This is a genomic window from Mycobacterium heckeshornense, assembly GCF_016592155.1.
In the GTDB taxonomy this organism is placed as follows: domain Bacteria; phylum Actinomycetota; class Actinomycetes; order Mycobacteriales; family Mycobacteriaceae; genus Mycobacterium; species Mycobacterium heckeshornense.
This window is the reverse complement of record NZ_AP024237.1, coordinates 3,668,329-3,725,999: the sequence shown is the minus strand read 5'-3', so window position 1 is coordinate 3,725,999 and position 57,671 is coordinate 3,668,329. Positions and strand designations below refer to the sequence as shown.

The following is a 57,671-nucleotide window of genomic DNA, read 5'->3' as shown; positions in this document are numbered from 1 at the left end:
ATTTTTCCCGGCTTCGGTTCTGACCAGCTCGCGCTGGTGTTGGCGACCCAGTCGAAAATGATTCGCACCGTCAAGGCGACCGAGGTGGCACTCAACGACCACTACCCGGTCGCCAGCGTCATGATGGACGGGATGGGGTTCGGCCGGCCGCTTGATTTCGAACCGATGTTAAAGACGCCCGGCTTCATCGAAATGGCGTGGGGCGCACCTATTCACCTGATCGCTGACGGGCTGGGAGTAAAGGTGGCCTACATTCGGGGGTCACTGGATCGCCGGCCCACTGACCGCGACATCGACGTCGCCTTCGGGACGATTAAAGCCGGGACGTGCGGTGCTGTCTGCACCCGGGCCGCGGGGGTGGTCGAGGGCCGTGAAGCGATCGTGATCGAGCACATCATCCGAATGGCCCGCGACGTCGCACCGGACTGGTTGAGCTCTGAGCACGACGCCACTTACCGCGTCGACATTGAGGGCGACCCGGACATCCACTGCGCCATGACGCTCGGCGACGTTGAAAGCCGTGCGGCAGGGCGCGCCGCGATGACGGCTACCGCGATGCGTGTTGTCAATGCGATTCCCTACGTGGTGCAAGCACCCGCTGGGCTGCTAAGTTCGCTCGATTTGCCGCTCACATTGCCCCGCCATGCATCCGACGGACGGTGAGTCCGTATTCGCTGCGGTCGCGGACGAGCGGCGCCGGATCGCGGCGTTGCTGGATGACTTGGACGATGTGCAGCTGTCGGCGCCAAGTTTGTGCGCGGGCTGGGACATCAAGACGGTTGGCGCACATCTGGTCAGCGTGTGCACCGACAGCTTCTGGACGTTTTCGGTAACGGCTCTGCGACGCCGGAGCCTCGATCGGGCGATCGACGAGATGGCACGACGGCGAGCGCAGTCGCCGGCCGCCGAGATTGCTGCCATGCTGCGCCGTATCGCCGATCGCCGGGTCAGCCCACCGGTATTCGGGCCGCTCGGCCCGCTGGCCGACATCTTGGTGCATAGTGGCGACATCAGGATCCCGCTCGGTCTGAACTTCAATCCAGACCCAAAACGCGCGGCACTCGCGCTTGATTTCCTGACAAAGCCGTGGCGGCTTGGCTTCGTGCCAGCGGGCTTGCTGCGCGGGATTTCCTTGCACCCCATCGACATTGACCGGACGTGGGGCAGCGGAGCGCAAATCCGGGGACCGGTGGCGGCTTTGATGATGGCCGCCTGTGGCCGCAGCGCATTGCTTGATTTGCTCGACGGGCCGGGGGTGCAACGACTCCAGGACCGCCTCACGGGCAGGTAATCGCTACGTCAGCGACACCCGCCCCATGATGAGGTCGATGATCGGCTTGCCGGGCGCGTAGGAGCCGGTCAGTGATGACATCACGTGGCCGTTGTCGACCAGAAGCGTGACCCCGCTGATACCACAGGCGGCATCGCTGTTGAGAAACACCATCGCATTGGCCATCTGCTGCGGAGTGTGAATCTCGCAGCCGGTGGCGTCCCGGTAGTCTTGTGCGAAGGTCAGCCAGAGGTCGGCGTTGGCCCGGGCGAGCGGCGTGTCTGTCGGACCGGGGCAGATCGCGTTGATGCGCACCCCCTTGGCCATGAAGGGATAAGCCTTCGTCGCCACGTAGGCGTTGATCGCCTGTTTGCTAAAACCGTAATGGATGATCCCTTCCGGTTCATGAGCCTTGACCCAGGCGTCGGCTGATTCGTAGTCAGGTGTCGCGAGGAACTCCTGCAGCCGCGGCAGATCGCTTTCCCAGCCGATCCCGCCCACCGATGAGATGAAGCAGACTGCCGAACCGCGCGGAAGCCGGCCATCGTCCAGCAGGGTCTCGATGAGATGCCGGTGGCCGATGAAGTTAATCCGCATCAGCTTTGGCCCGTCCGCGACGCCGGCGGCCGAAAAGATGGCGTGGATCGGTCCGTCGACCTGCTCAAGAGCGGTGTCGATCGACGCCCGGTCGGCCAGGTCCACCGACACGGTTTGCGCGACCTCGCGGGTTATCGGCGCGTAGTCCATCGCGACCACCTCGGCGCCGAGTTCCGCTGCGGTCTGAGCTGCGGCAGCACCCATGCCGGTGGCGCCGCCGACGACGAGCACCCGCTTGCCGTCGTATCGGAACTGGTCGATGGCCGTCATGGCTCTCCTCTCCTAGGCCGGTGCAGAAGCACTACAGCACTCTACGTGGAACATATATTTGGTTTCAATAGGCGGGCGTCTCAATGCTCAGCTGGCGCGTTCGGCGACTCCGCGCACCACCGTGTCACGGGCAAGCCTCAATGCCGCCTGGTTTCCCTCCGTCCGAACAATGTTCTCAGGCATCCACAGAACATCCATGACGCACCGCGACAGCATTTCGAGTGAGGGGCTGTCTACGCGGATGTCTTTCGACCGAATCCCCTCCGACAGCAGTGATTTGAGTTGCCTCAGTCGCGTGGTGAACATCAGGCCCGGGTTAGGAGTGTCTGGAGGGGACTGGCGCATCCATGCCAGCTGAATCTTCCACTCGTCCGGGAATCGGTCTAGCGCATTGATATTGACCCAGGTGAGTGCATCGAGCTTTTCGATAGGCGTCGCATCGGCACGTAGAACACTGGCGAACCCCCCGCCCGCCTTGTTGCCAAACGACTCCATGATCGACGCGAGCAGTTCGTCTTTGGAACCGATGAGCCGGTAGACCGTGCCGGTGCCGAGGCCCGCGGCCGAAGCGATGTCCCTAATGGTGGTGACTTCATAGCCTTTGCGGCCAAACTCGGCTCGTGCGACAGCGCGCACATAGGCAGCCTTGTCGTTGGGGTTCGACCTAGCCTCATCGGCCCACGTTTCGATGGCCTGCTCTGCGGCTGCAAACGCTTTGGAGCGGTTCAATTCCTCATCGCCGTACGGCCGGCTTGCCAGGCCTTGCAACATGATCCGGCACAACAATTCGGCGGCCTGGTCGGCGGCAGCGGTATGCCGGATCACGTCGAGGCCGACATGCAGGATTGACTGGCAGATCCGGTCTGCCAGGGTAGGCAGATCGATATCGGCTCTGATGTAGCCGCTCCATTTACCGGCCCGCAAGGTCTGCAGCATTGCCTCCTGGACCGCCGTCGGCGGCTGCCGCAGCAACGCAACGAGCTCCCGATTTGCGCTCGGCGCCTCATAGAAGGACATCTGCAAAGCCGCGCGATGCTGAACGGCGCACCGTGCGATTGCCGATCCCAGTTCGATGATCTTTTCCGAGACCGGCCGGGAACCTGGTTCATCTAACCTGTCATGAGCGAGTTCGCCGATACGCTCCAGGTCAGCGTGATAGCGCCGTACCAATTCGACCAGGATCGCCTCCTTGGACTCAAAGTGGTGGTAGAGGCTTCCCGGCAGAATGCCAGCTGCGTCGGCGATTTCCTGCAGGGACGTCCGCAAACCCGAAGACGCGATCAACGAAGCTGCGGTCTGCAGGATTTCCGTGCGCCGCGTCCCGTCGTCGTAGGCCCCTCCGGCGTTCGTAGGTGGCGGTATCACGCGAGTACGCCCGGCCCGGCCAGCCGGTACCGCTGGCTTACCGTCGCGGCCTTCCAGACGGGCCGGTCTTGCGGAGGCGGCAGCCCGGGCCGGTTGCTGAAGCCCCACAACACCTCCACGGCTCCGGATGGTTCTCGTCTGGGTAGATGGCGACCCAACTTTTGGTTCTTACGCTACCAGAGGGTAACCGTGCGCTGCGCATGCCGAACGGGCGCCGCGCGCAGCTCAGATGGACGCACCATCCCAGCCATCGAGGGCGACCACCTCCTCGAGTGGCCGTCGCGTTGCCGGCCGAAACGTCTTTCCCTGACGCAGACGCCCGACCGGGAGCAGGCACCCCTGTACGTAACCGTCCGGGATGCTGAGCAGTTCGCGGATGGCGGCCTCGTGGTGGAGGTGCAGCGTTGTCACACAGGTCCCGTAGCCCCGGGTGTGTAGCGCAAGCTGGAAATTCCACACCGCCGGGAAGATCGAACCGTACAGGGTCGCCAGGTGGAACGACTCGTCGCCGTCGATGCGCGGCAAGTATGGCTCGTAGCAGGGGATTACGAGCAGCGGCACCCTGGCCAGGTTCTCGACGAGCCACTCGGTCGACGACATCAGGCGTCCGCCAGGGGTGTCGGCGGGGACCAACCCGGCAATCATCTGGCCACCGACTCTTAACAGATACGCGTCGCGATACAGCGCGGCGATCTGCTCGCGCAGCCTGGGCTCACTGACCACGAGCCAGCGCCACGACTGTTGGTTGGAGCCGTTGGCAGCCTGCAATCCGATGCGGAGGCAGTCACGGATGTCGCCGAGGTCGACGGGCGCGTCCACATCAAGCGACTTGCGTGCCGACCGGGTGGCAGTTAGCAAATAGTCGACATCCATGCGCCGACGGTCAGCTCGACGACGGCAGCTTCGCGGCCAGATCCAGCACTGTCACGGTCTCGGTTCCGGTCTTCTTGAGCCGGGCCGAGGATCGGTACCCCAGGTCGACGTCCTTGGCCTGTGCCCGCAAAGCGCCAACGGTTGCCTGATCGCGTGGTATGTGCTTGAACAGGTCAAACGAAAAAAGCCGGATGGCGTTCTCGTGGGTGATCTTGTTGACCTCGTCGTCGGGCACCCCGTTGAGGTAGATGGCCAGCGTCTCCGGCGCGACCGGCCAGGTCGAATCGGAATGCGGGTAGTCGCATTCCCAGGTGATCATGTCGATGTTGAGTTTGTGACGGCTCTCGATGCCGAAGCTGTCGTCGATGAAGCAGGTGATGATCCGCTCGTTGAACACGTCGCTGGGCAGTTTGTCGCCGAAGTCTTGATGCGTCCAGGCCCGATGCATCTTGTAGACGCGGTCGATGCGCTCCAGGAAGTACGGAATCCACCCGATCCCGCCCTCGGACAGCGCGAACTTCAGGTCGGGGAACTTGCGCAGGACCGGCGACCACACCAGATCGGCGGCGGCGTTGACGATGCTCATCGGCTGCAGCGTGATCATCGTGTCGACGGGTGCCTCGATCGAGGTGATCACCACCGACGACGACGAGCCGATGTGCAGGCACACGACTGTGTTCTCGTCGTTGCAGGCCTGCCAGAACGGATCCCAATGGGAATTGTGCAAAGAAGGGTACCCGAGCTTCTCCGGGTTCTCGGAGAACGTCACCGCATGGCAGCCCTTCTTGGCTACCCGCCGCACCTCCTCGGCCATCAAGTGGGGATCCCAAATCGGAGGCAGTGCAAGCGGAATCATGCGCCCGGGGTAAGTACCACACCACTCGTCGATGTGCCAGTCGTTGTAGGCGCGCAGCACCGCCAGACCGAGGTCCTTGTCCTGAGCGCGGGCGAAGTATTGACCGCAGAACTGCGGGTAGGACGGGAAGTTCATCGCGGCGACGACGCCGTTGGCGTTCATGTCGCGGATCCGTTCGTGGATGTTGTAGCAGCCCTCGCGGATTTCGCTGAGTTTGGTTGGCTCGGCGCCGTACTCGTCCGGTGGGCGGCCCGCGACGGCGTTGAGCCCGACGTTGGTGGCTTCTTGACCCTCGAATACCCAGGCGTCGGTCCCGTCGGCCCGCTTGACCAGCTTCGGTACGTCGTTTTTGTACTTGTCGGGGATGTGACCCTCGAACATGTCGGGAGGTTCCACAAGGTGGTCGTCCACGGAAACCAGGATGAAGTCGTCCATTTTCATCGTGATACTCCTTGTGCGTCCGACGATCGCGACTCTACTGTGGAACAGATATTTGGTCAACAACGAAGGGTTGCGGACATGGGCGCCGTCATCATGCTTGGCACGCTATCCGGATTGGTCGTCCTGATATTCGGGCTGGTACACCATTTCGACCCGGAGGCACGTCGCGCTTCGAGCGGCAACCACGACCGATGAGCGCCGAGCTGACCCCTTTGCTCACGGCGTCCCTGGCCTTCGCCTACGTCGGGGGCATCGCGTTCGTGGCGGTCGGCGCCTACCTCAGCTACCGGCGGCGGCGATTGCACCCACTTCTACTCATGTGCATCTGCGCCATCTCCTTCTCCTGGATCGAGGCGCCCTACGACTGGGCGATGTATGCGCAGTTTGCCCCTGCTCTTCCCCGGATGCCGTCGTGGTGGCCGTTGAACATGACGTGGGGCGGGCTGCCGTCGTCGGTACCCATCGGCTACATCCCCTACTTCGTGCTGCCCGCCGTGATCGGCGCGGCGCTCGGGCGGCGGTTGAGCGCGAAGTTCCACTGGCCCAGACCGACCACACTGCTTAGCGTCGGGCTTGCCGTCGGCTTCTGCTGGGCCTTCCTCTTCAACGCGATCGTGGGAGCCCGGCTCGGCGTCTTCCATTACGGGTACGTGATTCCCGGCCTGGGGCTGTGGCAGGGGACCAGCCACCAGTACCCCGTCTACGACTCCCTGGCGATGGGCGTGCAGATGATGGTCTTCACCTACCTTCTCGGCCGCACAGATTCCGAAGGCCGGAACGTCATCGAGATGTGGGCCGAGAAGAGGTCGACGAGCCGTTTTCGGTCGTCGATGCTGTCCATCATCGCGGTCGTCGTCGTCGGAAACGTTCTCTACGGCGCCGTCTTCGCACCGCATTTGGTAACCAAGCTGGCGGGGTGGGTGACCGCGGGCCCGACGGTCGCGCTGTTTCCGGGTGTTCCTAACCAACCCCGGTAAGGCCCACCATCTTCCGCAGGGATACCCGGCGAGCCGCTCAAAACTGGCCGCAATTAGGTGAAGTGGGTTCTCCGTTGAAGCGGGCGGCGATCCATTGCATGGCCGGTTCACCATCGACGAGCATCGGCAGTGCGTGATTGACGACGAGTTTGTTGAGGAACGGTGGCTCCTCGTTGGTGCGGAACTCCACATCGGCACCCTGGGCGCACCAGTCGCGGCCCAACTGATTGGCCGCGGTCCATGGCACCAACGGGTCGTAGCGGTTGCTGTTGATCAGCACCGGAGCGTTGGGCTTGTAGCGTCCGACGCGCTGCTCATCCAGAAGGCTGCTGAACGGCTCCTCGTTGATGACCTGCCAGACGTCTTCGGTGAAGTACGGCTGCAGGTGGCGGAAGGCGAAATCGAGGATCGTTTGTCCGACACACTGGCGTGAGACCGATTCGAGCATGGCTTGACCGCGCGGGGTCAGCTTCGAGCGGATCGCGTCGGCGTGTTCGGGATAAGCGGCGATCGCGCCGTTGATTGCGTAGCCGACCACCCCGACCAGTGCGCTACCGTCGGCGTAGGGCAGCAGTTCCTTGAGGTCGGCCACGGGGGCGCCGGCATAGGTGCCCACGATGTGGAGTTCAGGCGCGTACGACGACGCCAGCTCGGCGGCCGATGCCGCCGCCCCGCCGCCCTGCGAGTAACCCCAGAACGCCACGGGGCCATGCGGATCCAGCGACGTTCCCGGCAGCCGCATGGCTGCGCGGGCGGCATCGAGGGCGGCCTGGCCCTCGGCGACGCGATCCACATAGGTGTGCATCGGCGGCGTACCGAGCCCCTCGTAGTCGGTCATCACGATCGCGAACCCGCGGGCGACCATGGTGGCGACGAAGAGTTCCTCGTAGTTGAACATGATGTCCCAGCCGCCGGAATAGTGGATTCCCTGGTTGAACATCCGCGACGGTGCACATTGATTTCCTTGTCCCTGGGTCCCGGGCGCGTAGCTGATCAGGGGCCGTGGCCCCGTGCCCGGCCACGGGTTGTCGGGTTCGAAGTAGGTACCGGTGACCGCGATCGGGTTGCCCCGCGTATCGGTGCTTCGATACATGATCCGGGTACCGCTCGCCACGATCGCGCCCAGCTGGCCCGACGGCTCGAGCACCAGCCGCGACGGCTCCGTGCGGATCACATCGCCCGGATGGCCGGGCGGCAGAGGGTCCGGCGGTGTGTAGAACTCCTGGTACCGCGGTTCATCGCCATCCGCACGCGCCGATGCCACACATGGGCCGATACTGCCGACCCACACGAGCACAATTGCAGCCAGGCCAAGAACTGACGTGACAACTGACAAACATTGCGCACGATCGATTGTGGCTCTGCCGACGCCGAGTCCACCAAATCTGGCCGCACCGCCTCGGGCGATGCCAGCGTAGTGGCTCTGACGGGCCTTGCGCTTGCTCGCCGGCAAACCACGCCCCTCTCAGCGTTGCAGTCGCCCTGCCGGTACGAAATGCTGTGCAGGTGCTTAACACGGCTGCTTCCCCGCGTCAATACTGAGCTATGCACTGATCCCGAGCCGCTCGCAGACTGCGAAAACTTCCTCGAAGATCGATGCCGGCACCGTAAACGGCTCCGTCGCGCATATTTTGGGCAGGTGAGCGGCGACGTCCTCGACAGTCGGGCTGCTGCCCGGCTCGGCGAGCCAGCCATCGCCGAGACCGACGAATATCCGCGCAAAGCGGCCCGCGCAGGCCGAGAAATTGTGATGACTGAGTTCGCATGCCCGGCTGGCCAGGAAGACGACGATCGGCACGACCAGCTCCGGCTGTATTGCCTTCAAAAAGCCCAGTTCCTCAAGGATTTTCGGATCGCCGACCGTTTCGGTAACCATCCGCGAAAACCCAAACGGCAGAACTGCGTTGGCCAAGATTCCGTGCTGGGCGCCTTCGATCGCGATGACGTTGGTCAGCCCGACCAGCCCTGCTTTGGCCGCGGCATAGTGAGCCTCCAGCGGCTGGCCGAACATCCCTGCGGACGACGAGATGAACACAAACCGGCCGTAACCCTGGTTCTTCATCACCCGGTATGCGGGCTGGCTCAAGTAGAAACCGCCGTCCAAGTGCACACTTAGCATGCGGCGCCAGTCTTCATGGGACAGCTCCTCGAACGGAATGCTGGTGAAGATGCCGGCGTTGCTCACCACTGCGTCGAGCCGCCCGAACCGGTCGACGGCAGCGCCTACGATTGCCGCGCCGCCTTCCGGGCTGTCGACGGAGTCATGCGATGCCACCGCGGTGCCACCGGCGCGCTGGATCTCGTCGACGACCTGGTCGGCGACCCTGGTATCCGCACCGTCACCGTGCATGCTGCCGCCCAGATCGTTTACCACTACTGCGGCACCGCGCCGCGCGAATTCGATTGCGTAGAGGCGGCCAAGGCCTCGCCCCCCGCCGGTGACGATAACAACCTGGCCGGTGAAGTCGATCACTGGTTGCTCCTTGCCGATCGGCGCACGAGCTGTGCGCCGACCTGTTCCAGGTATCGGTCGGGTCCGCCGAGAAAGGAATGCCAGCCCAGCAGGCGCTTGAGGTAGAGGTGGGCGTGGTGCTCCCACGTGTAGCCGATGCCGCCGAAGACCTGGATCGCGACATCGCCGACGCTCGCCAGCCGACCCGCGAATGCCTTGGCACGCAGCGCAGATACGTGGCGCTCGTGCGAGCCCGCGCGGTCAGCTGCCCAAAGTGCATACATCACACCGCCACGTGCCAGCTCCACCGTCTCGTACATGTCGACGCAGAGGTGCTGGACAGCCTGGAAAGCGCCAATGGGCTGGCCGAATTGCTTTCTTACTTTGGCATACTCGATAGCAGAATCCATGACCGCGCGCGCGGCACCCAGGGCGTCGGCTGCTGCGGCGACGAGCACGTCATCGATGAGCGCGGTGAGTGCATCCGGTGCGACGGCGGCGAGGCGCTGCGCGGGCGCATCATCGAGTATCACTCGAAACTGTTTGCGGGTCTGGTCAATACCGGGCTGTTGCGTAACAACGAGACCGTTCGAGGAGGTTTCGACTGCGAAAAGCGCTGGGCCGTCGGCGTCGTCGGCGACGATCAAAAGCACGTCTGCCGCAGCCGCATCCGGCAGGAGGTTAATCGCCCCGCTTAGCACGGTTGCGTCGCTTGATACAGCGGCTTTCGGCCGGGCGCGGTTGAGGTCCAACGGGCCCGCCGTGGCGATCATCGATCCGTCGGCGATCCCGGTAAACAGCCTGGCTGCGTTATCGCCGGCGCCGAAACGGCTCAGCGCACGCGTCGCGGCAACGGCGGTCGACAGCCACGGCCCGGGGTAGAGCGCCGCACCGAGCTCTTCCAGGACAATGCCGGCTTCCACCATCGTCATCCCGGCGCCGCCGTAGTCTTGCGGGACCAAAAGCCCGGTGGTTCCAAGGCCGGCGAGGCCGTGCCAGGCGGCCAAGTTCACCCCCGTTGGATCATCCAGCAGCGGACGTACGTGGCCGGCAATGGTTGCCTTTTCGACCAAGAAGCGCCGCACCGTGTCACGCAGTGCCAGCTGCTCGTCGTTGAATTCCAAGTTCATCGCGGAAGCCCCAGCACTCGTTGCGCCGTGATGTTCTTGTTGATCTGTGTGGTACCACCGGCAATCGTCAGCGAACGGGAAGCCAGTCGACGCCGCGCCCAGCGGCCCTCGGCGCCGTTAGGGCCCAGCAGGTCGAAGGCCACAGCGGCGAGGTCTTGTCCAAGCTCACCCCAGACCGTCTTGGCCAGGCTGGCCGACCCGAAAGCGTCGCCGCCGTGCAACATCGCCGAGATCGACCGCTGGCAGAGCACTTCAAGGTACTTGATGCGCACGGCCAGCTCGCCGAGGCGGCGCAGCGTGGCCGGGTCTTGCAGGGCCGGCCGGTCGTTGACCTCAACGCCGTCCAAATCGGAAACCAGATCCTCCAGCTGTACTTGCAAGCCGGCGTACAGGCGCGCCGCGCCGGCGCGTTCATGGCTGAGCGTTGTCGTCGCGACCTGCCAACCCTGGTTCAGCGGTCCGAGCAGGGCATCCACCGGGACTCGCACATCGTTGAAGAACAGCTCGGCGAATTCGGTCTCGCCGTTGAGGGTGACCAGGGGCCGTGCCTCGATTCCCGGCAATGTCATGTCGACGATCAGACACGAAATCCCTTTGTGCTTCGGGGCTTTCGGGTCAGTGCGCGCGTACAGCTGGCACCAGCGAGCCCGATGCCCAAGGGAGGTCCAGATTTTCTGGCCGCTGACCACGAAATACTCGCCGTCCCGCACCGCTCGGGTGCGTAGCGACGCCAGGTCGGAGCCGGCTTCCGGCTCGGACATGCCCTGGCACCAGATGTCGTCTGCCCGGACCATGCGGGGAAGCAGCGTGCGCTTCTGTTGCTCGGTTCCGTACTGCATGATCGCCGGCGCTATGTTGTTGATCCCGATTACGTTGAGCGGAAGCGGCGCCCGAGCACGGGTCGTCTCTTCGGCGTACACCAGCTGCTCGAGCACCGTCGCGCCGCGACCGCCGTAGTCCGGTGGCCAGGAAACGGCGGCCCAGCCCGCGTCGGCCATGGTTGCGTTCCACGCACGAAGCGTCTCGAACGTGTCGTCGTCCTGGCCGCTACGTTGGCCGGCGGCCACAACGGCATCAGACAGGTTTGCGGCCAGCCACGCCCGTAATTCCTTGCGGAACTGCTCCACCTCCGGTGGATAGGAGAAATCCACGGTGTCCTATCGGGCTCACGCGATTGACTGCAGGCAAGCCCAAACTCTACGGTGGAACAGATATTTGGTCAACTGATGTCGAATCCTCGGGAAAGAGATCGTTGAGCACAGAACAAGCCGAAGGTCTGCGCCGCCTTGGCCTATTGGCCTCGGCGCTGGCGGGTCGCACCTTAGAGGTCGCCGCGGGGGCTCCCGGTGAACGGGCGTGGACCGACGGCCGCATCATCTTTTTGGATCCTGACGCTGACACCGATGGCCAGCTTCAGGCACTGGCTGTGCAGGCATCCCTGCTGGCCGCCGGAAGTCTCGACCTGACGGTGATACGTAGGCTCGCTCGCCGGCCCGCACTGGCCAGTCGATACCTGGCGGTCGAGGGCTTTCGGGCGCTGGCGGCGAACGAGAACCTGCTCCCGCCGGTCGTTCGTGTGCTCCTCGACGGCGAGGTCGCGCCGCGCACCGATTCCGCCGCCGCGTCCTTGGCCGTGGCACTGAGCCGGGAGGCACTCGCCGAGCCACCGGCTGTATTCGGAGCGATCCGCGCACGAAAACTATTGGCATCAAAGGATCGCGATCGCAAATCGCGATCGGCGAGCGAGCATGTCGCGCGCCGGCAGCCAGACCGGGGCCTGGCTGAACTCGACGACGACAACGCCGTCGACGGCGCCGATGTCTGGTCAAGTCCGGTCGGCGGGCGTGGTGGGCTCGGCCGGCTGCTCCAGCAAATGCTCGGTGTAGTGCGCCGACTCGGTGAGAGCGGCCCACCGGGGGCGGACGCACCCACGCACCTGCGCCGCTTTAGCCCGCGACACGGAGGCAGCGCCGTCGTATCGAAGCCAATGGTGGCGGCGTCGGGCGGAATTGTCGGGGAGGCTGGCGGCACAACGTATCCCGAATGGGATGTTTACCGGCGCGGTTACCGGCCGAACTGGTGCACCGTGCACGAGGTGTCACCGCCGACAGGTGACGTATCAGCGGCGCTGTGGAGCAGTAGAAACTTGCTCCGGCCGCTGGCCCGTCTCGGCCTGGGGCTTGATCGCTATCGCCGGCAAGCCCAGGGAGACGACATCGACATCGACGCCGCGGTCGAGGAGCGCGTGGAGCTGCTGGCGCGCTCCGCACCTGATGAAGCTGTCTATCTAGACAACCTTCGCCGTCGACGCGACGTTGCCGTGCTGTTACTGCTCGACGTGTCGGGTTCGGCCGCAGAGCCCGGCGCAAGCGGACAGACGGTTCACGCGCAGCAGCGCGCGGCCGCGGCCGCGCTCACGTCTGCCCTGCACGATCTGGGAGATCGAGTGGCGCTCTACGCCTTTCACTCACAAGGACGTGCGGCAGTGCATCTCATTCCGGTGAAACGCTTCGACGACGACCTCGACGCTGCGGCAATGCGGCGACTTGGTGGCCTGGTTCCGGGTGCGTACTCGAGGCTGGGCGCGGCGATTCGGCATGGTGCTGCCGTGCTCGAAAATCGCGCCGGCACGCCGCGGCGACTGTTGGTCGTGATATCCGACGGATTGGCCTACGACCACGGTTATGAACGCAGCTATGGCGCTGCCGATGCCCGCCGCGCGCTGGCCGAGGCGCGCTATCGGGGTATCGGATGCCTTTGTCTCACTGTTGGCGCCGGCACCAATGTCGACGACCTCAGACGCGTCTTCGGCAGCGCCGCGCACGCCACGATTCCCAGGCCCGAGCAGCTAAGCCGAGTGATCGGCCCACTATTGCGCTCGGCGCTCGGCTCCGCTGAGCTGCGACGGCGGGTGGCGTGAGAAAAATGCGTGGGACCCGGCCTTACTACGTGCCGCTCGGCGACGAAGAACAGGTTTTCAAAGCCGCTTACCGCCAGGGGCTTTCGATCATGCTCAAAGGGCCGACCGGGTGCGGCAAGACCCGCTTCGTACAAGCCATGGCCCACGACCTGGACCGCCCGCTCATCACGGTTGCGTGCCACGACGACCTGACCACCGCTGATCTGGTGGGACGGTTTCTGCTGCGCGGCGGCGATACCGAATGGGTCGACGGTCCGTTGACGCGCGCTGTGCGCGAGGGTGCTATCTGCTACCTCGATGAGGTCGTCGAAGCCCGCCAGGACACCACCGTTGTGCTTCACCCGCTGGCCGATCATCGCCGGCAACTGCCGATCGAACGGCTTGGTGTCACGCTGGAAGCCCATCCCGGCTTTTGCCTGGTGGTGTCGTACAACCCCGGCTATCAGAGCATTCTGAAGGACCTCAAGGACTCGACCCGGCAACGAATGGTCGCCATCGAATTCGGTTTCCCGGCACCTGAGGTTGAGGAGAAGATCGTGGCGCATGAGTCCGGCATCGATCACGACAAGGCGGTGCAACTGGTGCGGCTGGGTCACGCGATCCGCCGGCTGGAAATTGCGGGCCTGCGCGAGGTGGCTTCGACGCGGGTGCTTGTGGCGGCCGGCCAGCTCATCGCCGAAGGGCTGAGTCCGCGCGAGGCTGCACGTGCCGCGGTCGCCGGACCGCTCACCGACGACTCGGCGGTGACGAGCGGTCTGCTGGAGATGATCGATGTCTACCTGACCGACGAATCGAGGTAGCGACGATTGACGGTGGCGACGCCCGCCATTAGGGTCAGAACAAATATTAGGTCAAGTACCGCGGACACAGCTGGTTCCCGCTGAGACCGTCAGCTACGGAGGTCAGATGTCTTACGAGAGCACCGCCGAGCCGATCAAGATCGGCTATCTGATGGACTTTCGGTTGCCAGACGGCTATCCGCAGGAGATGCGCGACGACCTCTCCCGGCCGTTCGAGCTGGTGTTCGACGACGGTCTGAAGCAGGGCATCATCGACCGACCGATCGAAATTGTGTATCGAGAGGTCGAAGGATTGCCGAAGGGAACAGTCAAGGCGGTGATCGACGCCTTTGGTGAGCTGGTCGACGAAGGATGCCTCGTCGTGTTCGGACCGCACATCACGGACAACTGTGTGCCCACCCGAGAGGCAATCGAGCAGCGTTTCCACGTTCCGGCAATCGCCGTGACCGGTACCGACGATTGGCTGGGCGAATGGACCTTCTCGTTTCCGCAGGGATCGATGACCGACGAGCCGATCTTCTGGTCGGACCTTCTCGCCAAGGGCGGCCATAGCGAAATCGGGGTGCTCGTCGAGCGGTCGCTAGTCGGTGAGAGTTATCTGAAAAATCTTCGGAAGGCTTGTCAGCGCAAGGGCATTCGAATCGTAGCTGAGGCACCGATTGCTCAGACGGCGCAGGACATCGAGGCGGCCGTGCGTGTGCTGCACGAGGCGAAGGCGCAAGCCATCGTGCACTGCGGATTCGGCTTCGGCATCGTCTTTATCAATCCCGCCCTGCAGGCTCTTAACTGGGATCCGCCGCGGTTCACCAGCACCGCATTTCAGAATGCGTGGATCAACCCGATCTTGTGGAATGCGTTTACCGGCTGGACGGGCATCGATCAATACGACGAAAACAACCGCGTGGGGCAGCGCTTTCTGGACCAGTACGAGCAGGCCTACGGTCGGCGACCCCAATACTGCGTACCGGTAGTGAACCGCGACGTCGCAACCACACTGCTGCACGCGTTTATTGACGCACATCCGTTGAGCCCGCGAGGTGTCAAGGAAGCGCTGGAGCGGGTGAAAATGCTCCCGGCAGCGTCTGGCGCACCCGGGACAAGGGTCTCGTTCGGGCAGTGGACGCACCGAGCGTGGATGGGCGCGGGCTATCTGGTCGCCAGAACGCTGGATCCTGATGGCGTCAATTCGCATCTGGTTGACCGCTTCGGTGAGGAGTGAAGATGGCTACAGAACAGACGACGCCGCCCAGCGATACTGCAAGCGCCACAACGCAACAGCGTTCCTGGGTCACCGTCACGTGGATCGCCGCCGGCCTCGCCGTGCTCTGCGTGGTGGCGTACTACGCGCGCACCGGGGCTGTCTCCACGCGAATCCGCAACCCCAACGTTACCGGGGTGCCGCGGCCCGTCGAGCCGCTGTTCGGCTACAGCCATTGGCTCGGGCTGCTGCAAATCTTCACCATCGTCGCGATGCTGGCAATCATCGCGGCCTACGTGGTGGCATGGCGGCGACATCCGCGTCACCCTGTGCTACTGATGGGGATCGTCACGACGTTGATCGTCTGGCAAGACCCGATCATGAACTGGGCGCCCTACGCGGTTTACAACCCGCAGCTGTGGCACTGGCCCGAGGATTGGCCGTTGGTGTCGTTATCGCCCACGGTAGAGCCATTCCTGGTGATCGGCTACATCATGTTCTACCTGGGCCCGTACTTCCCGGCCATCTGGATTCTGCGCAAGATTCAGGGCCGTCGGCCCGTCGATTCGTTCGTGTGGCGTCACCCGCTGATCAGCCTGGCCGCGATCATCTTGCCGATAGGGATCGTGTTCGACGCGCTGCTGGAGACCACACTGGTGCGGACCGGGATGTACATCTACTCCCAAGTTATTCCGTTCGGCTCGGTATTTGCCGGCAAGACATACCAATTCCCATTCATCTGGGAGACGGTAATGGTGACGTTCGTGATGATCCCGGCCGGTGTGCTGCTGTATCGCGACGACACCGGTCGCACGGTTGCCGAAAAGCTTGCCCAACGGGTCCGCATTTTCACCGGCCGGCCCGCGCTCGGCATGTTCGTCGTGATGTTTGTCATCATCAACATCGCATACTTCGGCTACGGCACCGGATTCGCGATCATCAAGTGGACCCGCACCGCCACCTCGGTGGCCTGCCCATGGCCTTATCCGGAAGCCAAAGTCTATGACCCGCAAGGGTTTTATGAGAAGGCGGGCGCACCCGGCCCTTACTCGGTGGGCATCTGGTCGACGTGGATGAGCGCGCAGCCACACGGCAGGCCGCAGGTGGAGCCGCCGGTCGGCGGCGGTCCTTGTGGGCCCGGCCATGGATGAAGCCCGCACTGCCGTCATCACCGGAGCATCGCGAGGGCTGGGCTTTGCGTCCGCAACCGAGCTCTACCGGCAGGGCTGGCGGGTCGTGGCGGCGATGCGATCGCCCGACGCTGGACTGGACAAGCTGCGAGCGGCGACCGCCGCCCGCGACCCTGACCATCGGCTGATCGGTGTGCGTCTCGACCTGACCGATGCCGCATCGGTCGCTAGCGCCGCCAAGGCAATCGAGGAAGCGGTGGGAGCACCGCATGTGCTGGTGCACAACGCTGGAATATCGGCGGCCGGGATGGTCGAGGAAACACCGATCGAGTTGTGGCAGCGAATGTTCGCCACCCACGTTTTCGGACCGGTGTTGTTGACGCAAGCATTGCTGCCACCGATGCGGGCCGCGGGCCGCGGCCGCATAGTGGTCGTCTCGAGTCAGGGCGGCGTTCGCGGCATGCCGTCGATCGGTGCCTACTCCGCCGCAAAGGGCGCCCTGGAGCGGTGGGCCGAATCGCTTGCCGGCGAAATCGCGCCGTTCGGGCTGGGGGTTACCGTCGTGGTGGCCGGTACCTTCGACACCGACATCATCACTGATGCCGGCACCTTCGACCACCGTGACTTCGAGGGCCCGTACGCCGCGCACCATCCCAGCATCGACCGGCGGGGCCGCCTCGCGATGCGGGTGCTCGCCCGCCCGCCGGAACGCTTCGCGCGACGGCTCGCGAACGTTCTCGACGAGCAGGCACCGTTTGCGCGTCACGCCATTGGCATCGATGCCCGCATGTTGCTGGTTGCCAATCGGCTGCTTTCCAGTAAGGCTCTCCATAGGGTGACTCGTCTGGCGATGGGTCTCCCACGTTCCGGCGCTTTGCGCAACGTTCCACAAGAGAGAGAGCACCATGGCTGACACACCAAAAGTCCGCTTCGAGTCGCGAATGTTGATCGACGGTAAGCTCGTCGAGGGCGAAGCCGGCACATTCACCAACATCAACCCAGCCACCGAAGAGGTGCTCGGCGAAGTCGCCGACGCGTCGAAGGCCGACATGCACCGCGCCATCGACGCTGCGCGTCGGGCCTTTGACGAAACCGACTGGTCGACTAGCCCCGGCTTCCGCAAAGCCTGCCTTGAGCAATTGCAGGAAGCGCTGGAGGCCGAAAAGGAAGCGCTGCGCGAGGAGCTCATAGCAGAAGCCGGCTGCCCCCGCGCCATTACCTTCGGTCCACAGCTGGATGCGCCGCTTGCCGATGCGCTCAAGTACCCGATCAGACTGATCGACGAATACCCGTGGGAGGTTGACCTAGGGAACGCGCTGGTCGCGGTGACCGGGCAGATGACCACCCGCAAGGTGTGGCGCGAACCCGTCGGTGTGGTAGGCGCGATCGTGCCGTGGAATTTCCCGTTCGAAGTCAGCATCCACAAGCTTGCTCAAGCGCTCGCCACCGGCAACACCGTGGTGCTCAAACCGGCACCCGACACCCCGTACAACGCGACCCGGCTCGGGCGCCTGATCGCTGAATGCACCGACATCCCGGCCGGGGTAGTCAACGTCGTCACCGCCGCTGATCATCTGGTCGGCGAAGAGCTCACGCTGTCGCCCAAGGTTGATCTGATCTCCTTCACCGGGTCGACCGCGGTCGGGCAGCGGATCATGGAAAAGGGCGCGGCGACCATGAAGCGGCTGTTCCTCGAGCTTGGCGGCAAGTCGGCCACCGTCGTCTTGGAGGACGCTGATTTCGCAACGGCATGCGCGATCGGGATTGCGCCGTGCATGCACGCCGGCCAAGGATGTGCCAACCCGACGCGACTATTGCTGCCCCGATCTCGCTACGACGAGGGCGTAGCGATCCTCAAGGCGATGTATGAAAACGTATCGCCGGGTGATCCGCAGGATCCCGCGACCCTGTGCGGCCCGGTGATTTCGGACAAGCAGCGCAAGCGGGTGCTCGGTTACATCCAAAAGGGCATCGACGAGGGCGCCACCTGCCTGGTGGGCGGCACCGAGCCGCCAGCCGGGTTCGACAAGGGATTTTGGGTCAGGCCGACGCTTTTCGTCGACGTGGACAACTCGATGACGATCGCACAGGAGGAGATTTTCGGCCCGGTGCTGGCCGTCATTCCATTCGACGACGAAGAGGACGCGATCCGCATCGCTAACGACAGCCGATACGGGCTGGCCGGCAACGTGATGTCGGGCTCGGTGGAACACTCGCTGGCGGTGGCGCGGCGGCTGCGGGCCGGGTTCATCGGTGTGCAAGGCGCAGCACCCTACGGGGCCGATACGCCGTTCGGCGGTTATAAGTACAGCGGCATCGGCCGCCAGAACGGCACGGCAGGGTTCGACCAATACACGGAGATCAAGTCAATCGGCTACCCCGCCAGCTGAAGGAGAGAGACCACAGTGGACCTGTTCGACGATCTCGAAGACTTCGGCAAGTTCGACGATGTGGTGTCCGGCGACGTCCGCGACCCCTACACCGGCCTGGCCCAGATGCGGCGGGAACAACCGGTGCAGCGGCTCGACACGTCAACGATGCCGCACGAGGAGTCCAAGCCCGTCTTCATGGTGTATCGCCACGAAGAAGTCCAGCAAATGTTGCGGGACAACGAGACGTTTTCATCGGCAATCATCATCGAGACGTTCGGCGATGCCTTAGGCAAGCACGTCATGCTCGGCATGGACGAGCCCGAGCACGGACGCCATCGCGCTCTTGTATCGAAAGCCTTTTCGCAGAAAGCTTTGGCGCGGTGGGAGCACGACCTCGTTGGACAGGTCGCACACCAGCTGATCGACCGATTCGCCGATCGAGGACGCGCTGATCTGAGAAGTGAATTCACCTTCCCGTACCCTACGCAGATCATTGCCAGCCTGCTTGGCTTGCCGCGCAAGGACTATCCTCAATTTCAGCGCTGGTCGGTCGCGCTGCTGAGTATCCTGTTCAATCGCGAACGCGGGCTTGCTGCATCAGAGGCGTTGCGGGAGTACTTCATTCCGATCCTCGCCGCCCGCAGGAAAGAACCCCGTGAGGACCTGATCAGCGGCCTCGCTCAGGCTGAGATCGACGGGGAAAGGCTCACCGACGAGGAGATCTTCTCATTTCTGCGGCTGCTGCTGCCGGCCGGTGTCGAGACCACGTACCGCTCACTTGGGAACCTGCTTTTTGCGCTGCTGTCCAATCCTGATCAGCTCGATGCCGTCCGCGCGGACCGGTCCCTGATTCCGCAGGCGATCGAGGAGGCGATCCGCTGGGAGCCTCCTCTGCTCACGATCACCCGGGTGGCGACCCGCGACACCGAGCTGGCGGGCGTGCCGATCCCGGCCGGCTCGGCGGTGATGCCCGTGCTGGGCGCGGCTAACCGGCAGGAGGACCGCTACCCCGACCCCGACCGCTTCGATATCTTCCGTCAGCCGCGGGCGCACATCGGCTTCGGCTACGGGGTGCACGTCTGTCTGGGAATGCACTTGGCGCGCTTGGAGATGCGGGTTGCGCTCAACCTATTGTTCGATCGTCTGCCCAATTTGCGCCTGGACCCCGACGGGGACGATCCACATATCCGGGGCCAGGTGTTTCGCTCGCCTACGTCGCTGCCGGTGCTGTTCGAAGCGGCCGCCGGTAGTTGACGTCATGTAGGGATTTCCGCAGTCCATGGCCGCACGTGCAGGCGGTGATCACGAGAACCGCCAGGAGGCGTGGAATTGAGCGATTACGTATCGGTCGATTTCTTCACCGACGCATCTTTGATTCCCGATCCGTATCCATACTTCGACTACCTGCGCTCGAAATGCCCGGTCCTGCCCGAGCCCCATCATCGCGTGGTCGCCGTCACCGGATACAACGAAGCCCTCGCGGTCTACAAAGAACCAGCATTTTCGTCGTGTGTCTCGGTTGCAGGCCCATTTTCCGGCCTGCCGCCGCAGCCCGCTGGCAGCGACATCGACGATTTGATCGAGCAGCGCCGTGGGCAAATCCCGATGAGCGAACACATCGTCACCCAAGACCCGCCTCTGCACACTCGGACCCGGGGACTGCTGAGCCGCCTGCTAACCCCGAAGCGGCTGAAGGAAAACGAAGACTTCATGTGGCAGCTCGCCGACCGCCAACTCGACGAATTCCTGTCGCGTGGTCGGTGTGAGTTCTTGGACGACTATGCCAGACCGTTCACCGGGTTGGTCATCGCCGATCTGCTCGGAATCCCGGCGGAGGATCATGAAGAATTCCGCGCAGTGTTTTCTGACTCAGTTGTGGGTGCGATTGACGACGATTCAGTGTCTCGCACCCATAATCCGCTGGAATGGCTGGAAGACAAGTTCACCGCGTATGTCGCTGACCGTCGGCGTGAGCCGCGCGGGGATGTGCTGACCGAGCTGGCGCTGGCGAGATATCCGGACGGCACCAGCCCGAGAATCATTGACGTCGTACGCCTGGCCACCTTCTTGTTCGCAGCAGGACAAGAAACCACCACGAAGCTGCTCAGTTTCGGGATGCGCATCATTGCCGAACACCGCGAGTTCCAAGCCCTTCTGCGCGAGGATCGTGACCGCATCCCGAACTTCATCGAAGAGACGCTGCGGATGGAAAGCCCGGTGAAGTCTCACTTCCGCTTGGCCCGTACATCGATATCAATCGGGGACGTGCCGATCAACGCCGGAAGCACAGTGATGTTACTGCCGGGGGCAAGCAATCGCGACCCACGAAAGTTTGCGAAGCCGAACGAGTTTCGCTTGGATCGTCCCAACGTCCGTGAACACGTGGCGTTCGGACGTGGCAACCACTCCTGCCCCGGCGCGCCCCTTGCCCGCGCAGAGGCGCGAATCTCGTTTAACCGGATCCTTGACCGGATGTCCGAAATCGCGATTTCCGAAGTCAGGCACGGACCGGCTGGCGCGCGCCGCTATACCTACGAACCGACCTGGCAGATGCGGGGCCTAACGGAGTTGCATCTTGAGTTCACTGCTGTGCGGTGACTGTCGCCTAAGTCCCGTTCGGGCTCAGCGTCATCGTGCCAGCCGCGTTGCGTTGCCGACCGGAATTGCCACCCGGGTGGTGGGCCGAGTCGCTTTTCTGGTAAGGCTCGAGTGGACGTGTGTGACGAATGAAATCAGCGTGATGGTCCGGCGCCTGGGCGCGGTGTCGGCATCAGCGCTCGATCTGGCGGCGGTTGCGCTCGCTGATCTCGGCGTAACGGGCGGCGAGATCAGCGGTGTCGGTCTGCTGGGCGCCGGCGATGGCCTGCTCGGCGGCCAGCGCGGGTCGGGTGACAGCGTCTGAGCCGGTGACGTAGATCTGCTTGAGCGCAGCCATGGTTGGTCCGGGCACCTCGGCGATCTGCGCCGCCAATGCAAGGGCCCGGTCCAGCAGGCCGTCGTGGGGGACGACCTCGGTCACCAGCCCGATCCGCTCGGCTCGGGCAGCGTCGACAACTTCGCCGGTCATCGACAGCCGTCGCGCCGTCGCCGCGCCGACCAGCTGAGGTAGGCGGGCGGTCATTCCGCCGCCGGGGAGGATGCCGACGCGGACGTGGGTATCGGCGAATACCGCACGCTCGGATGCCACCAAAAAATCGCAGCCCAGCGCCATTTCGAGTCCTCCGGTGAACACCGGGCCATTGATCGCCCCGATCACCGGGGTGGCCATTTCGGCCACTCGCGTGATGCAGTTGTGCGTGCGGTAGCGCTCGAAGTACGACATGCCTTCGTGCTGCGCCTCCTTCAAGTCCACCCCCGCGCAAAAGGCTGGGTCGACGCCGGTGAGCACCACTGCTTGCACGGCCGGGTCGGCGTCAGCGTCGCACAAAGCCGCGTAGAGCGCTTCAATTAGCCCGATATTCAATGCATTTCGGGCCTCGGGACGGTTCATCGTCAGCACGCGAACCGCGCCGTCATCCTCGACGAGAACCCACTGCCGAGCGGTCATCGTTATCCCACGAGCTGGGCTGCCCGGTCGACCAGGTCCAGCAGGGGCTGCGGGAAGATGCCCAACAGCACGGTCACCGCCGCGCAGACCGCGATCGCCGCCTTGGTCCACGCGCCGGGAATCACGACGTGCGGGGCTTCGGCGGGTGGATCGGTGAAGAACATCAGCACGATCACCCGCACATAGAAGTATGCCGCGACACCGCTGGCGACCACACCGATGATCACCAACGGGACCGCGCCGCCTTGGGCGGCGGCCTTGAACACCGCGAACTTGCTGACGAACCCGCTCGTCAGGGGAATACCGGCGAACGCCAACAGGAACATCGAAAACAGCAGGCCCGCAATGGGGGACCGGCGTCCCAGGCCGCCCCAGCGGGTCATGTCGGCGTCTTCGTCACCGTCGTCGTTGCGGACCAGTCCCACGACGGCAAAGGCGCCCACCGTGCTGAAGCTGTAGGCGACCAAGTAGAAGAGCGTGCTGGAGACACCGGCCGGGATATCGGCGATCACACCGGTGAGGATGAAGCCAACATGGGCCACCGACGAATACGCGAGCAGTCGTTTGACGTCGTTTTGGTTCACCGCGGTGATAGTGCCGACCGCCATGGTCAGGATCGCGATGCCCCACAGCACTGGCCGCCACTGGTCATGAAGCGGCGGCAGCGCAACGTACACGACCCGCAGCAGGGCACCGAATGCAGCGACTTTGGTTGCTGCGGCCATGAAGCCGGTGATCGGTGTCGGCGCGCCTTGGTAGACGTCGGGAATCCAGGAGTGGAAGGGGACCGCGCCGACCTTGAACAGCAGGCCGACTGCCAGCAGCGCGACGCCGATCAACGCGATGGAGTCGTCGCGGTGCGAAGTGAGCCCGTCGCGGATTCCTGCCAGGGTCAGTGTGCCGGTCGCGCCGTAGAGCAGAGCCACGCCGTAGAGGAAAAACGCTGACGAAAAGGCGCCCAGCAGAAAATACTTTACCGCTGCTTCCTGGGACAGCAGGCGTCGGCGTCTGGCCAACCCGCACAGCAGGTACAGCGGCAGCGACAGTACCTCCAGCGCGACGAACATCGTCAAAAGGTCGTTGGCGGCAGGGAACACGAGCATGCCGCCGACGGCGAGCATGGTAAGCGGGAAGACCTCGGTCTGGGTGTACCCGGCCCGGATCGCTTGGCGCTCAGCCACGCTGTCGGGAACCGCAGATGCTTGCGGAGCGAAGAAATCCAGTCCCGCAAGGCGCGCGACGGCGGCAGCTCCCGGACCGATCGCGGTGCCGGTTGCGGCACTGCGCTCGGCGATGAAAAGGATGGCAAGCGCGCCCACCAGCAGCACGATGCCCTGCAAAACCAGGGCTGGACGGTCGACAGCCACCGCTCGCAGCACCGCGGTCTGACCAGAAGCCGAAATTGCCTTGCTCACCAGCACGTCCGCGACGAATGCGGCAACCAAACTTCCCAGCGTCAGGAGCACCTGGGTCGCGTAGCGGAGGCGTCGCGGCAGGAACGCCTCGACCAGCACACCGGCCACCGCGCCGCCGAAGACGATGAGCGCCGGGGACAGCAGCGAGTACTCGACATTTGGCGTGGGCATGCTCATCGGCGCGGTCCTTCAGCCGTTTTGTGGTCACCCACCGCGCTGACCGGAACCTTCGGCGCAGGATCATGCTGGCCGATGGTGGTCATGGTGTGACCGACCGCGGGATTGATGATGTCCAGCACCGGTTTCGGATAGAGCCCCAGAACAAGCAGCAACGCGATCAGCGGGGCGACCACGACGATTTCACGTGGCGCCAGATCACGGATCCGCTCGTTGCCCCGTGCCACGGGTCCGTTCATCACCCTTTGGTAGAGCCATAACATGTACACCGCAGAAAGCACCAGGGCGGTTGCGCCGAATGCTGCCGCCAGCCAGTAGCGGTTGAAAGTACCCAGCAGCACCAAAAATTCGCTGATGAACGGTGCCAGACCTGGCAGCGATAGGGTCGCCAAAGCCGCGACCAAGAACGTGCCGGCCAGCACCGGCGCCACCTTCTGCACACCGCCATAGTCGGCGATCGAGCGGGTGCCGCCGCGGGCGATCAGGAATCCCGCGAGCAAAAACACTGCGGCGGTCGATAGTCCGTGGTTGACCATGTAGAGAGTCGACCCGCTTTGCCCCTGGGTGGTCATCACGAAAATGCCCAAGATGATGAACCCAAAGTGCGAAATGGACGTGTAAGCGATCAGCCGCATCATATCGGTCTGGCCGATCGCCACGATCGCGCCATAGACCACGCCGATCACCGATAATACGACGATGAGCGGGCGGAAATAGGTTGACGCGTCGGGAAACAACTGCAGGCAGTAGCGCAGCATTCCGAAGGTGCCGACCTTGTCCATCACCGCCATCATCAACACCGCGGTGGCCGGTGGCGCTTCGACCGCGGCGTCGGGCAGCCAGCGGTGAAACGGCCACAGCGGTGCCTTGATGGCGAACGCGAACATGAATCCCAAGAACAGCGCCTTGAGCACCGTGGGGTTCACACTCAGCCGGCCCGACGACACAGCAGCGACGATCGTGCGAAAGTCGAACGTGCCGCCGATGTGCTGAGCGGTCACCACATACACTCCGATCACCGCGGCCAGCATGATCAGACCGCCGAACAGGTTGTACAGCAAGAACTTTACTGCGGCCCGCGATCTGCCGGCGCCCTGACCGAATCCACCGATGAGGAAATACATCGGGATCAACATCGCCTCGAAGAACACGTAGAACAGCAGAACGTCCAACGAGATCAACGAGATCAGCACCATTGACTCGACGGTCAGTGTCAACGCCACGTAAGCGTGCACAGCGCGACTGCGTTCGCCGCTTCGTGCCGACCGCCAGTGCGGCGGAGCTGGGCGCAGCGGGTCGTGACCATCGACGTCGTTCCATCCAGCCAGCATTAGCAGCGGCACCAGCACCGCAGTGAGCAGCACCAGTACCACCGCGATGCCGTCGACGCCGAGCGTGTAGCCCGCGCCGAAAGCCGGTATCCAGGGGTGCTTTTCGACGAACTGGTAGGGTGCACCGCCAGTGTCGAATTCGGTCGTGATCACGACCGCTATCGCCAGCACTGCCAACGCGAGGAAGAGGCCAAGCCATTTCGCCACTCGCTGCCACCCTGGCGGCGCCACGATCACCAGCCCGGCGCCCACCAGCGGCAGCAGCCACAGCAGACTCAGCCACGGGAAGGAGGTCACCGTCACCACAGCCGCACCGCCAGGATCGCAGCGGCAACCAGTGCCGCACCCGCGAATATCGACAATGCATAGCTGCGCGCGAAGCCGGTTTGCAAGCCGCGCAGCCGATCCGAGGTTCGACTCACCAGTGCCGCCAGCCCGAGGACCGAGCCGTCCACTCCTCTGTTGTCGACCTCGACCAATGCATTGGTCAGCTGCCCGCCTGGGCGCATGAACACCTCCTCGTTGAAGGCGTCGCCGTAGAGGTCGTGGCGCGCGGCCACGGTCAGTGCCGACACCTTGTCGGGTGCCGTTGCGGGCACCGGGCGTGTGCCGTACATCCGATAGGCCACCGCGATGCCGACCAAGACGACGATGAACGTCACGACACTGGTCAGCCACACGGGGGCGGGGCGGCCGGCTTCGTGCACTCCGACGACCGGCTCGAGCCAATTCCGGAGGCCGCCACCCATCACCAACAGACCGCCGGAGAACACCGACCCCACCGCGAGCAGGATCATTGGCCACGTCATCACCGCGGGTGCCTCATGCGGGTGCGCCTCTGGCTCCCAACGCTTTTCGCCGAAGAATGTCATCAGCATGACTCGTGTCATGTAGAACGCGGTAATCCCGGCGCCCAGCATCGCCGCCCCGCCCAGTGCCGGTCCTCGGATGCCGCCGGCGCCCAGGGCCGACTCGATAATGGCGTCCTTGGAGAAGAAACCCGCCAGCGGCGGCACCCCGATGATTGCCAGATACGCCAGCCCGAACGTGGTAAAGGTGACCGGCAACACGGTGCGCAGCGCCCCGTAGCGGCGCATGTCCTGTTCGTCGTTCATGGCGTGGATCACCGCACCGGAGCCGAGAAACAAGCCGGCCTTGAAAAAACCGTGGGTGAGCAGATGCAGGATCGCGAACGCGTAACCGGCCGGGCCCAATCCGGCGGCCAGCACCATGTAGCCGATCTGGCTGATCGTCGACGCCGCGAGCGCGCGTTTGATGTCGTCCTTGGCGCAACCGACGATGGCCCCGAATAGCAAGGTCACCGCCCCGACGACTACCACGGCCAGTCGGGCGTCGGGGGACAGGTTGTACAGCGGATTGGACCGAACGATCAGGTACACACCGGCGGTCACCATGGTGGCGGCGTGGATCAGCGCGGAGACGGGGGTGGGGCCCTCCATCGCGTCGAACAACCAGGCCTGCAGCGGAACCTGCGCCGACTTGGCGCAAGCGCCCAGCAGCATCAGGAGCCCGATCGCGGTCAGCGCTCCTCGTCCCGCGGCCGGCGCAGCGGCGAATACCCCGGCGAAGGAGAGGGTTCCGAACTGCGCGAACATCAGGAACATGGCCAGCGAGAGCCCGATATCGCCGACGCGGTTCATCACGAACGCCTTCTTGGCCGCGGTGGCCGCCGACGGCCGCTGATACCAGAAACCGATCAGCAGATACGACGCCAAGCCCACGCCCTCCCAGCCGACGTAGAGCCCGAGGTAGTTGTCGGCGACCACCAGCAGCAGCATGGCAGCCAAAAACAGGTTCAGGTAGGCGAAAAACCTTCTCCGGTCGGGGTCTTCAGCCATGTAGCCGATCGAGTAGATGTGGATCAACGATCCCACCCCGGTAATCAGCAGCACAAAGCAGATCGACAGCTGGTCGATCTGCAGCCCGAAGTCGACGTGCAGCCCGCCGACCGGTACCCAACTGAACAAGTTCGGGTGAATGGCACGGTCGTCACCGGGACGGCCGAGCATGTCGGCCAGCAGCGTCATCCCCACCGCGAACGACGCCACCGCGGCGGCGCAGCCCACCAGATGGCCGAACCGGTCGGTCGACCGGCCGCCCAGGAGCAGCAGCGCGGCACCCGCGGCCGGCAGTGCCACGAGCAGCCAGGTGAGATGTGTCATCGCGTGGCCCTAACCCTTGAGCAGATTCGCGTCGTCGACCGAAGCGGACTTGCGGGTGCGAAAAATCGTCATGATGATCGCCAGACCGACGACGACTTCGCAGGCGGCCACCACCATCGTGAAAAACGCGATCATCTGGCCGTCGAGGTGCCCGTGCATCCGGGCGAACGTAACGAATGCAAGGTTGACGGCGTTGAGCATGAGCTCAACACACATGAACATCACAATCGCATTGCGCCGCAAAAGCACTCCTGCCGCGCCGATCGTGAAGAGCAGCGCCGACAGATAGAGGTAATTCAGCGGGTTCATGACGCACCGTTCTCGTCAGAACCGTCACCGACCGTGCGCTGCTGCAGCACTTGCGGCACAGACAGTTTGGAGGGCGACCCGTCGGGCAGCCGCGCCGCGACGTCCACCGCGTTGTGACGGGCATACACGCCCGGCCCGGGCAAAGGGGTGGGGTACCGGCCGGAGCGGAAACGCTCGATCGCCAACTCGCGCTGGGTCTTGCGCCGCTCGAATCGCTCCTTGTGCGTCAGCACCATGGCGCCGACCGCCGCGGTGATGAGCAGCGCGCTGGTCAACTCGAACGCCCACAGGTAGCGGGTGAAGATGAGCGCCGCCAGGCCGTTGACGTTGCCGGCGGCGTTGGCTTTGGTCAGCCCGGCGAACGTGGTGGTTGTCGCGGCGCCGATACCGGCGATCAGCAGAATGCCGAATCCGACGCCGGCGATGGCTGCGGCAACTCGCTGACCGCGCAGCGTTTCCACGAGCGACTCCGCGGTGTCCACGCCGATCAGCATCAGCACGAACAAGAACAGCATCATCACCGCACCGGTGTAGACGACGACCTGCACTACACCCAAGAACAGCGCATCTTGGACCATGTAGAACACTGCCAGGATGATCATGGTCATCGCCAAAAACATCGCGGAATACACCGCATTGGCCGCAAGCACCATGCCCACGGCGCCGACGAGCGCCAGCGCGCCCAACACCCAGAAGGTGATCGACTCGCCGGTGGAGGTGCGGGTGATCGCGTCGGTGGCCAGCTCACTGGCCAGCACCGCCGTCACCGCACACCGCCCGTCGGCTGGTGTTCAATGGTCTTGGTACGCAAGCCTTCTGCGGTCACGTTTCCCAGGTAATAGTCGATGTCGGTGGCGCCCGGTGCCCGTGGATGTGGCGGTGGTGTCATCCCGGGCTGCAACGGAGCCAGCAGCCGGTCCTTCTCGTAGATCAGGTCAGCGCGATTGTCATCGGCCATCTCGTAGTCATTCGTCATCGTCAATGCCCGGGTCGGGCACGCCTCCACGCACAGGCCGCACCCGATGCAGCGCAGGTAGTTGATCTGGTACACGCGCCCGTAGCGTTCGCCGGGCGAATACCGTTCTTCTTCAGTGTTGTCGGCGCCCTCGACGTAGATGGCGTCGGCCGGACAAGCCCAGGCGCACAGCTCGCAGCCGATGCACTTTTCCAGGCCGTCCGGATACCGGTTGAGTTGGTGGCGACCGTGAAACCGCGGGGCCACAGGACCGGGTTGTTCTGGATACTGCTCGGTGATCGGCCGTTTGAACATCGTGGTCAACGTGACACCGAATCCGGCTATGGCGTCCCAGAATCTAGCCATGTGAACCTTCCTTGGTCGCTGCCACCAGGCCTTCGCCAGGCAGCGGCGGGGTCGGGAATGCGGCCTGGCCTGCCGGCTCGTCGGGCGGCGCCGCGGCACCCACCCGGGCATGCCCGCGAATTTCCAGGCCGGACAACGGTCGTCGCAAAAGCAGCAGCAGGCCGATGCCGACGACCGCGCTGGAGATCACCAGCACCGCTGTCCAGTGCGGATAGCCGTTGTCGCGCAGGCTGCGGACCACAGCCGCGATCATTATCCAGATCAGCGACACCGGAATGAGGACCCTCCAGCCCAAAGCCATGAACTGGTCGTAGCGCAATCTGGGGAGGGTGGCCCGCAGCCAGAAGTAGAAGAACAAGCCAAACCACACCTTGGCGGTGAACCACAGCACTGGCCACCAGCCGCTATTGGCGCCGTCCCACATGTTCAGCGGCCACGGCGCATGCCAGCCGCCGAAGAACAGCGTCGCGGCCAATGCCGAAACGGTGGTCATGTTGACATACTCGGCGAGGAAGAACATCGCGAACTTCAGCGACGAGTACTCGGTGTGAAAGCCGGCGACGAGCTCGCCCTCGGCTTCGGGCAAATCGAATGGGGCGCGGTTGGTTTCGCCGACCATGGAAATGAGATAGACGATGAACGACGGCAGCAGCAAGAACACGTACCACACGCGGTCTTGGGCGGCCACGATCTGCGACGTCGACATGGTTCCGGCATAGAGGAACACTGTCGCGAAGGCCAGTCCCATTGCGACTTCATAAGAGATCACCTGAGCGGTGGAACGCACACCGCCCAGCAGCGGGTAGGTCGACCCCGAGGACCAACCGGCCAGCACGATGCCGTATACCCCGATCGCCGAGAGTGCCAGGATGAACAGCACCGCCACCGGCAGATCGGTGACTTGCAGCGGCGTGCGATGACCGAAAACCGACACCTCGGGCCCGAACGGGATGAATGCGAACGCAGTCAGCGCCGGGATCGTCGAAATGATGGGCGCCAGCACATAAACCGGCCGGTCCACACCGACCGGGGTAATGCCCTCCTTGAGGGCGAGCTTGATCCCGTCGGCCAGGCTCTGCAGGTAGCCCCACGGGCCGACCCGGTTAGGTCCGTATCGCATTTGCATGCGGCCCAGGAGTTTTCGCTCGAAGAGGATTGCCGCCAGCACGGTCAGCACCAAGAACACGAAAACGGCGATCGACTTGGCCAGGATCAACCACCAGGTGTCGTGCCCGAACACACTCATCTCGCTACCCCGATTCGCACTACGTTGCCAACCGTGACGCCCAATTGCCGATGCACCGCCGACCCTGGCGAATTCAGCGGCAGCCACACCACATGGTCGGGCATGTCGGTGACCGTCAGCGGCAACGTGATAGCGCCGCGTTCTGTGCTTACGGTTACCAGATCGCCGTCGGCTGCGCCGATTTCGGCCGCCGATTCCGCTGACAGCCGCGCCACCGGGGCCCGTGCGGTACCGGCCAGATGCGGCTCGCCGTCTTGCAGGCGCCCGCCGTCGAGCAACAGCCGCCAACCGGTCAATATGGCCTCACCCGGCCCGGGCCGAGGTGGCTCTGCGACGGAAACGTCGGGGTCGCTAGCGGATTCGCCGTCCCACGGGCCCAGCGTCATCAGCTCGTCGCGGGCCGCCTCGACGGTGGGCAGCCCCAAGTCGACACCCATTTCGTCGGCCAGTGTGTCGAGAACTCGCAGATCCGGGATCGCTCCGGTATCGCCAAGCGCGGCGGGGAAACCGCGGAAGCGGCCTTCCCAGTTGACGAATGTCCCGGCCTTCTCCACCGCCGGAGCGATCGGGAACACCACATCGGCGCGTTCGGTGACGGCGCTGTGCCGCAGCTCCAGGCTGACGACGAAACCAGCGGCATCGATCGCGGCCAGCGCGGCCTGCGGGTCGACGAGGTCGTCGGGTTCCACACCGCCGACCAGCAGTGCGCTCAACGTCCCCTCGGCAGCGGCGGCGAGTATCGCGTCGGTGTCGCGTCCCGGCGACGACGGCAGGTCCTCGACATTCCAGGCCGCAGAGACCTGCGACCGCGCGACGTCGTTGGCCACGGGTCGGCCACCTGGTAACAACCCGCCAAGCGCACCGGCTTCCAGCGCGCCGCGTTCCCCGGCGCGCCGCGGCACCCACGCCAGCTGCGCGCCGGTGGCATCGGCCAAACGCGCCGCAGCAGTCAGCCCGCCCGGCACGCCGGCCAGTCGCTCACCGACCATGATGACCGCGCCGGGCTTGCGCAACAGCTCGCCGACATCGCCGTCTGCGAGCTGCTCGAGGACCGACGCCTCGGCACCCGGCACGGTCTTGACCAACCGACCCCACATTTTCTGCAGCCCCCGGCTGGCGAACGGAGCGATGGCGTAGATCGGCACCCGGTGTTTGCGGGCCGCCTTGCGCAACCGCAAAAATACGATCGGCGACTCGTCCTCGGGTTCAAAGCCGACCAGCAACACCACCGGCGCCGATTCGAGATCCGAGTAGCTGACCGTGATCGGCCTTCCCGCGACCCGGGCCGACAAGAACTGGGACTCTTCAGCCGAGTGCAGCCGGGCACGAAAGTCAATGTCATTGGTGCCCAAAGCGATTCGCGCAAACTTTGCATAGGCGTAGGCGTCCTCCCACGTCATGCGCCCACCGACCAGCACACCGGCGCGGCCACGGGCCGCGCCCAGTCCCTGCGCAGCCGACCCCAGTGCATGCGACCACGACGCGGGCACCAGCGTCCCGCTGGCGTCTCGGACCAGTGGGGTGGTGATGCGGTCAGGTTGGGTGGCATAGGTGAACGCCCACCTGCCCTTGTCGCAGTTCCACTCCTCGTTGACTTCCGGGTCGTCACCGGCCAGGCGGCGCAGCACCTTGCCGCGGCGGTGGTCGCTGCGCTGGGCACAGCCCGACGCGCAGTGCTCACACACACTGGGGGTGGACACCAGGTCGAACGGGCGGGCCCGGAACCGGTAGGCGGTGCCCGTTAGTGCGCCCACCGGACAGATTTGCACGGTATTGCCCGAGAAATAGGAGTCAAAAGGCTCATTGGCGTAGATGCCGACCTGCTGCAGTGCGCCGCGCTCGAGCATCTCGATGAAATTGTCGCCGGCAATCTGGTCACTGAACCGGGTGCAGCGGGCGCACAGAATGCAGCGCTCCCGGTCCAGCAGCACCTGCGACGAGATATTGATCGGCTTGGCGAATGTGCGCTTGACGTCGGTGAAGCGAGAATCGGGACGGCCGTTCGACATCGCCTGGTTCTGCAGCGGACATTCGCCGCCCTTGTCGCACATCGGGCAGTCCAGCGGATGGTTGATCAGCAGCAGTTCCATCACGCCGTGCTGGGCTTTGTCCGCGGCTTCCGAGGTCAGCTGGGTACGCACCACCATGTCGTCGGTGGCGACGGTCGTGCACGACGCCATCGGCTTGCGCTGGCCCTCGACCTCGACCAGGCACTGCCGGCACGCGCCGACCGGGTCCAACAGCGGATGGTCGCAAAACCGCGGGATCTGAATGCCGATCAGCTCGGCGGCCCGGATCACCAATGTTCCCCTCGGAACGCTGATCTCGACACCGTCGATCGTGAGTGTCACCATCTCAGCCTGGGCGACTTGCTTTGCGGCGTCGGCGTGCAGCGTCACGCGTCCTCTCCGTTCGGTGTCAGCATCGACAGTCGCGGGTCGAAGGGGCAGCCACCGCCCTCGATGTGAGCGACGTATTCGTCGCGGAAGTATTTCAGCGACGACGTCACCGGCATGGCCGCGCCGTCACCCAACGCGCAGAACGACTTTCCGAACAGGATATCGGCAATGTCCTGCAGCTTTTCTAGGTCCTCGGTCGTGCCCTTCCCGGTTTCCAGCCGCTCGTAAATCTGGCCGAGCCAGAAGGTGCCTTCACGGCACGGCGTGCACTTGCCGCAGGATTCGTGCTTATAGAACTCTGTCCAGCGCCGCACTGCGCGCACCACGCAGGTGGTCTCGTCGAAGATCTCCAGCGCCTTCGTGCCCAGCATCGAGCCGGCCTCGCCTACGCCCTCGTAATCCAGCGGCAAGTCGAGATGCTCGTCGGTGAGCAGCGGTGTCGACGAGCCGCCCGGTGTCCAGAACTTCAGCCGGTGCCCGGCCCGAATCCCGCCGGCATAGCCGAGCAGCTCCCGCAGCGTGATCCCCAGCGGCGCCTCGTATTGGCCCGGCCTCGCGACGTGCCCGGACAGCGAGTACAGCGTGAAGCCCGGCGATTTGTCGGTGCCCATCGACCGGAACCAGTCGACACCGTTGAGGATGATGGGCGGCACGCTGGCAATGGTTTCGACGTTGTTGATCACCGTCGGGCATCCGTAGAGCCCGGATACCGCCGGAAACGGCGGGCGCAGCCGCGGCTGGCCGCGCCGGCCCTCCAGTGAATCCAGCAGTGCGGTCTCTTCGCCGCAGATGTAGGCGCCGGCACCGGCGTGGACCACCATCTCCAAGTCGTAGCCGGAACCGGCGATGTCGCGGCCCAAAAACCCTGCGGCGTAAGCCTCGGCCACGGCGTTATGCAGTCGGCGCAGCACCGGCAACACTTCACCGCGCACGTAGATGAACGCATGGCTGGCCCGAATCGCATAGGCGGCGATGATGCTGCCCTCGATCAGAACATGCGGAGTGGTGAACATCAGGGGGATGTCCTTGCATGTACCGGGCTCGGATTCGTCGGCGTTGACGACGAGGTAGTGCGGCTTGGCGGCGGGACCTTGGTCGCCCTGCGGGATGAACGACCACTTCGTCCCCGTCGAAAAGCCTGCGCCGCCGCGGCCCCGCAGCCCGGAGTCCTTGACGGTTTGCAGCACCGCGTCGGGTTCCATGTCGAGGGCTTTCTGCAGGGCCCGATAGCCGTCGTGGCGGCGGTAGGTTTCCAGCGTCCAAGACTGCGGGTCGTCCCAGTAGCGGGTGAGCACCGGCGTCAACGGCGTGGCTTGGCCGGAAAAAGACGCCATCAGCGGCCCTCCCCGGCGGGTGGCGGTGGGGCCTGCATGTCGTTTTCCTTCGCGACGCGCAGACCGGCCAAGGTGGCCTCGCCCACGCCGCCCTGGCCGTCGTCGGGACGCTGGTCGGGAAAACCCGCGAGGATACGTTCGGTTTGACGGAAGGGACACAGCGGGGCGCCGCGGGTGGGCCGCGGCGGGTTGCCGGCGCGCAGCGCATCGACGAGCCGGCGCGCCGACTCCGGGGTCTGGTTGTCGAAGAACTCCCAGTTGACCATCACTACCGGCGCGTAATCGCAGGCGGCGTTGCACTCGACGTGTTGCAAGGTGATCTTGCCGTCGGGGGTGGTCTGGTCGTTGCGGACGCCGAGGTGGTTTACCAGTGTCTCGAAGATGGCATCACCGCCCATGATCGCGCACAGCGTGTTGGTGCAGACGCCGACCAGATACTCGCCGGTGGGCCCGCGGCGAAACATCGAGTAGAAGCTGGCCACCGCCGCGACCTCGGCGCCGGTCAGCCCCAGTTGCTCGCCGCAGAACTCCAGACCCGCCGGGGTCAGGTACGAATCCTCGGACTGCACCAGGTGCAGCAGCGGCAAGATCGCCGAGCGCCGATTGGGGTAGCGGCCGATGATCTCTTTGGCGTCGACCTCCAGTCGAGCCTTCACGTCGGGCGGATACGACTGGGGAGCACCCTCGACGACGAACTGCCCGGGCTCTTCGGGTGGAGGGCCCAGGTGCAGAAACACGGGCTCGCGCTGCGGGCCGGTCACCGGTCGACCCCGCCCATCACCGGGTCGATGCTGGCAACCGCGGCGATCACGTCGGCGACCATGCCGCCCTCGCACATGGCGGCCACGGCCTGCAGGTTGGTGAACGACGGATCGCGGTAGTGCACCCGGTACGGACGAGTGCCCCCGTCGCTGACCATGTGCACGCCCAGCTCGCCGCGCGGCGACTCCACCGCGACATACACCTGGCCCGCCGGAACGCGGATGCCCTCGGTGACCAGCTTGAAGTGGTGGATCAGCGCTTCCATCGAGCTGCCCATGATTTTGGCGATGTGTTCCGGTGAGTTGCCCAACCCGTCGGGGCCCACTTTCAGATCGGCGGGCCAGGCGATCTTGCGGTCGGAGACCATGATCGGACCGGGCTTCAACTTGTCCAGGCACTGCTCGATGATCTTCAGCGACTCGTGCATCTCCTTGACGCGAATCATGTAGCGCCCGTAGGCGTCACAGCTGTTCTCGGTGATCACGTCGAATTCGTAGTTTTCGTACCCGCAATACGGGTCGGCACGCCGCAGGTCGTAGGGCAACCCCGTCGAACGCAGGATCGGGCCGGTGATGCCCAGCGCCATGCACCCGGTCAGGTCTAGGTAGCCGATGCCCTGGGTACGGGCCTTCCAGATGTAGTTCTCGTTGAGCAGGTCCTCGAGGTCGCGCAGCCGGCGCGGCATCAGGTCGAGGAACTTGCGGATCTCGGTGACCGCGTTGTCCGGCAGATCCTGGGCCAGGCCGCCGGGGCGGATGTAGCCGTGGTTCATCCGCAATCCGGTGATCAGCTCGAACAAGTTGAGCACCAGCTCGCGCTCCCGGAAGCCCAGGAACATCGCGGTCATCGCGCCCAGTTCCATGCCGCCGGTCGCCAATGCGACCAGGTGTGACGAGATCCGGTTGAGCTCCATCATCATCACCCGGATGACGTTGGCCCGCTCGGGAATCTGATCGGTGATGCCGAGCAGTTTCTCCACACCCAGGCAATAAGCGGTTTCGTTGAAAAACGGTGACAGATAGTCCATCCGGGTCACGAAGGTGACGCCCTGAGTCCAGTATCGGTATTCCAGGTTCTTTTCGATCCCGGTGTGCAGGTAGCCAATACCGCAGCGGGCCTCGGTGACTGTCTCACCCTCGATCTCCAGGATCAGCCGCAGCACGCCGTGGGTGGACGGGTGCTGGGGTCCCATGTTGACGACGATGCGGTCGCCGGGATCCGCGTCGCGGGCGGCCCGCACGACCTCTTCCCAATCTTGGCCACCGGCCATCAGCACGGTTTCGGTCGGTTCGCTCATCAGTTGTAGGCTCTCCGCTCGTCGGGCGGGGGAACTTGCGCGCCCTTGTATTCCACCGGGATGCCACCGAGCGGGTAATCCTTGCGCTGCGGATGACCATGCCAGTCGTCGGGCATCTCGATACGGGTCAACGACGGATGTCCATCGAAGATGATTCCGAAAAAGTCATAGGTTTCGCGTTCGTGCCAGTCGTTGGTCGGATAGATCGAAAACAGCGACGGGATGTGCGGGTCAGCATCCGGCGCGGATACTTCCAGCCGGATGCGACGGTTGTGGGTGATCGACTTGAGCGGGTAGACCGCATGCAGTTCGCGTCCGGTGTCGTGCGGGTAGTGCACGCCGTTGACGCCCAGGCACAGCTCGAAGCGCAGCCGCGAGTCGTCCCGCAGCTGCTGCGCGACTTGCGGCAATAGCTCGCGGCGCACGTGCAGGGTCAGCTCCCCGCGATACACCACGACTTTCTCGATCGCATCGGCGTAGTCGACGCCATTGCGCTTCAACGCGTCGGCCAGGGTATCGACCACCTCGTCGAAGTAGCCGCCGTAGGGCCGCGGGCTGCTGCCGGGCAATGTGACCGCGCGCACCAGCCGTCCATAGCCGGAAGTGTCGCCGGTGTCGTGGACGCCGAACATGCCGCGGCGGACGTCGATCACTTCCTCGTCGCCGCGGCGCACCGCCTCATGTGGGTCTTGTCCTGGTGAGCTCATCGCAACAGCCCGCGCATCTCGATGGTGGGCTTGGCCGCCAGCGCCGCCTCTTCGGCTTCGGCGATGGCACGCTCCCGGTCGATGCCCAGCGGCATTTGCTGAATCTTCTCGTGCAGCTTGAGGATTGCATACAGCAGCATCTCCGGCCGCGGTGGGCACCCGGGCAGGTAGATGTCCACCGGCACGACGTGATCCACCCCCTGCACGATCGCGTAGTTGTTGAACATTCCGCCCGACGAGGCGCACACGCCCATGGCCAGCACCCACTTCGGCTCGGCCATCTGGTCGTAAATCTGGCGCAGCACCGGCGCCATTTTCTGGCTGACGCGTCCGGCGACGATCATCAGATCTGCCTGACGCGGGGTTGCCGAGAACCTTTCCATTCCGAAGCGGGCGATGTCGAAGCGGGGCGAAGCCGTCGACATCATTTCGATCGCGCAGCACGCCAGCCCGAATGTCGCCGGCCACAAAGAACTCTTGCGAAAATAGCCGGCCAGCGCTTCGACGGTGGTTAACAGGAAACCGCTGGGCAGTTTCTCTTCCAGGCCCACGTCTTACCTCAATCCCACGTCAACCCGCCGCGGCGCCACACGTACGCGTAGGCCACCAACACGGTGAGCATGAACACCACCATCTCGACAAGTGCGAATGTCCCCAGCGCGTCGTAGCTGACCGCCCACGGGTACAGGAAGACAATCTCGATGTCGAACACGATGAACAACATCGCGGTGAGGTAGTACTTCACCGGGAACCGGTGCCCGCTGGTGGTGCGCGCCGGAGCGGATTCGGGAGGCTCGATGCCGCACTCGTAGGCCTCCAGCTTTGCCCGGTTGTAGCGAGACGGGCCGACCACCGAAGCCACGATCACCGAGAACACCGCGAAAGCAGTGGCGATCCCCCCGAGGACCAGGATGGGTGTGTAGACATTCATCCTGCGAAGCTGCTCCCTGGCTGTGGTCTTGCTTGACTGACTGTGAGGTCAACCACAGCCTAACGATCTTGTACCCGGGCCCGCTCAGGGGTCTGCATGTGAGCTCTCCCACAGCCCGGCAAGGCCGCACCGCAGCCTACCGGCCCTGCGGTGGCGTCGCCTGCAGTGCCATGAAAGCCCAACGCCGGCAGGCCAATCCGTTGCTGAGCCGAACTTCGATCAAGCCGCCGGAGCGCGCAACAGCCCGAGCACCGTCCGCTCCAGCACGATCGGATCGATCGGGTGCGAGACAACTGCCTCGGCGCGCGACCAGCTGGCCAGCCAGGCGTCGTCGGCGCGACCGATGAGCACCACTATTGGTGGACAGTGCGCGACCTCGTCCTTCAGCTGTTTGGCTATGCCCATGCCCCCGGCCGGTGTGGCCTCACCGTCGAGGATGGCCAGGTCGATCCCGCCCGCGTCGATGTGGCGAATCACCATTGGTGCGGTGGCAACCTCGACGTAGCTGAGCTCGGGCAGCTCCGGATGCAGGCGTTTGCCCAAGGCCAACTTCACCTGTTCGCGGGTGTGGGCGTTGTCGCTGTAAACGAGGATCCGCAGGGGCGCGGTCGAAGCGGGCACGCCGCAGATGCTACTGCTCGGCGACCGTGGCGGCCGCATGGCTCCCGTTTCGCCGAACCTGTCGTGACTGCGCGGGCCACCCGCAGTCCTGCTCGCCAGCTACAGGCTCGCGCGACGTCGTCACCGGGCGCGGACGAACACCGCGTCAGCCGAGACGGTCGCCGTCTTGCCGATCATGCCGAACCGGTTCCAGTCCAGCCCGAATTGTGCGCGGTCGACCTGGGTTTTCGCCGAGACGCGGACCGAGCCGTCACCGAGCTCGTCGATCGTGGCGGGCAGCGGCAGCTCCGCGGTGATGCCCTTGATGGTGAAGCTGGCGCGCAGGTCCGCGGCGTTGCCGGTGGTCGGCTGAAGGGCCGTGACGACGACGCTGATCTCCGGAAAGCGCTCGACGTCGAAGAAGTCGCCCGAGCGCAGGTGATCGTCTCGTTTTCCGATGCCAGTACGCAGTGATGCCACGCGGATGTCGACCCGGCCGAAAACGGCACCCTTGCCGGTGATCTGGCCGTCCCCGCTGACGTCGCTGAATCTGCCTTTGACGGTCATCAGGCCCCACACGTTCCTGATCTTGAAGGTGAACGCCGAGCGCTCAGGGACCAGATTCCAAACTCCGGCCGTGTCCGGATCATTCAGCAGCGTTTCCACAGTCGTCATCAGCACCTACCTGTTGTGCGCGGCCGCCGGCTCCTCCTCATCGCGCTCATCGCGCTGCGCGCTCTGCATCGTCGCCGAGCGGGGCCTGATTGCCCGGCTCCTCCTCATCGCGCTCATCGCGCTGCGCGCTCTGCATCGTCGCCGAGCGGGGCCTGATTGCCCGGCTCCTCCTCATCGCGCTGCGCGCTCTGCATCGTCGCCGAGCCTAACTCAGCAGGGGGGCGAGGTCGGCTGGGTCGAAATACTCATCGATGCGACTGATCAGCCCGTTTGCGCCCAGCTTGATCACAATGCACACCCGCATGGCGATCGAAGCGCCGGCGCGGCCCACGGCGTGCAAGATGTGCTGCTGGACGAACCCGTCGTCAAACAGCTGCCGGTCCAAGATTTGGTAGCGGCGCTCGGAGGTCGCATCGATGAACCAGTCGATCACGCGCAGTGCGCGCGCCTTGTCACGATCTCGGCTGGCACCGATCCGCCACACGGCGATGTCGTCGCTCCACAGACGCGCCACCGCGGATGTATCGCTGTTTTCGATGGCCGCGAACAGCTGATCGGCCACGTGGGCGATGGCGTCGGCCTCGAACATGGCAGTTCCTGCTGGTCTGTGAGCGGTGCTCGCCGAAGCATGCCCCGAGAGATCCGGGACAAAGCTGCGCAGCGATGACGGTACACGCATCGCGGCGCGGTTGGGGGGTTCATCGGGCGTGTAGGGAATATCTCGTATGTGAGATAGATTTTCTGTGGTGAAAACAGCAGGTCCAACGTCCGCAGTGCCGAAGGAGGTGAGAGCCATGCTGAGGTTTGAGCCACTCTTCCGTGACCTTGACCGACTTACGCAGCAACTATGGGGCAACACGATCGGAACCGCGACGCGTCCGGCGGTGATGCCGATGGACGTCTGGCGTGAAAGCGACCGGTACGTCGTAGAACTCGACTTGCCAGGCATCAAGCCAGAGTCGATCGACGTGACCGTCGACCAGGGCGCGCTGACGGTCCGGGCAGAGCGCCCCTACGCAGGCGACGAGGGCCACGACTGGGTGGCCGCGGAGCGCCCGCACGGGCTGTTCAGTCGGACCCTGTTCCTCGGTGACCAGCTCGACACCGACCACATCAGCGCTGACTACACCGATGGCGTGTTGCGGCTGAGCGTCCCGGTGGCTGAAGAGGCCAAGCCCCGCAAGATCGCTATCCAGTCCGGGGCCAAGCAGGCGATCAGCGCCTAGTCGGCGGCTGGCCCACGCCTGGGTGGGGCCGTCCGCGTGAGGCGGTGCGGACGGCCCATCTCCTGTGGGAGGTTGGGGAGGCGATCAGATAACAGCTCCGGCCAGCCGGGCCGTGGCCGATCCAGTGCTGTGCTGCCCGAAATGCGCGGCACGAGCACATCTGCCTGTTCGGCAGAGCTGGACGAGGCTGCGGCAATACCGTCCGGCTCAGTTGTTTGACCCTTCGAGCGGCCGGTCCAGGGGTGGGCCGGCCGTTTAACGTGTTGCGCTGCAGGCCGGGCGACGCGGTGGGTTCCCCTTGTGCCAGCGCCCGGTGCCGGGCGGCTGCCGAACGTCGCTCGCGCCGGCAGCCGCCGGCAGCCGCTGCGCGTCGATGATCTGCCGGTAGAGCCGCTCGTAGCCGAGCGCCATCCGTTCGGCGCTGAACCGCTCCTTGACGTGGCGGCGACACGCCTGGGGATCCAAGCTCGCCACCCGCTGGATTGCCGGGGCCAGCTCGGCGGGGTCGGCGCACACGAAGCCGGTCACGCCGTCGTTGACAATTTCTCTGACCGCGCCGCGGTCGAGCGCCACGACTGGAGTGCCACAAGCCATCGCCTCGATCATCACCATTCCGAACGGTTCTTCCCACTGGATGGGAAATAGCAGGCAACGCGCTTTGGCGAGCAGTTTGCGCTTAGCCGCCGCATCCGCTTGACCGAACATCAGGTCCGTGCCGGCGAGCTGCGGCTGAACGTATTGGCTGAAGTAGACCTTTTCGTCCGGCTCGGTGCACTTGCCGGCGAGGATCAGCGGGATGTCGGCCTCATGGGCGGCCTGCAACGCAAGATGCGGGGCCTTCTGCGGGTTGAATCGGCCCATAAACAACGCGTAGTCGTCCTTCTGGGCTTCAAAAGGCCAATCCTCGACGCGTAGCGCGTTGTGCACCCGGCCCACCCAATTCAGTTCCGGGGCCTGCGCTCGTTGCCGATCGCTGACGGCTACCAAGGCCAGGTCGTCGGCAAGGGCCCGATAGTAGGAGTTCAACTGCTCGTCTAGCGGGCCGTGCACCGTCAGGAGCGTGGATATGCCGTATTGGCGATAGGTCCGCGCATTTAACGGGCCAGCGAGTGTGTGCTCATGGACAATCTCCAACCCTTCAGTGCGTGCGAGTGACTCGATCGCGTCACGGACCCTGCCGGCGTGAGCGACCTCGGGCAGCGGCTGGCCAAGCAGCTGTGGAACGGTCTTGTCCCACACGGGTATAAACCTCGCGGCCGTGTTAGCCGCCGCTCCCAGCAGGGTGACGTCGTGTCCTCGTGCCAGCAACGCATCTAGGAGGTCGGCAATCACCGCTTCCACACCGCCGTAGGCGCGGGGCGGCACGTCGAAATATGGCGGTGCGACCACGGCGATCCGTAGCCGCCGCAGCGTTACCACAACCCTTCCCCTACTGCATCGCTTCGACCTGGTGCTGCCCGCGCGGCTGGTGGGCGCTCGCCGCTGATGCCGCCTCACCGGGCGACCGTTGCGCAGTCACATCCAGCAGGGCGCCGGTGGTGGCCAGGGGACGCACGTGGATCGCTTCCGGACCGCTTCGTGTCCTTCGGTACCGGTAGGCCACCCGCTGCCCGCTGGCCAACGTTTTAAACCCCGGCATGTCGATGCACCGGTAATCGACGAACACCGGTCGGGCGACGTGTTCGTCCTCGATGAAGCCGAAGCCCTTCTCGGAATTGAACCACTGGACGGTTCCCAGCGACCAGCTATCCACTTCAGCGCCCCTGTGTAATTTGCGGGTTTGTTTGCCGAGTGTGGCAACCGGATTGGGTGACCGCGTGCACCTACCGGGTCGAAAATCGGCGACCCGATTCGTGCTGGCATGTGAATGGCGCGGGCGAGGCATTGCGCGATGCTGTTGCCCGGACAACGACACCGCCGATTCCCCGCATTGCGTGGTCGGCCTCCGGGGAGGAGACAGCGTTCGTGGCAACCGGTGGACTGACCCCTCTCGCTGAGGCGGCTGAGCGACGCGAGTTGCCGCTCGGCTTCGTGGTCACGGCCAGCGGCCGGATTTCCGGGGCGGCCGAGCCCGCGCGTGCCACATCGCGCTACCCGTTTCGCACCACGGATCTGGTCCGCCTCGACGACGAGCTGACGTACGGCACCAGGGCGTGCAAGGCACGGCTCGCGGTCTATATCGGCGACCTCGGGGACGACAGTGCCGCGCGGGCCCGTGAGGTGTTGGCGAAGGTGCCCGCCCCGGACAAGGCGGTGTTGCTGGCGGTCGACCCCAACCGACATGCGATCGAAGTGGTCTACGGCGCCGGTGTCCGGGGTCGCGGCGCCCAGACGGCAGCGCCAGAGGCTGTCGCGGTCGCCGCGTCAGAGTTCAGGTCCCGTGGCGATTTGATCCGGGGCCTGATTCGGGCAGTGCGCGTGCTCGCCGCGGGCATTTCTCCGCAGTAGCGCACGACCGTTGTGGCGTTGTGGCAGCCGAACGTGGGCCACGCAGGTTAGATGTCGTCGAGAGTCGGCACGATTTCGAAAAGCTCTGACAAGTCGGCCTCGGCCAACGCGGCGGCGATGGGACCTTGATGGGCACCGACCAGACAAAACCCGATGTCGGACTCACCGGCTTGCACCGCAGCCGATGTCAGCGCTTCGATGCCATCGCCGTCGATTCGGCTGACCCCGGTCAGGTCGAGCGCCAGAAAACCCGGCGACCGCAGGAATTCGCTGGTGACGGCGCGTCGCACCGCCGCCGTGCTGTCAGCGACAAGCGCACCGTTGACCTGAACGACGCTCATGCCCGCCGGCGATCGTTGGACCTGTACCGTGAGCGAGCCGAGCTGTCCTCCAGATTCGTGACATCGATTCAATTCAAGCCTCCCGCGGCCGGGTCGCAGAAGTTCGACATCCCGGTGGGTGAAAGCCAAGTGTGCACGGCACCGAAGGGCCCGACGTCACCCTCACCGATCTAACCATAACGTGCGGAATCGACCTGGTGGGTCTAAACATTCAGTGAACTCGAGTACTGCCGCCGCCGGGACAACCGGTGACCGAGGCCGTCGCCTCGCTTCGGTTGGCCGGCTTCAGGAACCGCCAAGCCCGGGTGGCGGCGTGAAGGTTGAAGCGGGTGTCGACGTCGCGCAGGTCATAGCCGGTCAGCTCAGCGATGCGTGCCAGCCGGTAGCGCAACGTACTGCGGTGAATGTGCAAGGCGGCCGCCGTTTCGTCATAGTTGCCGCCGCACTCGAGATAATGGCTGAGCGTCGCGACGAAGTCGGAATTCTTCCTTTCGTCGTAATCGAGTAGCGCGCCTAGCCATTCGCGAACATAGTCTTCGACGGCGCCGCCGCTTTGAGCCGCGTCCACCAACCGGTAGAAGCCCAACTCGTCGTAAGCAGATGCGCCTTGCGGCGTCGCCGAGTGCAGCCGAATGTTAAGCGCCCGACGGGCTTTGGCAAGAGACTCCGGGAAATCAGCCGGGGTCTGGCACTGGGTACCGATTCCGATTACCGCGCCGGTGCTACCCAGGCGAGCGCTGATCGCCTCGTGAAGAGCCCGCGGATCCGGGCGCTCGTCGACCAGGAGCACCACCATGCCGTCGTGGCGGCCGTGCAGATAGCGCAGTTGCAGCGCGGTGGCTGCCCGGCACACCGCCGTCGACAGCACGGCCTGCGTGACGTGTGGGTAATGCACCAGCACCACGTAGTGGGGGCCATGCAGATCGTGTCCGAGCGCCTCAGCGCGCGCGTAGGCGCCCGCTACGTCGGTACCTGTCAGGAGGTCATCGAGCAATTCGCGGCGCAGGGCCAGCTCCATTTCGGCGAGGCTTCGCCGCCGGGACAGCTCCATGGCAAGAATGGTGCTGGCGTATTCGAGCGCCTCTACCTGTTCATTTTGCGCGCGCAGCTCCGGGTCGATAAGCGACACGACACCCAGGACTGCGGCGCGTGAACGCACCAGAATTGCCAGCCGTTCCTTGACCCGCATGGCGTTGTTGCGCACCGCCAGCGTTTTGAGCAGCCGTTCGCGGCTATTGCGGTCCGGTTTGGGGTACGGCTGCGGCTGGTCGGGGCCGGCCCAGGCCAGAAGGTTGCCGAAGCGGTCTTCGACAGACACCGGAAGGCCGGTCACTTGGTGCAAAGCTGTCGCGATGCCGGATTCACCGGCACCGGAGGCCAACACGCCGACAAACATTTCGTGCATGGTGGCGCGCTGGCGCAGCCGCCGCTGAGCGTCCTGCAGCCTTGCCTGTGTCTCGTCGAGCCTGCGCGCCAATCCGGCACCGCGCGCCCGGATCTGAGCGCAGGCCAACGCCGCGCCCGTCTTTTGCGCGAGCAGGGTCAGCAACAAGCAATGTGCGCGCATCGGCGGCTCGCCGGCGCTGACAACCAGGTAACCATGGACGCTGTCTTGGCCGCGCAGCGCATACGCTCGCGCCCATGGCGCCCCGGCTAGCGCCACCGGGCCCTCGGTATCACATGCGGGCAGCTGGCTTTCGAGGTCGGGCCGGCGCGGTTGACCTGGCGGGCCCATGAGCATCCCGTCGACACAGCGGTAGGCGGCTTCCACCCGGCACGGTGTCAGCCTGGCGACGGCTGAGTTTGCCTTCTGCAAAATCTCTTCGCCGTCGAGCTGGTCAAAGTTGATCGCGGCCAGCTCAGCCAGACCGTGAGACGCATCGATGATCTCAACGGTGTCCACTCGACTGTGAGCTTCGGTAGTCATGTCCTTTTGTTGGCTGGAAAGCGGGCGAGCGTTCGGTGACGCGGTGGGTAACCGGTCGGCGACGTCGCGCAATTTCCGAATGTCGCTGATGGTCTCACTGTGAACCGTGGCTGCCCGGCGCCAGTTGGTGGGCGAGTCACGTCGACGCTGTCGGCACGTATCCGGGTAGCCGCCGGAAGCCCTACCCCCGATGGCCCACCTGGATTCGGTCGAGCAGTGCTCGATCAATCGTCCGTTACCGCTTCGGCCGCCCGCCGCGGCCAGGTCCTTAACCAACTGTGCAGGGTGAAAAAAATTATAGGCATCCGTTACCCCGCGGCTTGTTCGCTTTGAGCGAAGTAGTTGCCCGGCCCTGGTGCTGCTCTCCTGCGCTCAGGACGGGCGACGGAGGGTTCCCCCGCAGTGGCACGCGGGTACGTGGCCGCAATGGTCGGCTTCGACTTGGGCACCGCCAAACTCGTCGAGCAGACCCGCCGGCCCGGCTGTCCGGCGCCCGCGGCGCCACCCCTCGGCGTATCGGGTGTGGCCGGGCCTGCCCGGATTGTGTGCGGCGTAACCAGGTACCGGCTGGCGGGCCCCGACGAAGTCGCCGCTGCGGTCGACGCCGTCAATGGCTCACCTAGATTGCGATAGCCGCGATCACGACTTCGCCGGCGTGGTCGAACAATCGACGCTCCAGTCAAGCCGATACCCGGGCTAGCCGGCGCAGTCGCGGCAAATCATCACCCCGTCGCGGTGACTGGCCAGGCGGCTGCGGTGCTGGACCAGAAAACAACTCGAGCAGGTAAATTCGTCGCGTTGCATGGGGATGACCCGCACCGACAACTCTTCATCGGACAGGTCGGCCCCGGGCAGTTCGAAGGATTCGGCGGCTTCTGATTCGTCGACATCAACCTCGAGAGACTGCGCTGGGGAGCGCCGCGCCGCGAGTTCCTGCAGCGAGTCCTCATCGTCGTCGACAATGTCGGACGGCCGCAGCGCGTCGTAGTCGATGGCCATTGACTCACCCCCGTTGCTATCGGTTGCAGCAAACGAGAAGTGTGCAATGCTGGGCCGCTCGTCGCGTGCGCCCACGGTGTCGAAAATGTGTGGCGGCGCTCGTCCTGTCAGCACGACGTCACTGAGCTCTTCTCACACTCTGCCAGGTAAACCTCGCTGTCGTGGATCGACGCCGAGTCAGCTAGTCGGTACGGATGGCCATGTATTGCAGTGCGACGTACCCGCAGGCGGCTTCGGCAACCTGAGGGCGGAAGGCTCAACCATGCACTGCTGGCCGCAGTCCAGTGTTCGCGACACCCGGTGCCGAGGCGACGGGACGGCACCCGGCGCGGTAGCCTGGTGGTTCACCCAGAGCACACCTGCCTATTGTGGAGATCGCCCCGGATGCGGGCACGGTGGAGGGATGACGTCCGCTTCTTCCGATTCGGCTACGGCCACCCGAACTTCGTCGCCGGGCCGTCTGCGCATTGAGCCATGCGTGCTGCTCAAGTATGGCGAGCTGGCGCTCAAGCGGCGCAATCAGCAGTTATTTGTGCGGCATCTCGTGCGTAACCTGCGGCATGCTCTGGTCCGTGGAAGCGAGACGGCTCCGAAGGTGCAATTACGGCGGCGCAGTGGAGTTTTGGCGGTGTCCGCACCCCCGTTGTCGCAGGACGAAATCGTTGCACGGGCGCGTGACGTCATCGGTCTCAGCGTCGTGCAGCCCGGGTGGCGGGTCGCGAAATCGGACACGGTAGCAGAGACCGCCGCCGTGCAGCTGCTGCGCGAGCACGACGACGGAAGGCGCACGCCGACTTTTGCAGTGCGCTGCAGGAGGCGCGACAGACGGTTTGGGTTGACCTCGGAGCAACTTGCGGCGCGCATCGGAGCGCGGGTGTGCGGTGAGCTGGGATGGCGGGTCGACTTGAAGCATCCCGACGTGGAGCTCTGGGTAGAAGTTGACTGGCGTGAAATCTTCCTCGGCGTGGAGCGATATCGCGGCCAAGGCGGCTTGCCGGTGGGATCCGGCGGCCATGCATTGGTTCTGCTTTCCGGCGGATTCGACTCGCCGGTCGCAGCTTACCGGGCGATGCGGCGAGGATTGCGTTGCGATTTCCTGCACTGTACCGGCGCACCGTTCACGGACCCCAGCTCGACGTACAAGGCGTACGCGCTGGCACGTCAGCTGAGCCGTTTCCAGGCCGGTTCACGGCTATACGTGGCCGCGGTGGGAAGCGCCCAGCGCACGCTGGCCACCAGCGGTGCCGGTGAGGCGCAAATCGTAGCTCAGCGTCGACTCTATCTGCGCGTGGCCGACGCGCTCGCTCGCCGAGTCGGCGCGCAGGCCCTGGTCACCGGTGACAGCCTGGGGCAGGTGTCCAGCCAGACCCTGGCCAATCTCGCGGTCGTCGAGGAAGCCGCCAGCTTGCCGGTGCTGCGGCCGCTGCTTGCCTTCGACAAGCTGGAAATCATCGATCAAGCGCGGCAGATCGGCACTGCCGAGATCTCCGTCCTGCCGGACCAGGACTGCTGTCAGCTGTTCCAGCCCCCCAGGGTGGCCACGCACACGACGGTCGGGCGACTCGCTGATGTTGAAGCCCGTGCCGGGATGGATAGCCTCGTCGATAATGTGCTGAGCCATATCCGGGAGTTCGATCTCGATTCGTGCGGGGCGATGGCTGAGGCGGCGCCGCAGAAAGCGACAACCATGAAGGACCAGCACACGCAGCAGTGACCGATATCGACAGCAAGCAGCGTGGCCGCGACCAGATCAGCGCACTGGTCGCCGCCCACGGCGCGTTCACCCAGGCCGCCGTTCAGGCGTCGCAATTGATGGCCGCCAAGGGACGGAATAAATTCGCCGCACACCTCGACCGTCACCGGGCCGAACTTAACGTTGCCATTGGCGAGTTTGGTTTGTGGGCAGAGAGTTTCGGCGATTGGGCGCGTGTCGACGTTGGCCATGCAATACATCCGCCATTGCCAAGCCAACCGCCTGCCCCGGTGATTGAGGGCCGCATCGGAGCCGATTTGTTGATGTCGCGCGAGAATCTGAAGACACGGCGCGCCGAGCTGTTGGCTGAGCTCGGCAAAGCTCGGTTTGTTCTCGGTACCGCCGGATTGCCGGCGGAAGAAATCTGCGCGTATCGACGCATGGTGCGGCTATGGGCCGGTGAGGCAATCGATCTGGTGACCGGCGTCCACCGGCTGACACTGGCTGACCAGTACATCCGTCGCCTTGGCCGGTTGCGTGGCGTGCCGCACGCCTCACCGGCGGCGCGTGAGACCGGGGCAGTCCTGGTGCGGCAGTGGATGGAAGATCTCGAGGCGGCGGATCGCGAAGGCGAGCTTGCTCTGGCCGAAACGTGTGGCTATGGCGACTTCGTCGAGTGTTACCGCGCTAACACGTTGCGCCGTAATTGATCTCAAGATCTGGGATAGCAGCTAACCGTTGTCGCCGGGCTCGTCATATCCAGGATGGGCTACGGCTAACCTGACTTGGGCCACTTTTGGAGGATCGGGGTGGTTGCGAGTCGCTGAGCTGGGGTTTTCGGTCGCGGCGGGTCGGAAGGTCTGCACTAATTGAAGTTCTTTAGTGTGCGCTGGTGGCGTATGTGCGCACGGTGAAGACGGCCTCGGGAGCAACCGCGGTGCAGATCGTGTGGTCTTCGCGGCGGGGATCGCGCCAGATTGAGCACCTCGGCTCGGCGCACAGTGAGGCCCAGCTGGAGGCGCTCAAGGCGGCTGCGGCTCAGCGCGTGGCTGCCGGTCAGCAGAGCCTGGACTTGGGACTCGAGCAGGCCGCTGCCGGCGGTGGCCGGCCGCTGGAGATCGTGGGCTCCTGTTCTGAGCACCTGTGGGAGGCGTTGTGTCATGCCTATCGGGTGCTGGGCTTTGATGCCGCCACCGATGGAGATGAGGTGTTTCGGGACCTGGTGGGCGCCCGAATCATCGAACCGACCAGCAAGGTCGATGCGCTGCGGGTGCTTTCGGAGACCGGGGTGGATTCGCCGGCCTATCGGACGGTGAAGCGGCGGCTGCCGATTTTCGCCAAACCCGAATTCCGGCAGGCACTTTCGGCTGCATGTGCAGCGCACGCTGCGTTGGGTCCGGCCAGCCTGGTGCTTTACGACGTGAGCACCCTGCACTTTGAAACCGATGCCGTTGATGGGTTTCGCGAGCCCGGGTTTTCCAAGGAACGTCGACTCGATCCACAGATCACCCTGGGTTTGTTGACCGATGCGACTGGGTTCCCGCTGACAGTGGCTGCCTTCGAGGGCAACAAGGCCGAGACCGCGACCATGTTGCCGGTGATCAACGCGTTCAAGACCGCCCACCGCTTGAGCGAGGTCACCGTGGTCGCTGATGCCGGGATGATCTCTGAAGCCAACCAGGTCGCCCTGCAGGCCGCGGGGTTGTCGTTCATTCTGGGAACCCGGATCTCATTGCTGCCCAACGTGATCGCCGAATGGCGCGCTAAGCACCCGGACGAGGTCATCCCGGACGGGTTGGTGTTAACCCAGCCGTGGCCGGCCACCTCAGCGGAGAAAGCCCGCGGTATCCCGGATCGGGTCATCTACTACCAGTACCGACATGACCGGGCCCGGCGCACCCTGCGCGGCATCGACGAGCAGATCGCCAAGGCCCAGCGCGCCGTGGATGGGCATGCCCCGGTCAAGCGCAACCGCTACATCCAACTCAGCGGTGCGACCAAATCGGTCAACCGCGCCTTGGAGGCCAAGACCCGTGCGCTGGCCGGCTGGAAGGGCTACACCACCAACTTGGTCGAACAACCCGCGCAGTTCGTCATCGACGCCTACCACCAGCTGTGGCGCATCGAGAAGGCCTTCCGAATGTCCAAGCATGACCTTCAAGCTCGCCCGATCTACCACCGCACTCGCGACTCGATCGAGGCGCACCTCAGCGTCGTGTTCGCCGCCATGGCTGTATCGCACTGGATCGAACGCCAAACCGGCTGGAGCATCAAGAAATTCGTCCGCACCGCACGCCGCTACCGCACCGTGCAGATTCGCGCCGGACGACAAATCCTCACCGCCGCCGACGCCCTACCCGACGACCTCGCCGAAGCACTCGCCAAGATCCGCACCGACGGTGCGCACTAATTTGGCCCAAGTCGGGTTGCGCCGTAATTGATCTCAAGATCTGGGATAGCAGCTAACCGTTGTCGCCGGGCTCGTCATATCCAGGATGGGCTACGGCTAACCGATGCCTGACCAGGGTGCGCAGACACGACGTCACATCCGCGGCCTGCTGGTCAAGATCACCGGCGCGAATCGCGGCGGCCAGCTCGGTTTCCTCGTCGAAGCCCAGCCGAGCTAGCGCCGCGCGGGCTTGCCCGTCGTCGGCAGCGAGTAGTTCACGTTCGACCATGCGCAGCGCGTTCGCCGCGACCCTGGCATGGAAGTTGACCTGCCCGCTGGTCGCTTGGCGGACATCGGTTTCCAAAAACTCGGCCACTGCGACGACCAGCTCGGCAGCGGTGGGACGGCCATGAAGAGCGGTGCGGTGCCGGTCGGCTTGTCCGCATCCGCTTGTCGCCGTGTCACGGCCGGTACCGGCCGGGTCCAGCAACCCGAGTAGGTCCCACTCGGTCTCGCAGACCCGCCGGCCGATCGTTGCCAACTCCACCGAGCGGACCTGTCCGCTGAGGTGCCGATGCGCCTGGTATCGGCAAATGATGCCCCAGCGCAGTGTGGCCAATACCAGCCACCAGGCGAATCGCTTGCGGTCGACAGTAGTGCCGCTGGCTTCCTCATAGGCCGACAGAAAGCTCTCGATGCTGCCCAGGCCGCCGGCGCCACGGCTAGTCGGTGCGCCGAACCGCCAGGCACGGATGCAAAACCAAGCCAGATCCTCGTACACCTCGCCGAGGTGTACCAGCTCCCAATCCAGAACGGCCGCAAGCTCGCAGCCGTCGACGATGAGGTTTCCCATCCGGAAGTCACCATGCACCAGACGAGCAGGCGACGGCGGCGGGCGGCGCGCGCCCAGCCAGCGAAACGCCCACTCGAAGGTTGCGGTGGTATCGCCCATCGCGTCGAGCCGCGCCCGCCACTCAGTCAGCTGGTCTCGATGGTCGAGCTGCACACCACCCGTGTCGGCGCGGTGGATGGCGGCCAGTGCGTGGGCGCATTGCCGCAGCAGCCGGGCCCGGACCGGGGCCCCTCCGGCCCGCTCCAGCTCCCGATCGATGCGTCGCACAATCGTCTCGCCCTTGATCTCGTCGCAGATGAGAAATGGATTGCCAAGCGGCGCAGAAGAATCCGTAGCAGCCAAAATATGTGGGACAGGAGCGCCGGCCGCCGCGGCGGCGGCCTGCGCCCGGGCTTCGCGTTCCATACCGGCGTGCATGTCATCGGGCGCTCCGGTGCGCAGGATCAGCGACCGGCGGCCATCAGGTGTCACGGCGTCAAATGCCCAGGTGCTTCGACTGGCGCCGCCGGTCAGCACGCGCAGATTCTCGATCACCACGTCGGCGCCCAGCATCGGCCGCAAGACCGCAAGCAGGTCTGCCAGCAACCGCTCGGTGTTCACCTACGCCCCTTGTCGAATTGGAACAGCCGCTGGGCAACCCGGCGGATCTGGATTTCCTCGGAGCCCTCGGTGATCCGGTAGCGGCGATGGTGACGGTAGATGTGCTCGAACGGCTCGTGGCGACTGTAGCCGAGGCCGCCGAAGACCTGCATGGCCCGATCCGCAGCATCGCAGGCCAGCCGGTTGGCGCGGTAGTTGGCCATCGACACCTTGTCAGACACCTCCAAGTGGTGGTTGCGATCTAAGTGCCAAGCGGCGTAGTACACGAGCAGCCGCACCATCTGGGCTTCGGTCTGCAGTTCGGCCAGCGGCCACTGCACGGCCTGGTTGAGCGACAGCGGCTTGCCGAAAACTGTTCGCATGCCGGCGTACTCGGCGGCACGGTCGATGCAGTATTGCGCCGCGCCGAGGCTGCTGGCCGCTTGCCGAATCCGGTTTTCGTGCAAGAACGTCTGGGCAACCTCCAATCCGCGGTCGACTTCGCCAAACACCGCGTCGGCGGGCACGCGCACGTCAGTGAGCTCGACTTCACCATGGTCAGTGGGCATGTTGAAAGTCCACCAGTAGAACGGCACCGTGAAGCCCGGCGCATCGGTCGGCACCAGGAAAGCCGTGATGCCCGTGGCCTGTCCCGGCTCACCAGACGTCCGAGCGAAGATCAGGTCGTGCGTGGCGCGGTGGACGCCGGTGTTCCACCGCTTGGCGCCGTTGATCACCCAGTCGTCGCCGTCGCGCTCGGCGCGGGTTTGCAGCCAGGTCGCGTCCGATCCATGTTGCGGCTCAGTGAGACCGAACGCCATCGAGCGTTCCCCTGTGATTAGCGCCTCGGACCATTCACGGCGTTGCGCCTCGGTGCCGAACCGCTCCATCATGATCACCTGCGGAAAATTGCCGACAATCGACGATTCGTTCTGCAGGTCGTTGTGCAGCCCGAGTCCTTTGTGTGCCAGGTGTTCCCGGATGACGGCCATGTCGAGGTTGGTGCCGTCCCGTCCGCCCAGCGATGACGGTAATCCATAGCGCAGCCACCCTGCCTTGTCAGCGCGTCGACGCATCTCGTCGAGCAGGTCCTCCCACGCCCGACGTGGAATGCCGCCGTTGTCCGGGTCGGTGCGCGCAAACTCCCGGCGGTGGTCGAAGTACTGCATGTGTTCGGCCTGCAGCGGTGCGATCTCGGCCTCGATGAAAGCGTCCATCTCGGCTAGTAGCCGCGGAAGATGTTCGGGCAGTGTAAAATCCACTTCTAGCCTCCTCAAGTACCGTAGAGCGTCTTCTTCCATATGGTTGACAGCGTGGCGATGGCTTCCTCGTCACTGATCTCGAAGCCCAAGCCAGATCGACCCGCGAATACGGTGGTGAAGTTCTCGAACAGCAGCGCGATGGCGGCGGCCGTGCACTGTGGGTGTAGATCACCGCCGTACCCGTGCTCTCGTGCCCGGCGCACCGATGCGGCGACAATATCCATACCGAAGCGCCGAAACTCGTTCTGCAGCCCGGCGAACCGTTGTTGGGTGGCGCCCAGCTGAGCGACAGCCACCATGATTCCTATGTTTTGCTTGAAGATGTTCCAGTACCCGGCGACCACCGAAGTGAAAAAATCACTTTCTGCCGGGGATTCGGGCAACCGTATGGACCGGCGCGCGGGTGCCAAGACGTCGCGGAGGAAGGACTCGGCCAGAGCTGCCAAGAGGTCTTCTTTGTCCGCAAAATAGCGGTAGAACACAGCCGGAGACTTACCAGCTGCCGATGTGATATCAGACAGCGTTGTACCATGAAAGCCGCGCTCAGCAAACAACTTTCGTGCGGCCTGCTCGATAGCTTGGCGAGTCTGACGACCTTTGGCGCTCAGGCTTTCGGTAGGCATCAGTTCCGTTTCCGATCGCCCGCGCGCAGCAGGGCGCCTGGGAGGTCATGGCCGACTGCCGATCTGGCAACGTTCGCGGCAGCGATGGCCGCATTCAGGTCGACGTCGACCTCGATGCCGCTGTCGGTGAGCAGGTAGACGAGATCTTCGGTGGCGATATTGCCGGTGGCGCCTGGCGCGAACGGGCAGCCACCCAGGCCACCAACTGAGGAGTCCAGCCGGGTGATGCCTGCGCCGACCGCCGCGTAGGCGTTGGCCAGACCGGCGCCGCGAGTGTTGTGGAAATGCGCGCCTAAGATGGTGGTTCCGGTCACTTGACGTAGCGCAGCGATCAGCGAGGTAACTCGGCCAGGCGTCGTGGTGCCGATGGTGTCGGCGATCGAGATCCGGTCGACACCGTGCTCGCAGGCGGTCACGGCGATGTCAAGCACCCGCTGCGGGGGAGTGGGCCCATCGAACGGACAGTCCCAGGCAGTGGCAATGATCACTTCGATGGTGGCACCGGCGTCGTGCGCGATCGTGGCGATCTCGCCGATCTGTTCGGTGGCTTCGGTGCTGGTCCGCCCGACGTTGGCGCGGCTGAAGGCATCCGAGGCCGCCACGACGTATTCGATGGCCGGCAATCGGGCTGCCATGGCGCGCTTGGCGCCGTTGGGACTGGCCACCAAGGCGGAGAACTCTATGTCGGGAAAACGGCGCAGCTGGGCGGCCAACTCCGCAGCATCGGCCATCGACGGCACCTTCGAGGGCGACACGAATGCACACGCCTCCACCTCGCGTACACCGGTGGCGGCTATCGCCTCCAGAAGTTGCAGCTTGGCGGACAACGGGATTGGCGCCTCGATCTGCAGTCCGTCCCGCAATGCGACTTCCCGGATGGTGACATGCTCGGTCATATGGTGCCGCTCCTGATCGCTTCGCTCTGCATCGTCGCCGGCGCGGTCATAGCACCCCCTCGGCGCGCAGTTGGTCGAGTTCTTCAGTGGTCTTGCCGAGCAGGACCGAGTACACGTCGTCATTGTGTTGTCCCGGTGATGCCGGGCCGGCGTTGCGGATGCTGCCGGGCGATTCGGAGAACCCCGGCACAATCCCGGGCCCTAAAACGGTACGCCCGACGCGTTCGTCATAGTGCTCGGCGATCATTCCGCGGGACCGCAGCTGGGGGTCCTCAACCACGTCGGCGACGGTGTTGATCGGACCGGCAATCACTCCCGCCGCAGAAAGCGTTTCGATGATCTCTTCTGGCTGACGCAGCCCGGCCCAGTCGCCGATGATCTTGTCGAGTTCGTCTTGGTTGCGCCCGCGCGCGCCGTGCGTGGCGAACCGGTCGTCGGTGGCCAGGTCCGGGCGCCCCATCGCCTGACACAGGCGAGCGAAGACGGTGTCCTGGTTGGCAGCGATGACCACCCACGTGCCGTCGGCGCTGCGGTAGATGTTGGAGGGCGCGATGCCGTCCAGCCGGGTGCCCGACGGCCCGCGCACTACCCCGCCGACGTCGTAGTCCGGGATGGTGGATTCCTGTATGGCTAAACAGGATTCGGTCAACGCAACGTCGACAACCTGCCCGCGGCCAGTGATGCTACGGCGGTACAGCGCCGCCAGTGCTCCCTGGGCGGCGAACATCCCCGCCAAGCTGTCGCCCAGTGACAGCGCGAGCCGCGGCGGCGGCCCGCCGGGAAATCCGTTGAGATACCGCAGCCCGCTCGCTGCCTCAGCGACGGATGCGTAGCCGGCCTTATGGGCCTCTGGGCCGGTCTGTCCGTAGCCGGATACCCGCACCAGGATAACGCCTGGATTGCGTTGGGACAGCACCTCATAGCCCAGATCCCATTTCTCGAGTGTGCCCGGTCGAAAGTTCTCCACCACGATGTCGGATTTGTCGACCAGGTCGAGAAACAGCTCACGTCCGCGGTCTTTGCGCAAGTCCAGTGTCACGGCTTTCTTATTGCGGGCGTGCACCGTCCAGAAAAAGCGGTGCCCGTCAAGTTCGGCCTGGCCCCAGGTGCGCAGCGGGTCGGGTGCGCCGGGTGGTTCCACTTTGATGACTTCGGCGCCCATATCGCCGAGCAGCCGCCCGGCGAAGGGCCCCGCGATCAGGGTGCCAAGCTCAAGGACCCGGATGCCGTCCAGCGCGCCGAGGGGCCTCATGCTCCATTCCTGCCCATCGCTGTGCCGGGCATCGCCGCCGGCGGTGTCACGGTGTGTCCGCGAAGTCATGGCGCGCTAGCCAGCCCGAGACGATGTCGACCGCTCGGCGCAGCTTGTCGCGCTGGTCAGGCCCAGCGTAATAGTGTGTGGCGCCAGAGATTTCGTGCATCTCCTTGTCCCGATGGCCGATCGCGTCGAAGAGCCGGCGGGTGTGGCTGGGTGTGCACGCGTCGTCAGCGAGGTTGCCGATCACCAGCGTGGGCACGGCAATGTCGCGTCCGCACGTGATGCCGTCGGCGCGGGCGTCGTCGTAGCTCCACTGTGACAGCCAGCTGCGCAGCGTGCAGAAGCGGCCCAGCCCGACCGGGCTCATGTTCACCACTTGAGGATCGCCCAGATAACAGGTTCCCGGGGTGCGTTCGTTGGGATCGACGCTCGGATCCAGCCAGCGGGGGTCGGCCATCGTGCCGTGCACCACGAAACAGAACTCGTCATCTGGGCGTCCGGCGGCTTTCAGTGCCGACAGCTTGTTTTTCACCCACGCGGTGATGCGGCGGTTGCGCTCGACCTGCGCTTGACGGTAGCGGGCCAGGAATTCCTGGCTGTACGGCGGTTGGTTGGGGTTATCCGGGTTGTAGAGGTCCAACTCGGGATCACGTTTACTGGGGTCGGATTCGTCGAGGATGGATGCGTCCAGCCATTCGGTCAGCGTGCCGTGGCGGCTGATGTGGGCGGCCAGCAGCATGATGGCGTCAGCCGGCGGCAGCTCCAACTGGGTGAGGTCGGGGCCGTCGCCGGACGGGCTGCACGTCACCGTAGGGTGCTGAGCTTGCTGCTGATAGAACAGCGACAACGACCCGCCACCGCTCCACCCGGCCAGCACCACCTTCTGGTAGCCCAGCCGTTTCTTGGCGTCCTTGATGCATTCGCCGAGATCCTCGACCACCTTTTCCATCAGGAGTGCCGAGTCGGTGCCGCGAAAGCGGCTGTTGCAGTAGATGACGTGATGGCCAGCGCGTCCTAACGCGTTGATCATCGGCAGGTAAGCGCCGCCGCCGATCGGATGCATGAATACGATCACGGTGTCTGACGGCTTGGCGCGGGGCTTGAGCAGAAAGCTCTCCAGCACCGTGATCTCGGCCAGTCCGCCGTAGACATCTCTGATGCCCGAATTGTTTTCAAACGTGATGAGGTAGGGAATGCGGTCGTATTCGTACTGTATTTGATCGTTGCGCATAGTCAGTGCTGTCCGAGGTCGTGGGCCAGTACCTCGGCTGATGGAGTCAGCCTTCTGCGGGTGTCGACCGCGACGACCTGCCAGTCAACGCGGGAGAAGTCGTCGAACTTACGCCTCGCTCGTTCTCGGGCCCGTTCCGTTGCACCGTGGTGAACCCCTTGCGGCGCATGAGAAATCAGGCCCGGCGGCATCGGGATGCCGTAAAGCGATCCGCCGTGGAAGAACGCGACCTCGTCGTAGTCGGCGTTGCGGTGATACCACGGCGTGCGCTCGGTGCCCGGCACGCCTTCGGCCGGCCTGGGCAGAAAGTTCATCACATAAACACCGGTGGCCTGCATGAACAGGTGCACGGTCGGTGGCAGATGCACGCTGTCGGAGGTCACGACATTGTAGTCGTCGATATTGAAGGTGAACGGGAAATTGTCGCCCCGCCAACCTTCGACATCGAGCGGATTGTGTTGGTAGAACAGCGTTGTCGGACCACCCTCGTGGACGAGCCGGACTTCGTACTCGTCGCGGCCGTCATCGGGCAGCGGTGCCGGCTCGGGGATTGTGGCTTGCGACGGGTCGAAGGGGAAGTGTCGCCCCAGCGCGCCGGGCGGCGGAACCCGGAACTCGTCGGTCGCCTCGATCATCAGCAGCGTGGTTTCGCTGTCCGGTGCGTGACGCCATGTGCACGCTTTGGGCAGATACACCCAATCGCCTTCACGGTAATGCAGCGGGCCGAACTCGGTTTCCAACAACCCGACGCCGGCATGCACAAAACACAGCAGGTCATCATCGACATGGCGGATGTAGAACGGCATCGGCGCGCTGCGTCGCGACAACGAGATGCGGCAGTCGGCATTGGAGAACAGCAATAGCGGGCCGCCGTCGGCGTGGGTGGCGTCGCCGGGTTTGAGCTCATCGGTCAATATGTCGACTGGGCGCAGCGGTCCGATGCAGCGGTAGGCGGTGGGGTCGTGGCGGCGGTACAGGCTGGCAGTGCGGCCGGTGAACCCGCCGCGGCCGAGCTCGTCGTCCTTGAGGCCGTCCAGATCAGCATGAAGCCGGCGTGGCGT

General features: G+C 64.6%; 55 protein-coding genes (2 of these 55 only partly in view). 17 read left to right on the top strand and 38 right to left on the bottom strand.

Annotated features, from left to right (window positions below; genetic code table 11):
- Positions 1–663, top strand: partial view of an NAD(P)H-dependent amine dehydrogenase family protein gene (locus MHEC_RS17970; RefSeq protein ID WP_048891271.1) — the 3' portion only. The gene continues 420 nt to the left of window position 1, outside the view; the window shows 663 of its 1,083 coding nt (coding positions 421–1,083); its start codon lies off the left edge, out of view; the stop codon is at positions 661–663.
- Entirely contained in the window at positions 644–1,291 is a 648-nt protein-coding gene (locus MHEC_RS17965) for a maleylpyruvate isomerase family mycothiol-dependent enzyme (RefSeq protein ID WP_048891272.1), read from the top strand. Before MHEC_RS17970 ends, MHEC_RS17965 begins: the two co-directional genes overlap by 20 nt.
- Positions 1,292–1,294: 3 nt before the next feature.
- On the opposite strand, the gene MHEC_RS17960 is transcribed toward MHEC_RS17965, so the two are convergent.
- The 4 genes from MHEC_RS17960 to MHEC_RS17945 form a co-directional block, all read right to left on the bottom strand.
- Positions 1,295–2,137, bottom strand: coding sequence for an SDR family oxidoreductase (locus tag MHEC_RS17960; protein ID WP_048891273.1), 843 nt, complete (start codon positions 2,135–2,137; stop codon positions 1,295–1,297).
- Positions 2,138–2,224: 87 nt separating this feature from the next.
- Positions 2,225–3,502 carry a TetR/AcrR family transcriptional regulator gene (locus MHEC_RS17955; RefSeq protein WP_172442168.1) on the bottom strand — a complete coding sequence of 426 codons (1,278 nt, stop codon included), beginning with the start codon at positions 3,500–3,502 and terminating at the stop codon, positions 2,225–2,227.
- A 225-nt stretch (positions 3,503–3,727) separates the two neighbouring features.
- Positions 3,728–4,375, bottom strand: a complete 648-nt coding sequence (locus MHEC_RS17950; RefSeq protein ID WP_048891274.1) for a nitroreductase family protein — start codon at positions 4,373–4,375, stop codon at positions 3,728–3,730.
- 10 nt (positions 4,376–4,385) lie between these two features.
- Positions 4,386–5,672, bottom strand: coding sequence for an amidohydrolase family protein (locus MHEC_RS17945; RefSeq protein ID WP_048891275.1), 1,287 nt, complete (start codon positions 5,670–5,672; stop codon positions 4,386–4,388).
- 191 nt (positions 5,673–5,863) lie between these two features.
- Here MHEC_RS17945 and MHEC_RS17940 point away from each other — a divergent pair, with 191 nt between their 5' ends.
- Positions 5,864–6,649: a spirocyclase AveC family protein gene (locus MHEC_RS17940; protein ID WP_048891276.1), complete on the top strand. Its 786-nt coding sequence runs from the start codon at positions 5,864–5,866 to the stop codon at positions 6,647–6,649.
- 37 nt (positions 6,650–6,686) lie between these two features.
- Here MHEC_RS17940 and MHEC_RS17935 read toward each other — a convergent pair whose 3' ends face one another.
- From MHEC_RS17935 to MHEC_RS17920, 4 genes are all read right to left on the bottom strand, one after another.
- A complete protein-coding gene (locus MHEC_RS17935) occupies positions 6,687–7,958 on the bottom strand; it encodes a lipase family protein (protein WP_162838783.1) in 1,272 nt (423 codons plus the stop codon).
- A gap of 234 nt (positions 7,959–8,192) precedes the next feature.
- Positions 8,193–9,122: an SDR family NAD(P)-dependent oxidoreductase gene (locus MHEC_RS17930; protein WP_048891277.1), complete on the bottom strand. Its 930-nt coding sequence runs from the start codon at positions 9,120–9,122 to the stop codon at positions 8,193–8,195.
- Positions 9,119–10,231 carry an acyl-CoA dehydrogenase family protein gene (locus MHEC_RS17925; RefSeq protein ID WP_048891278.1) on the bottom strand — a complete coding sequence of 371 codons (1,113 nt, stop codon included), beginning with the start codon at positions 10,229–10,231 and terminating at the stop codon, positions 9,119–9,121. The genes MHEC_RS17930 and MHEC_RS17925 overlap by 4 nt, the downstream gene beginning before the upstream one ends.
- A complete protein-coding gene (locus tag MHEC_RS17920) occupies positions 10,228–11,382 on the bottom strand; it encodes an acyl-CoA dehydrogenase family protein (protein ID WP_048891279.1) in 1,155 nt (384 codons plus the stop codon). The genes MHEC_RS17925 and MHEC_RS17920 overlap by 4 nt, the downstream gene beginning before the upstream one ends.
- 101 nt (positions 11,383–11,483) lie before the next feature.
- Here MHEC_RS17920 and MHEC_RS17915 point away from each other — a divergent pair, with 101 nt between their 5' ends.
- From MHEC_RS17915 to MHEC_RS17880, 8 genes are all read left to right on the top strand, one after another.
- Positions 11,484–13,151 carry a nitric oxide reductase activation protein NorD gene (locus MHEC_RS17915; RefSeq protein WP_082169849.1) on the top strand — a complete coding sequence of 556 codons (1,668 nt, stop codon included), beginning with the start codon at positions 11,484–11,486 and terminating at the stop codon, positions 13,149–13,151.
- A 5-nt stretch (positions 13,152–13,156) separates the two neighbouring features.
- Positions 13,157–13,951, top strand: a complete 795-nt coding sequence (locus MHEC_RS17910) for a CbbQ/NirQ/NorQ/GpvN family protein (RefSeq protein ID WP_048891280.1) — start codon at positions 13,157–13,159, stop codon at positions 13,949–13,951.
- Between the two features lie 106 nt (positions 13,952–14,057).
- On the top strand, positions 14,058–15,170 hold the full coding sequence (locus tag MHEC_RS17905) for an ABC transporter substrate-binding protein (protein WP_048891281.1): 1,113 nt from the start codon (positions 14,058–14,060) through the stop codon (positions 15,168–15,170).
- A 2-nt stretch (positions 15,171–15,172) separates the two neighbouring features.
- Complete coding sequence (locus MHEC_RS17900) at positions 15,173–16,300, top strand: spirocyclase AveC family protein (protein ID WP_048891314.1); 1,128 nt, start codon at positions 15,173–15,175, stop codon at positions 16,298–16,300.
- Positions 16,293–17,192 carry an SDR family oxidoreductase gene (locus MHEC_RS17895; RefSeq protein WP_048891315.1) on the top strand — a complete coding sequence of 300 codons (900 nt, stop codon included), beginning with the start codon at positions 16,293–16,295 and terminating at the stop codon, positions 17,190–17,192. Before MHEC_RS17900 ends, MHEC_RS17895 begins: the two co-directional genes overlap by 8 nt.
- Positions 17,185–18,669 (top strand): aldehyde dehydrogenase family protein, encoded by a 1,485-nt coding sequence (locus MHEC_RS17890; protein ID WP_048891282.1) that lies wholly within the window; start codon positions 17,185–17,187, stop codon positions 18,667–18,669. Before MHEC_RS17895 ends, MHEC_RS17890 begins: the two co-directional genes overlap by 8 nt.
- A gap of 15 nt (positions 18,670–18,684) precedes the next feature.
- Positions 18,685–19,905, top strand: coding sequence for a cytochrome P450 (locus tag MHEC_RS17885; RefSeq protein WP_048891283.1), 1,221 nt, complete (start codon positions 18,685–18,687; stop codon positions 19,903–19,905).
- 75 nt (positions 19,906–19,980) lie between these two features.
- A complete protein-coding gene (locus MHEC_RS17880; protein ID WP_048891316.1) occupies positions 19,981–21,249 on the top strand; it encodes a cytochrome P450 in 1,269 nt (422 codons plus the stop codon).
- A 172-nt stretch (positions 21,250–21,421) separates the two neighbouring features.
- Here the strand turns inward: MHEC_RS17880 and MHEC_RS17875 are convergent, their stop codons facing one another.
- The 18 genes from MHEC_RS17875 to MHEC_RS17790 all read right to left on the bottom strand — a co-directional run bounded on the left by MHEC_RS17875 (position 21,422) and on the right by MHEC_RS17790 (position 39,474).
- Positions 21,422–22,198 carry an enoyl-CoA hydratase gene (locus MHEC_RS17875; protein ID WP_048891284.1) on the bottom strand — a complete coding sequence of 259 codons (777 nt, stop codon included), beginning with the start codon at positions 22,196–22,198 and terminating at the stop codon, positions 21,422–21,424.
- 2 nt (positions 22,199–22,200) lie between these two features.
- Positions 22,201–23,790 (bottom strand): NADH-quinone oxidoreductase subunit NuoN, encoded by a 1,590-nt coding sequence (gene nuoN, locus MHEC_RS17870; RefSeq protein ID WP_048891285.1) that lies wholly within the window; start codon positions 23,788–23,790, stop codon positions 22,201–22,203.
- Complete coding sequence (locus MHEC_RS17865) at positions 23,787–25,418, bottom strand: NADH-quinone oxidoreductase subunit M (RefSeq protein ID WP_048891317.1); 1,632 nt, start codon at positions 25,416–25,418, stop codon at positions 23,787–23,789. The genes nuoN and MHEC_RS17865 overlap by 4 nt, the downstream gene beginning before the upstream one ends.
- A gap of 2 nt (positions 25,419–25,420) precedes the next feature.
- Positions 25,421–27,304: an NADH-quinone oxidoreductase subunit L gene (gene nuoL, locus MHEC_RS17860; RefSeq protein ID WP_048891286.1), complete on the bottom strand. Its 1,884-nt coding sequence runs from the start codon at positions 27,302–27,304 to the stop codon at positions 25,421–25,423.
- A 9-nt stretch (positions 27,305–27,313) separates the two neighbouring features.
- Complete coding sequence (gene nuoK, locus MHEC_RS17855; protein WP_003920764.1) at positions 27,314–27,613, bottom strand: NADH-quinone oxidoreductase subunit NuoK; 300 nt, start codon at positions 27,611–27,613, stop codon at positions 27,314–27,316.
- A complete protein-coding gene (locus MHEC_RS17850) occupies positions 27,610–28,368 on the bottom strand; it encodes an NADH-quinone oxidoreductase subunit J (RefSeq protein WP_275999416.1) in 759 nt (252 codons plus the stop codon). The genes nuoK and MHEC_RS17850 overlap by 4 nt, the downstream gene beginning before the upstream one ends.
- An 8-nt stretch (positions 28,369–28,376) precedes the next feature.
- Entirely contained in the window at positions 28,377–28,934 is a 558-nt protein-coding gene (gene nuoI / locus MHEC_RS17845) for an NADH-quinone oxidoreductase subunit NuoI (RefSeq protein ID WP_048891288.1), read from the bottom strand.
- A complete protein-coding gene (gene nuoH, locus MHEC_RS17840) occupies positions 28,927–30,180 on the bottom strand; it encodes an NADH-quinone oxidoreductase subunit NuoH (protein ID WP_048891289.1) in 1,254 nt (417 codons plus the stop codon). Before nuoH ends, nuoI begins: the two co-directional genes overlap by 8 nt.
- Positions 30,177–32,579, bottom strand: coding sequence for an NADH-quinone oxidoreductase subunit G (locus MHEC_RS17835; RefSeq protein ID WP_099869274.1), 2,403 nt, complete (start codon positions 32,577–32,579; stop codon positions 30,177–30,179). Before MHEC_RS17835 ends, nuoH begins: the two co-directional genes overlap by 4 nt.
- Positions 32,576–33,913, bottom strand: coding sequence for an NADH-quinone oxidoreductase subunit NuoF (gene nuoF / locus MHEC_RS17830; RefSeq protein ID WP_048891290.1), 1,338 nt, complete (start codon positions 33,911–33,913; stop codon positions 32,576–32,578). The genes MHEC_RS17835 and nuoF overlap by 4 nt, the downstream gene beginning before the upstream one ends.
- The gene (gene nuoE / locus MHEC_RS17825; protein WP_048891291.1) at positions 33,913–34,674 is read right to left on the bottom strand and encodes an NADH-quinone oxidoreductase subunit NuoE; all 762 of its coding nucleotides are present in this window, start codon (positions 34,672–34,674) and stop codon (positions 33,913–33,915) included. The genes nuoF and nuoE overlap by 1 nt, the downstream gene beginning before the upstream one ends.
- The gene (gene nuoD / locus MHEC_RS17820; protein ID WP_048891292.1) at positions 34,671–35,972 is read right to left on the bottom strand and encodes an NADH dehydrogenase (quinone) subunit D; all 1,302 of its coding nucleotides are present in this window, start codon (positions 35,970–35,972) and stop codon (positions 34,671–34,673) included. Before nuoD ends, nuoE begins: the two co-directional genes overlap by 4 nt.
- On the bottom strand, positions 35,972–36,679 hold the full coding sequence (locus MHEC_RS17815) for an NADH-quinone oxidoreductase subunit C (RefSeq protein ID WP_048891293.1): 708 nt from the start codon (positions 36,677–36,679) through the stop codon (positions 35,972–35,974). Before MHEC_RS17815 ends, nuoD begins: the two co-directional genes overlap by 1 nt.
- Positions 36,676–37,230: a NuoB/complex I 20 kDa subunit family protein gene (locus MHEC_RS17810; RefSeq protein ID WP_048891294.1), complete on the bottom strand. Its 555-nt coding sequence runs from the start codon at positions 37,228–37,230 to the stop codon at positions 36,676–36,678. The genes MHEC_RS17815 and MHEC_RS17810 overlap by 4 nt, the downstream gene beginning before the upstream one ends.
- An 8-nt stretch (positions 37,231–37,238) precedes the next feature.
- Positions 37,239–37,610, bottom strand: a complete 372-nt coding sequence (locus tag MHEC_RS17805; RefSeq protein ID WP_048891295.1) for an NADH-quinone oxidoreductase subunit A — start codon at positions 37,608–37,610, stop codon at positions 37,239–37,241.
- A gap of 219 nt (positions 37,611–37,829) precedes the next feature.
- A complete protein-coding gene (locus MHEC_RS17800; RefSeq protein WP_048891296.1) occupies positions 37,830–38,270 on the bottom strand; it encodes an Rv3143 family two-component system response regulator in 441 nt (146 codons plus the stop codon).
- Between the two features lie 81 nt (positions 38,271–38,351).
- Positions 38,352–38,885 (bottom strand): YceI family protein, encoded by a 534-nt coding sequence (locus tag MHEC_RS17795; protein WP_048891319.1) that lies wholly within the window; start codon positions 38,883–38,885, stop codon positions 38,352–38,354.
- Between the two features lie 205 nt (positions 38,886–39,090).
- Positions 39,091–39,474: a nuclear transport factor 2 family protein gene (locus MHEC_RS17790; protein WP_048891297.1), complete on the bottom strand. Its 384-nt coding sequence runs from the start codon at positions 39,472–39,474 to the stop codon at positions 39,091–39,093.
- A gap of 205 nt (positions 39,475–39,679) precedes the next feature.
- Here MHEC_RS17790 and MHEC_RS17785 point away from each other — a divergent pair, with 205 nt between their 5' ends.
- Complete coding sequence (locus tag MHEC_RS17785) at positions 39,680–40,111, top strand: Hsp20/alpha crystallin family protein (protein ID WP_048891298.1); 432 nt, start codon at positions 39,680–39,682, stop codon at positions 40,109–40,111.
- A gap of 255 nt (positions 40,112–40,366) precedes the next feature.
- Here the strand turns inward: MHEC_RS17785 and MHEC_RS17780 are convergent, their stop codons facing one another.
- Together MHEC_RS17780 and MHEC_RS24890 are read right to left on the bottom strand one after the other, a co-directional pair.
- The gene (locus tag MHEC_RS17780) at positions 40,367–41,530 is read right to left on the bottom strand and encodes a glycosyltransferase family 4 protein (protein ID WP_235434784.1); all 1,164 of its coding nucleotides are present in this window, start codon (positions 41,528–41,530) and stop codon (positions 40,367–40,369) included.
- Between the two features lie 10 nt (positions 41,531–41,540).
- Positions 41,541–41,864 (bottom strand): cold shock domain-containing protein, encoded by a 324-nt coding sequence (locus MHEC_RS24890; RefSeq protein ID WP_071700048.1) that lies wholly within the window; start codon positions 41,862–41,864, stop codon positions 41,541–41,543.
- 212 nt (positions 41,865–42,076) lie between these two features.
- Between MHEC_RS24890 and MHEC_RS17770 the strand changes: the two genes are divergently transcribed.
- Positions 42,077–42,559: a DUF5130 family protein gene (locus MHEC_RS17770; protein WP_082169853.1), complete on the top strand. Its 483-nt coding sequence runs from the start codon at positions 42,077–42,079 to the stop codon at positions 42,557–42,559.
- A gap of 47 nt (positions 42,560–42,606) precedes the next feature.
- Here MHEC_RS17770 and MHEC_RS17765 read toward each other — a convergent pair whose 3' ends face one another.
- Complete coding sequence (locus MHEC_RS17765) at positions 42,607–42,900, bottom strand: STAS domain-containing protein (protein WP_048893793.1); 294 nt, start codon at positions 42,898–42,900, stop codon at positions 42,607–42,609.
- A 211-nt stretch (positions 42,901–43,111) separates the two neighbouring features.
- Complete coding sequence (locus tag MHEC_RS17760) at positions 43,112–44,827, bottom strand: PucR family transcriptional regulator (RefSeq protein WP_048893792.1); 1,716 nt, start codon at positions 44,825–44,827, stop codon at positions 43,112–43,114.
- A 402-nt stretch (positions 44,828–45,229) separates the two neighbouring features.
- On the opposite strand from MHEC_RS17760, the gene MHEC_RS17755 reads away from it, so the two are divergent.
- A complete protein-coding gene (locus MHEC_RS17755; RefSeq protein ID WP_099869270.1) occupies positions 45,230–45,460 on the top strand; it encodes a hypothetical protein in 231 nt (76 codons plus the stop codon).
- Positions 45,461–45,523: 63 nt separating this feature from the next.
- Here the strand turns inward: MHEC_RS17755 and MHEC_RS17750 are convergent, their stop codons facing one another.
- Entirely contained in the window at positions 45,524–45,826 is a 303-nt protein-coding gene (locus MHEC_RS17750) for a DUF4193 domain-containing protein (protein WP_048893796.1), read from the bottom strand.
- Between MHEC_RS17750 and thiI the strand changes: the two genes are divergently transcribed.
- The 3 genes from thiI (at position 45,819) to MHEC_RS17735 (ending at position 49,929) form a co-directional block, all read left to right on the top strand.
- Positions 45,819–47,540: a tRNA uracil 4-sulfurtransferase ThiI gene (thiI, locus tag MHEC_RS17745; protein ID WP_327037211.1), complete on the top strand. Its 1,722-nt coding sequence runs from the start codon at positions 45,819–45,821 to the stop codon at positions 47,538–47,540. The two genes, MHEC_RS17750 and thiI, sit on opposite strands and share 8 nt — an antisense overlap.
- A 98-nt stretch (positions 47,541–47,638) precedes the next feature.
- On the top strand, positions 47,639–48,229 hold the full coding sequence (locus tag MHEC_RS17740) for a hypothetical protein (protein WP_236591506.1): 591 nt from the start codon (positions 47,639–47,641) through the stop codon (positions 48,227–48,229).
- Positions 48,230–48,411: 182 nt separating this feature from the next.
- The gene (locus tag MHEC_RS17735; RefSeq protein WP_048893889.1) at positions 48,412–49,929 is read left to right on the top strand and encodes an IS1634 family transposase; all 1,518 of its coding nucleotides are present in this window, start codon (positions 48,412–48,414) and stop codon (positions 49,927–49,929) included.
- A 52-nt stretch (positions 49,930–49,981) separates the two neighbouring features.
- Here MHEC_RS17735 and MHEC_RS17730 read toward each other — a convergent pair whose 3' ends face one another.
- The 7 genes in view from MHEC_RS17730 to MHEC_RS17700 are tightly spaced (at most 46 nt apart) and all read right to left on the bottom strand, a layout consistent with a single transcriptional unit that may run on beyond the window.
- A complete protein-coding gene (locus tag MHEC_RS17730; RefSeq protein WP_048893250.1) occupies positions 49,982–51,313 on the bottom strand; it encodes a phosphotransferase family protein in 1,332 nt (443 codons plus the stop codon).
- A gap of 44 nt (positions 51,314–51,357) precedes the next feature.
- Entirely contained in the window at positions 51,358–52,602 is a 1,245-nt protein-coding gene (locus tag MHEC_RS17725) for an acyl-CoA dehydrogenase family protein (protein ID WP_048893229.1), read from the bottom strand.
- Between the two features lie 11 nt (positions 52,603–52,613).
- Entirely contained in the window at positions 52,614–53,225 is a 612-nt protein-coding gene (locus tag MHEC_RS17720) for a TetR/AcrR family transcriptional regulator (protein WP_048893230.1), read from the bottom strand.
- Entirely contained in the window at positions 53,225–54,121 is an 897-nt protein-coding gene (locus MHEC_RS17715; protein WP_048893231.1) for a hydroxymethylglutaryl-CoA lyase, read from the bottom strand. Before MHEC_RS17715 ends, MHEC_RS17720 begins: the two co-directional genes overlap by 1 nt.
- Positions 54,122–54,167: 46 nt before the next feature.
- Positions 54,168–55,373: a CaiB/BaiF CoA transferase family protein gene (locus tag MHEC_RS17710; RefSeq protein WP_048893251.1), complete on the bottom strand. Its 1,206-nt coding sequence runs from the start codon at positions 55,371–55,373 to the stop codon at positions 54,168–54,170.
- Positions 55,374–55,419: 46 nt separating this feature from the next.
- The gene (locus MHEC_RS17705) at positions 55,420–56,595 is read right to left on the bottom strand and encodes an alpha/beta hydrolase family protein (protein WP_172442167.1); all 1,176 of its coding nucleotides are present in this window, start codon (positions 56,593–56,595) and stop codon (positions 55,420–55,422) included.
- A gap of 17 nt (positions 56,596–56,612) precedes the next feature.
- Positions 56,613–57,671 carry the 3' portion of a homogentisate 1,2-dioxygenase gene (locus MHEC_RS17700; protein WP_048893233.1) on the bottom strand. Its footprint extends 33 nt past the window's final position, so 1,059 of the gene's 1,092 nt are visible here — the last part of the coding sequence; its start codon lies off the right edge, out of view; it ends in the stop codon at positions 56,613–56,615.

Coding starts and splice junctions, on each gene's coding strand:
- nuoI (WP_048891288.1), bottom strand. CDS start 28,934: ATGGCTAGATTCTGGGACGCCATAGCCGGATTCGGTGTCACGTTGACC.
- nuoK (WP_003920764.1), bottom strand. CDS start 27,613: ATGAACCCGCTGAATTACCTCTATCTGTCGGCGCTGCTCTTCACGATC.
- MHEC_RS17945 (WP_048891275.1), bottom strand. CDS start 5,672: ATGAAAATGGACGACTTCATCCTGGTTTCCGTGGACGACCACCTTGTG.
- MHEC_RS17750 (WP_048893796.1), bottom strand. CDS start 45,826: ATGGCCATCGACTACGACGCGCTGCGGCCGTCCGACATTGTCGACGAC.
- nuoL (WP_048891286.1), bottom strand. CDS start 27,304: ATGACACATCTCACCTGGCTGCTCGTGGCACTGCCGGCCGCGGGTGCC.
- MHEC_RS17925 (WP_048891278.1), bottom strand. CDS start 10,231: ATGAACTTGGAATTCAACGACGAGCAGCTGGCACTGCGTGACACGGTG.
- MHEC_RS17720 (WP_048893230.1), bottom strand. CDS start 53,225: ATGCCTACCGAAAGCCTGAGCGCCAAAGGTCGTCAGACTCGCCAAGCT.
- nuoF (WP_048891290.1), bottom strand. CDS start 33,913: ATGGCGTCTTTTTCCGGCCAAGCCACGCCGTTGACGCCGGTGCTCACC.
- MHEC_RS17965 (WP_048891272.1), top strand. CDS start 644: ATGCATCCGACGGACGGTGAGTCCGTATTCGCTGCGGTCGCGGACGAG.
- thiI (WP_327037211.1), top strand. CDS start 45,819: ATGGCCATTGACTCACCCCCGTTGCTATCGGTTGCAGCAAACGAGAAG.
- MHEC_RS17785 (WP_048891298.1), top strand. CDS start 39,680: ATGCTGAGGTTTGAGCCACTCTTCCGTGACCTTGACCGACTTACGCAG.
- MHEC_RS17960 (WP_048891273.1), bottom strand. CDS start 2,137: ATGACGGCCATCGACCAGTTCCGATACGACGGCAAGCGGGTGCTCGTC.
- MHEC_RS17740 (WP_236591506.1), top strand. CDS start 47,639: ATGGCCGCCAAGGGACGGAATAAATTCGCCGCACACCTCGACCGTCAC.
- MHEC_RS17710 (WP_048893251.1), bottom strand. CDS start 55,373: ATGAGGCCCCTCGGCGCGCTGGACGGCATCCGGGTCCTTGAGCTTGGC.
- MHEC_RS17950 (WP_048891274.1), bottom strand. CDS start 4,375: ATGGATGTCGACTATTTGCTAACTGCCACCCGGTCGGCACGCAAGTCG.
- MHEC_RS17765 (WP_048893793.1), bottom strand. CDS start 42,900: ATGAGCGTCGTTCAGGTCAACGGTGCGCTTGTCGCTGACAGCACGGCG.
- MHEC_RS17795 (WP_048891319.1), bottom strand. CDS start 38,885: ATGACGACTGTGGAAACGCTGCTGAATGATCCGGACACGGCCGGAGTT.
- MHEC_RS17730 (WP_048893250.1), bottom strand. CDS start 51,313: ATGCTGGGCGCCGACGTGGTGATCGAGAATCTGCGCGTGCTGACCGGC.
- MHEC_RS17790 (WP_048891297.1), bottom strand. CDS start 39,474: ATGTTCGAGGCCGACGCCATCGCCCACGTGGCCGATCAGCTGTTCGCG.
- MHEC_RS17815 (WP_048891293.1), bottom strand. CDS start 36,679: ATGAGCTCACCAGGACAAGACCCACATGAGGCGGTGCGCCGCGGCGAC.
- MHEC_RS17895 (WP_048891315.1), top strand. CDS start 16,293: ATGGATGAAGCCCGCACTGCCGTCATCACCGGAGCATCGCGAGGGCTG.
- nuoD (WP_048891292.1), bottom strand. CDS start 35,972: ATGAGCGAACCGACCGAAACCGTGCTGATGGCCGGTGGCCAAGATTGG.
- MHEC_RS17760 (WP_048893792.1), bottom strand. CDS start 44,827: ATGACTACCGAAGCTCACAGTCGAGTGGACACCGTTGAGATCATCGAT.
- MHEC_RS17900 (WP_048891314.1), top strand. CDS start 15,173: ATGGCTACAGAACAGACGACGCCGCCCAGCGATACTGCAAGCGCCACA.
- nuoH (WP_048891289.1), bottom strand. CDS start 30,180: ATGAGTGTGTTCGGGCACGACACCTGGTGGTTGATCCTGGCCAAGTCG.
- MHEC_RS17800 (WP_048891296.1), bottom strand. CDS start 38,270: ATGCGGCCGCCACGGTCGCCGAGCAGTAGCATCTGCGGCGTGCCCGCT.
- MHEC_RS17875 (WP_048891284.1), bottom strand. CDS start 22,198: ATGACCGCTCGGCAGTGGGTTCTCGTCGAGGATGACGGCGCGGTTCGC.
- MHEC_RS17910 (WP_048891280.1), top strand. CDS start 13,157: ATGCGTGGGACCCGGCCTTACTACGTGCCGCTCGGCGACGAAGAACAG.
- MHEC_RS17805 (WP_048891295.1), bottom strand. CDS start 37,610: ATGAATGTCTACACACCCATCCTGGTCCTCGGGGGGATCGCCACTGCT.
- MHEC_RS17940 (WP_048891276.1), top strand. CDS start 5,864: ATGAGCGCCGAGCTGACCCCTTTGCTCACGGCGTCCCTGGCCTTCGCC.
- MHEC_RS17905 (WP_048891281.1), top strand. CDS start 14,058: ATGTCTTACGAGAGCACCGCCGAGCCGATCAAGATCGGCTATCTGATG.
- MHEC_RS17890 (WP_048891282.1), top strand. CDS start 17,185: ATGGCTGACACACCAAAAGTCCGCTTCGAGTCGCGAATGTTGATCGAC.
- MHEC_RS17715 (WP_048893231.1), bottom strand. CDS start 54,121: ATGACCGAGCATGTCACCATCCGGGAAGTCGCATTGCGGGACGGACTG.
- nuoN (WP_048891285.1), bottom strand. CDS start 23,790: ATGAGCATGCCCACGCCAAATGTCGAGTACTCGCTGCTGTCCCCGGCG.